Consider the following 57671-nt stretch of genomic DNA (forward strand, 5'->3'; position numbering starts at 1 on the left):
AAACTCCCGGGATCGGCGATCGAGCGCCCATAGAGCCGCTCATACCCCGACGCGTCGTAACGCGCCTCCTTCGCCCACGCGTCCGGCACCAAGCAGATATCGTTCATCTCTCCGCTCCTCACCGGCGGATGAACATCGCCACCGTCGCGCTGGCGGCGCTGGCCGCCGCGACGATCAGGAACACCAGTGACGTATCATGGTGCGTATCCATGAACCCGCCGATCAGCGGCTCGCCCAAGCCCGCGAACAGATAGGCGAAGAAGTTCATGATGCCGACGGCGGTGCCCGACCGCTTGTTCCCGACCAGATCGGGGCAGAGCGCCCAGAAGGAGGATTGCGGGCCGTAGACGAAGAAGCCGCACAGGAATAGCGTGGCAAGGCCGAGATACACCTGGCTGGTCGGGATGGTGTACATGAACAGCGAGGTGATGGTGGCGAGCACCATGTAGAGGACGATCGCGAGATAGCGTTTCGACCCGAAGACATTGTCCGAGACCCAGCCATTGGTCGCCGCGCCGATCGCCATGCCGACGGGGAGCGCGACCGCGATCCATTGCGGATCGATGAAGCTGTTCGCGGGCGCTGCATCGCCGCTGCCGCCGAGGAAATGCACCGGCACCCACACGATCAGGCCGTAGCGCGCGGCATTCTGGAAGCCGATGGCGAGGCCACCAAGCAGCAGCCGCCAGTTGGAGAGCACCGCCTTGTAGCGTTGCCACGACCCTTCGTCGTCGGCGACGGCGGCGTCGGCCGCACTCTCGTCGCCATCGTCATGCGGTGAGCGGAAGCCGAGATCCTCGGGTCGTTCGCGCGCGATGAAGTAGAAGGAGATGCCACCGACTAGCATCAGTAATACTGGCAGGCGGAAGATCCAGCGCCAGTCGAGCGCGAGCGTATGCACGACCACGATCGAGGTGACGAACGACAGCACCGACGCCATGCCGGCCGCGAAGACGTAGAAGCCGAAAATCTTGCCGCGCTCGTGTTTGCCGAACCAGTTGGACAGCAGCCGGCTGCCCGGCGCCCAGCCCAAGGCCTGGAAATAGCCGTTGAGCCCCCACAGTGCGCCGAGGCTGACGACGCCGGTGGCGAAGCTTGCCGCCCAGTTGGCGATGCACGAGAGGATCGCGCCGGCGCTCATCACGCGGCGCCCGCCGAACTTGTCGCCGATATTGCCGTTGATCGCTTGTCCGATGGCATAGCACCACAGCAGCGCGGCGCTCACCCAGCCCAGCGTCTCCTTCGACACGCCGAACTCGGCCTGGATGCCGGGGATGGCGAAACCGAAGGTCTGCCGCCCCGTATAGAAGAACAGGTAGCAGAACATCGCGGCGAGCAGCATCCGTCGCTGTGCGCTGCGGAAACCCGGCTGCTCACCGGACGAACCCTGGCCCGTCATACCGCCCTGTTGAACATAGTTCATACGCATCCCTCCGGTGGCATCGCCACAGCGCATTATTATTATCTTTTTATTACAATATCTTAGTATTACTCTAGACGCTCCACGGCATTGACCAGGTGCGCACGTTGGTGAAGCCCTTCATCGCCTCGACCACGCCTTCCTTGTCGCCGAGGCCTGAGTCCTTGATCCCGCCGAACGGCGACATCTCGATCCGGTAGCCGGGGACTTCCCAGATATTGACCGTGCCCACCTCAAGCTCCGCGACGAAGCGTTCGACATAGTCGAGCCGGTTGGTGCAGACGCCTGACGAGAGACCATAGGCGGTCGAGTTCGAGATGCGGATGACGTCGGAAATGTCGTTCGGGCAGCGGATGATCGGGATCACCGGGCCGAATGTCTCCTCGAACACCAGCTCGCAATCGGCCGGGACATGATCGACCACGGTGGGCGCGAACAGCGCGCCCTTCCGTGCTTCGCCGTGCAGGACATCCGCCCCGCGCGCGACCGCATCGTTGACGCGGCTTTCGAACAGGATTGCAGAGCGCTCGTTGATGACGGTGCCGACATCGGTGGACGGGTCCATCGGGTCGCCGCTCCGGAGCTTCTTCGCCTTTTCGACGACCAGCTTCGAGAAGTCGTCGGCGATCGCCTCGACCGCGAGGATGCGCTTGACCGCGGTGCAGCGTTGGCCGGAGTTCTTGGTGGCTCCGGCCACCGCCAGCTCGGCGGCCTTATCGAGATCGGCATCCTCCATCACGATCAGCGGATCGTTGCCGCCCAGCTCAAGCACCTTGCGCTTGTAGCCCGCGGTATGGGCGATGTACTTGCCGACGCGGACCGATCCGGTGAAGGTCACCAGGTCCGCATCGGGATCGGTGATCATCGCGTCGCCCATGGTCGATGGGTTGCCGGTGACCACCGACAGCATCTCAGGCGGAAGCCCCGCCTCGTACAGCACATCGGCCAGCGCGAGCGCGGTGAGCGGGGTCAGCTCGGTGGGCTTGAGCACCACGCGGTTGTTGGTCGCGATCGCCGGGGCGAGCTTGTGGCTGACCATGTTGAGCGGGTGGTTGAACGGCGTGATCGCCGACACCACGCCAAGCAGCGGCACGCGCGTCGTGAAGATCTTGCGCGCCTTCCCCATCGGCGAGATGTCGCAGGCGTAGATCTCGCCATCGTCCTTGATCGTCAGCTGGGCCGCGAACGACCACACGTCATAGGCACGGCTCGCTTCATAGAGGCCGTCCTTCCAGCACAGGCCGGTTTCCGCGACGATCAACCGCGCGAACTTCTCCCGCCGCTCGCGCAGCAGCTCGGCGGTGCGCTGCAGAATCTGCTGGCGCTCATATCGGGTGAGCGCGGGCTTGAACGCCTTGGCGGCCTGGAAGGCCTCGCGGACATGCTCGGGGCGGGCCATCGGGACCGTTCCGACCAGCGCGCCGTCATAGGGGTTGCGGACCTCGATCACGTCGTCGGTCTGGACGAGCTTGCCGGCGATCCGCATCGATTCGAGGCGGACCGGCTGGATATTCGCGTTGGCGTTCATGGTCAGCGCACCAGGTTGAGGGCGACGTCGAAGGCGTCGAAGTTGCGAAGGACACGGCCGGGCTCGATCTGCGTCACGCGGTTCGAGATCAGCGGCACCGTCTGTTCGGTGAGGCCGCCATGGCTGCGCAGCGGTTCGGTAAGGCCCGAAAAGTCGTGGCGCGCGGCGGTAGTACCGAGCACCTTGTTCTTGCCGCAGAGGATGACGACGTCGCCGATCCGGTCGATCGGCAGCTCGAAGCGTTCACTCGCTTCCGCGGCGTCGATCGCGACGGTGATGCCCTCGACCGCGTTCGCGGCATCGATCACGGGCTGGACCTTGTCGGCATCGACATAGACGGTGGCGAACGAACCGAGTGCGCCGTGATGCGCGACATAGGGATCGGTGATCGGCAGGATCACGCGCGCGACCCCGGCCCCAAGCGCCGCGTCGAGCACGTCCTGGAGATAGATGACGTCGGGCTGCTGGTTGGCGTCGTGCTTGTCGTTCATGCCGTGATCGGCGGTGATGACGATGGTGCAGCCGCGCGCGTCGAGCTCACCGATATAGCGGTCGAACATCGCGTAGAAGCTGTTGGCCGCCGAGGCGCCCGGCGCCGACTTGTGCTGCACATAATCGGTGGTCGAGAGGTACATGAGGTCGGGACGGAAGGTGTCGACCAACTTCACCCCAGCCGCGAAGATGAATTCCGACAGATCGGCGGAATAGACGCTGGGCAAGGGCAAGCCGACAAAGTCGAGCACGTCCTCGATCCCGTTATCGGTCTTGGTCGCCTGGTCCGCCTTTTCGGAAGAGAAGGCGATCGCGGTGCCGCTGGTGAAGTCGAGACCCTTGCCGAGCAGGGTGCGCAATTTGTCCTTGGCGGTGACCACCGCGATCTTGAGGCCTGCCTGTTGTGCCGTGGCGAAGATGGTCGGGACGCGCAGGAACTTTGCGTCGTTCATCATCACTTCGACGCCCGCCTCGCGGTCGTAGAAGAAGTTGCCCGAGATGCCGTGGACCGCCGGCGGGCGGCCGGTGACGATCGACAGATTGTTGGGGTTGGTGAAGGTGGGGACCACCGACAGCGCGGTCTTGTTGGTCCCGGTCTTCAGCACGCGCTCGAGGTTCGGGGCAAGACCCGCCTCGATCGCGCGCTCGATATAGCCGGGTTCGGAGCCATCGAGGCAGACGACGACGACCGGGCGATCCGGACGCTGGTAGGTGCGGCCGTTGACGACCAGATCGGTGGCGATGGGGGTGGACATGTTCACTATGGTTCTCCTCAGGCGGCGCTGGCCAGAAAGGCTTCGCGGGTGCCGATGAAATTGCGTCCGCGCTCTCCGGCGAGCGCGTCGTCGATGGCGGCGAGCCAATTCTCCTTGGTCACGCCATAGTCGGTTGCGTCGGTCGAAATGCCGAGGCGGTTGAGCAGGGTTTCGAGCCGATCGGCGCCCGCCGCGAGATCCGCGCCGAAGATCTGCTTGAGCGCGCGGTCGCACTCCGCATCCTGGCCGATCACGCTGCGCATCACCGCGGGCAGGCTGAACGAGCAGGCGATGCCGTGGACGGTGCCGTGGTGCAGCGTGAGGTAATAGGAGAGCGAGTGCGCCAGCGCCGTCTTTGTGTTCGAAAAAGCGAGGCCCGCGAACAGGCTGGCGCGCGCCACCCGGGTGCGCAGATCGAGATTGCCGAGATCGTCGAGCAGCCTTGGCAGCGCGTCGAGCAGCTCGGTCGCGGCGAACACGGCGTGGTTGGCCGACACCGGGTTGGCGTTGACGTTCCAGATGCTCTCAAGCGCATGCGACAGCGCGTCGAGGCCGGTCGCCAGTGTCAGCCCGCGCGGTACGCCGAGCGAGGTGGTGGGATCGAGGATCGCATGCTCGGGATAGAGGTCCGGGCGGTTGAGCGAGTACTTCTTGCGCGCGTCGGTGTCCCAGATCGTCGCCCAGCTCGTCACTTCGCTGCCGGTGCCGAAGGTGGTGGGCACCGCGATGATCGGGAGCGCCTGCACCGCATCGGCGCCGGTGCGGCCTTCGAGAAACTCCTGCACATTGGCGAAATCGCCGTTCGAGACGGCGAGCGCCTTGGCCGAATCGATCACCGATCCGCCGCCGAACGCGACGATCACCTGGGGTGGCGTGACCGCCGCGCCGAAGGTGCGGCAGGCGACGCGCAGGCCGTTGAAACTGGGATTGGCTTCGATGTCGCGCACCACGACCGCGGGCGCACCGGCTTTGGCGGTGATCGCCGCGGCCATCTCATCGAAATAGGGATGATCGTTATAGGTGACGAGGCAATAGCTGCGGCCCGCGACCTTCGCGCGGATCGCCGCCACGGCGTCCTCGCAAAGCGTCACTTCAACCGGGTTTGCGTATTTCCACGCTGCGGCCATCTGCTCGGTCCCCTCCGTCTGCATTCTGTTGTGCGACGCTTGAAGACGATGGGCGGTCGATTATCAAATTGATAGTTTGGTGATCATCTATATAAAAAACCTATGAGATACACTCAGCTCCGATCCTTTCATGCCGTGGCCGAGGCCGAAAGCGTCACCGCCGCCGCGAACCAGCTCAACGTCAGCCAGCCGACGCTGACCACGCAGATCCGCCAGCTTGAGGAAGAGTATTCGGTGGAGCTGTTCGTGCGGACCGGCCGGCGCGTGCGGCTGACCGATGCCGGGCGCCAGTTGCAACAGATCACGCGGCGCATGCTGGCTGACGAAGCCGACGCCCGTCATTTCCTGGCAGAGAGCCGCGAGCTGCGGACTGGGCACCTGCGCGTCAGCGCGGTCGGCCCGTTCCATGCGACCGAGATGCTCGTCGCCTTCCACGCGCGCTATCCGCAGATCGACATCTCGGTGTCGATCGGCAACTCGAACGCGGTGCTGCGCAACTTGCTCGATTTCCAGGCCGACGTCGCGGTGCTCGCTTATGTCGAGAATGACGAACGGCTGTGGCTATCGCAGTATAGTCAGGACGCGATCGTCGTGTTCGGGCGCCGCGATCATCCGCTGTTCGCCCCCGATCGCGATGGGGTGCGTATCGCCGAGCTTCACGGCCAGCCGATGGTCGCGCGCGAACACGGCTCAAACACGCGCCGCGCTAGCGATGAGGCACTGGCGAAGGCGCATGTCCAGCCGAGGATCGTGATGGAGATCGGCAGCCGCGAGGCGGTGCGCGAAGCGGTGGCGAGCGGGGTCGGATTCGGCTTCGTCTCGAGCGCCGAATATATCGGCGACGAGCGCATCCGCGCGTTACCGGTCGTGGACGCGGAGATCTTCAACTACGCCCATATCGTGTGCCGGCGAGACCGGCTTCAGTCTCGGCTGATCTCCGCCTTTCTCGAGGTCGCCGGCACGCTGCACATGTGAGTGGATCATTGTGGGAGAGGCTAGAACGACAGGTACGTGCCTTAATAGCGGCCGTTCAACCTGTCAGTTGGTGCCATCTGAAAGCCGTCATTCCTTCACCGTGTCGATTACCGCTCGCACCTTCGGACTGACATAGGGACCGTCGGTAAATGGCGATGAGGCGAGAACGCTGTTCCCTGTGGGCTGGCGGGAGCAGGCCGCTTATCTGCGCATAGTGCCGCAACCCCAGCCTCGATGAAAGGTCGCTCGCCGAGTATGTCGCGCATTCTGCGGCCTGGGGCCTTATGCCCAGCTCGTGCGAGCTGCCTATGGCTGATGTCGCTCAGTGCAATCAGCAGTTGAAAGGAACCTGGCGATGAGCGGACTTGTGGCAGGTATCATCGATGTTTTCGCGGACTCGCCGCTGACTGGCAATCCGCTCGCGGTGGTGCAAGATGCCGACGAACTGACGGACGAGCAGATGCGGCGGATCGCCGGCGAGTTCAATCAGGCCGAAACCACCTTTATCATGCGCAGCACGCGCGCCGATCGGAAACTGCGGTCATTCACCGCGAGCGGGGCGGAAGTCTTCGGTGCGGGGCACAATGCGCTTGGCGCCTGGCTATGGCTGGGCGAGCATGGCGTTCTGGGTCCGCTGACGACGACGCGAACCTTTCAACAGGAAATCGGACCGGACATCCTGCCGATCGAGCTGGTGTCGATCGATGGCCGTATTCATGGCCGGATGCGTCAGGCGACGCTGAGTCTGTCGGAGCCACTGGAGGATGTCGCACCGCTTGCCGCCGCGCTCGGCCTGGATGAAGGCGATATTCTCGTCGAGCCGAAGCCGCGCCCAGCCGACACCGGCGCCACGCATCTCATCGTGCGCGTTCGCGACACCGGTCTGGTCGACAAGGCGGTGCCCGATGCCGGGAAGCTGCTCGCCGTCCTGGACCAGACGCCGGCGGAAGGCTGCTACATTTACGCCTTCGATCCCGGGGCACCCGAAACCGCCTATGCTCGCTTCTTCAACCCGACGGTCGGACTCTGGGAAGATTCCGCGACCGGGACGGCGGCCGGCCCGCTCGCAGCCTATCTCGCAGCCGAGGGGCTGATCAAAGAGGGCATCGTGATCGAGCAAGGCACCAAAATGGGCCGTCCCAGCTTCATTCGGCTCAGGCTGACGCCGGAACCCGAAATATCCGGGACCGGCATCGTGGTGCTGCGGGGAACGCTCCATCCCTAGCCTGCCAGGCACGGGCGAACGACGTTCGCGCGCGCTCAGCTCCAGCTGCGCAATACTGCGAGCACCCGTGCGGTCTCCGCGGGGCGCCCGATCGTGATGCGCAGCCAGTCGTCGAGCGGCGGGAATGGGCGGGCGATGTCGATCCCGGCCTGCTTCAGCGCGTCGCGCAACGCCTGGGGACGGGGCGGCTGGAAGAAGACGAAGTTCGCCCGGCTGTCGGTGCGTCGCCAGCCGCGCTGGTCGATCAGCGCATTCAACTTCTCGCGCTCGGCGAGCGTCTCGCGGCGAACGGCTTGGACGTGCGCCTGATCGGCCAGCGCGACAGCCGCCGCGGCGAGCGCGGGGCGGGTGAGGCTGTGCGGCGCGCCGATACCGGCACCCCTTAGCCCCTTCGCGAGTTCCAGAGGCGCGATCGCATAGCCGATCGCAAGGCCGGCAAGCCCGTAGATCTTGGCGAGCGTGCGGAACACCAGTACGTTTCGGCCGGCGCGGACATGAGTGATCGCGCTCTTCTGATCGAAAGCGTCATATTCGAGATAGGCTTCGTCGACGACGACGAGCGTCTGCCGCGCGCTTTCCGCGATGAAACGGTGCAGCGCCTCTGTCTCGTTGGCGGTACCCGACGGGTTGTGCGGGTTGACCAGCGACACGGCGAGGGTCGTGCCGGTGATCGCCCGGGCAAGGGCGGGAAGGTCGTTCTCCAACCGCGCGTCGAGCGGAACCGCAACGCCGCGTCCACCGAGCGGCGCCGCGGAATCGATCAGCGCGGTATAGCCCGGCGCGGAATAGACAATCTCGCCGCCGCCCGGGCGCTGCCGGGCGAGATAGAGGCCGAGCGGCTCGAGTACATCGCCGATCACCACCTGCGCGGGATCGACGCGTTCGAGCGCGGCGATCTGGCGGGTGAGGGCATCGACCTCATCCCGCTCGACATAGCGTTCGATGCCGGTCGCCGCCCGGGTGATCGCCGGTCCGACACGAGGAGAGGGACCCCATGCATTCTCGTTGAGCGAGAGCCGGAGCCTTGGCGCCGGCGCCGTGGCGGCCAGCGCGGGGGCTGCCGCTACCATCGCGCTCAGCGCAAGCCACTCGCGGCGGGACAGGATCGGTTCGGCCATCAGAAGCGCACTCCCGCACGGACATAGTAGAAGGCGCCGCTGAAACCGGCGGGCGAGAATTCGCTATAGGGGAAGGCGCCGAACGTGTCGGCCCCGGTCAGCGCGGCGGTCGAACGGATGTTCTGCGTCGGATAGACGTTGAAAATGTTGTTCGCGCCGAGCGTCAGGTCGAGATGCTTGTTGACGTGGCCGGTGAAGCTGAAGTCGGTCACCCATTGCGGGCGCAGCTGCTGGATCACATCGACATTGCCGGCGGCGCCGGACTCGGTCGGAATGGTGTGGAACGGGGTGGAGCCCTTGGCGATCAGCGCGACATTGGCGGCCGACTGGTTGGTCAGCGCAACCTGTTCGACCTTGCCGTAGCGCGTGGTTCGGGCGTCGAACGTCACCGGGCCGATGTTCCAGTTGGCGCCAAGCGCGATCTTGTCGCGGGGCTGACCATATTCGAAGCGGACGCGCTCGTTGACGTCGAACAGCGGCGTGGTGATCCCGAGCGCCGTGATCTGCGAGGGCGTCGCCGATACGCGGCGCAGGCGGGTCTCGTTGTAATTGTACGCGGCGCTGAGCCGGAGAGTGCCCCAGCCGCCGAGCGTGGCGCGGTATGCGGCGGTAACGTCGAAGCCCTGGGTGCGCGAATCCACCGCGTTGGTGAAGTAGCGGACACTGGTGACGCCGGGGATGCCGAGACCGGCGAGATAGTCGCGCAGGCGGCGGCTGCCCGAGGCATCGACATAGTTGGACGACAGCACGATGCGGTCGTCGATATCGATATGGTAATAGTCGGCCGAAGCGGTGAAGCCGCCGCTGGCAAAGGTCAGGCCGCCGCCGAAATTGACCGATTTCTCGGGCTTGAGCGGCTGCGCGCCGAGTGCCTGGGCCAGCGCCGAGCCAACGGGGGCAGTGCGCACCAGCACGAATTCGGGGAAGCCGGTCGTGTTGTTGACGATGGTGCGGCTGCTGGTCGAGCTGAAATATTGCTGGGCGAGCGCGGGGGCGTGGAAGCCGGTGCCGACCGAGGCGCGCAGCGCGAAGCCCGCGGGCAGCTCGATCCGGGTCGAGGCCTGGCCGTTCCAGGTGTCGCCGAAGTCGCTATAGTCCTCGAAGCGGCCGGCGAGGTTGATCTGCCAGCCCTTCACCGGCTCGGCCGAAAGCTCGACGAACGCGCCGATCGCGCGGCGGCTGACATCGACTTCGTCCGCCGGCTGGATACCGGCGAAGCCCTGGCTGCCGATCGTCGGGATCGCGCCGGCATTGGGGCCGTCCAGCACTCGCGCGGGGCCGAACTGGTAGCTCGCGAGCTCGCCGCGGCCGATCTTGTAGCCGTCGCGCCGATATTCGGCGCCAAAGGCGATCTCGACCGGCTGAGCGAACCCGATGTCGAAGGCGTTCGAAATGGTGAGGTTCGCGGTCCATTGCGAGTTGGAATATTCGCCGTTGTAGAAGGCGGTCGGGCTCGCCGCGCCCAGCGTGGCGTTGATTGTCTTCTCGGTCCGGTACTCGATGCTGTTCCCGCCATAGATGCCGGACAGGTCCCACTTCCAGCCGCCCAGTTCGCCGCGCAGGCCGATCGCGGCGCTGTAATCGGTGCTTTCGGTGTTGATGAAAGGCAGGAAGCCGTTGGGGTAGATGGCGCGGACATTCTCGTCCTGGCCGGGGCGGCGGAACGACGCGTTCGAGTGCGCCTTGCTCACGCGGTAGCCGCCGAAGCTGTAGAGCGTCACTTCACCCAGCGGCTTTTCGAGGTTGGCGACAAGCGACCAGTCCTCGACATCGCCCTGATCGGCGAAGCGCCAGACGTTGCGATCGACGGTGGCTTCGCGCGGATCGAGGCGGGTGCCGGCGACGCCGCCCGGCGGGTTGAGGCCGATCCCGGCGCCGTAACGGGCGGACAACGGCTGGAGCGAACCGTTGGGCGCGATGCCGAGATAGAATTGACGGGTATCGGGTTCAGCGCGGTTGGCCGCCTTGTGATCCCGGTAATAGCCGGTGAGGTTGACGAAGCCGTCGTCGCCGAGCTTGACGCCGCCGCCCAGTGAGAACTCATAGGTATCGCCGCCGCCATCATAGGTCGTGCCGGCGCTTGCGGTGCCGTGGAATTCGGTATCGGTGCGCAGCAGGATGTTGATGACGCCCGCGATCGCGTCCGAACCATATTGCGCGGAGGCGCCGTCGCGCAGGATCTCGATGCGGCCGATGCCCGCCGCGGGGATCTGGTTGAGATCGGTCGGGGTCGAACCCTTGCCGATCGTGCCGCCGGTATTGACCCAGGCGGCGGTATGAAGGCGCTTGCCGTTGAGCAGCACCAGCGTCTCGTCCGGCGACAGCCCGCGCAGCGATGCGGAATGGATATGGGTGTTGCCGTCGGGCGTGGTCGGGGTCGCGAAGGCGAAGGAGGGGGTGAGCTGGCGCAGGATTTCGGTGGTTTCCTGATAGCCGGAAGCGCGCAGTTCCTCGCCGCGCAGTGAATCGATCGGCACCGGAGAGGTGGTGACGGTACGCTCTCCTAGGCGCGAGCCGGTCACGACGATGTCGCGGCTTTCGATCTCGGCTTCCGAGCCCGCATCTTGCGCAAAGGCCGGTGCTGCGATGGCAAGGATGGTGCCCGCCAGCAGAAGATTCTTCATCGATAACCCCTCTTTGATACCCGGCGCCAACGCGCCGCGTGAGGGGGTCTTTATTCCCACTTAATTGATATGATATAGTAGATTTGTTACGGGGTGGCGTAGCTTCGGTTTGCGTCCAGGAGGCGCGTGGCCTGCATGGGTTAATCGAAGAAGCTGTCGGCGGGTCGGTGGATGCAGGATCGGCGCGAGTGATCGTAATGTACCTTCATTGCGATCGTTCGGTCGGTCTGCGAGGAGCGAAAGCCGCCTTTCGCCAAGTGGTGTGGAGAGACCGTTATCGGATGGGGTGAGCTTTAGCCCCTGACCCTAAAATCGGCAGCCCAGGTTTCGGCGAGGGCCTCCAGGGAGTGGATGGAAGGTCCTAAAAGTCACACTCCTACGCGTGCGCGAGAGGCGGACGACGCTGGCGGCGTGACGCGGGTGGTGGCGCCAGCTGCGGTTGACGAAGTTGACACGTCTGGCCGGTTTTTTCGCGCGGGTGTCAGGCGGCATGGATCGACGGGATCAAAGAGCGGCCGGGCGATGCTCCGACAGTGCGAGTGGAGCAGGCGAAATCCTACATTACAAGGGTAGGGTTCCTTGAGTTTGGTGATCGTCACCGCGATGCTCGCAACTGCATAGTCACGCGCGGTTCTTCAATATAATTCTATTCAACTGAGAATATTACGCTCACGATGTAGGTACTTGTTCTTGATTTCGCTAAATATGTTCCGTGTGTTATAGGAGATTTTGCATTAATATTGGTAACGTGAGGCATAAATTGCAGTTTTAATGTAAATATCTTGATCAATCTTATAATATCATGCCAGATTTGTTATGATTTTATCGTTGAATTGGTAGATTCAAACGTCATTCAAGCAGGGTGTGTTGGCATTTTCTGACGGTTTTCGAGAAATGTCGATTGAGCCTGGGGAGCGAGTCGTCGCGACAAGCCCTTCATCGAGACTGCGTCCTGTCAATAGTATGGCGATGAATGTATAAATCAATCTCATACTATTATTGTATATGCTAGCCTCTGATGCCTGCCATTTAAGTTGATCGGCGGTTCGCCGCGTTGAGAAGAATCTTGTCGCCGCCGCGCCCCTGCGCCGCCGAGCCCAGCAGCCCGCCACCGCCGATGACGTTCCCCGATCCACGCTCGAACCCGGTCCCGGCCCCGGTGAAAATGGCAACCATCGGAAAATCCCCCCGCATCACCGGCCACAAATGGGGGCCGTGACAAGCTAGTCGGAGGAATTCGGACAAAGGAGTTTAGGAGAATCTTCTCACGATAGGCCGCTGACAGAGCCAGGAATTCCAGTTTTTCTACGCGTTACGGGACTGGGCGTGAGTCCTGTAAGCTCGCTAGCGCGTCGCCGGGACTAGGGGTAGCCACAGCGCGCTTGCCGTTGATCCACCTCGCTCAATCGTGATGGTAGCCTTCTGATAGTCGCTCTTCTTCGCGAGGAAGATGTTGGGCACAAACTTTTGCGGATTGCGGTCATAGAGCGGGAACAGGCTCGACTGCACCTGCACCATGATCCGGTGGCCGGGCTGGAAGACATGGTTCACCGTCGGCAGGCGAAAGCGATAGCGCTGGACCTTGTCCGCCGGGATTGGCGAGGGCTTCTCGAAGCTGTCGCGATAGCGGCCGCGGAAGATGTCGAGGCTGATCGCGAGCTGATAGCCGCCCATCTTCGCATCCGACGCGACTTCGTCGGGATAGACGTCGATCAGCTTGACCACGTAATCGCCGTCGGTGCCCGTGGTCTTCGCGAAGATTTCGGCGAACGGCGCGCCGGACAGGCGGACCGGTTCGGTCAGCACCCCGGTCTGATAGGTCATCACGTCGGTCCGCCCGTCGGCGTGGCGCTGGTCGCTGACCAGCCAGTCGGGCCAGCGGCCGTCGCCGAAATTGACCGGTCGCGGTAGGTGCGGCACCGGCTTGGCCGGATCGGAGACATAGCTGTCGCCGCCGGCGGCGCCCTTGACGAAGCCGAGCGCGCCGTCGGCCTGAAGGTAGATCGGGGTCAGCGGTGCCTTGCATCCCGTCTCGCACGCCAGCGGCCAGTCGGCGAAGCGTTCCCAGCGGTTCTCGCCGGTATTGTAGATGGTCGCGGCGGGCAGGTTCGCCGGCGGCCCGTCCTTCAGATATTGCTCGAACAGCGGCAGCACCATCTTCTCGCGGAACTGGGCGGCGGTATCGCCATCCCATTGCAGCGGCCCGAGCGAGCGACCTTCACGGTTGATCTGGCTGTGGCGCCACGGTCCCATCACCAGATGGTTGTTGCCGAGCTTGCCCTTGGCCTTGAGCGTTTCCCATGCGGTGATCGCGCCGTACATGTCCTCCTGGTCCCACAGACCCTGTTCCCACAATGTGGGGACGTTGGAGGGATTGGCGGCAAGCAGCTTGTCGAGCGCCTGGCCCTGCCAGAAGGCGTCGTACGCGGGATGTGCGATCAGCTTCTGCCAGGCCGGAAGCTGATCGAAGCCCGAGGCCTTGGCCCATTCGGCGGCACCGCCGATGCGGCGGAATTCCTCATAATTGTCGTAGATGCCGGTGGCGGGGTCGTCGCCGTTGCCCTTGTAGCCGGTCTGCGAGGCGATCCAGCCGATATTGGCGAGGCGGAAGGCGCCGTGATGGAACCAGTCGTCGCCCATCCAGCCGTCGATCATCGGGCTCTCGGGCACCGCCGCCTTGAGCGCGGGATGCGGCTTGAGCAGCGCCATCGCCACCGTGAAGCCTTCGTAGGACGAGCCGATCATGCCCACTCGCCCGTTGTTCTCGGGCAGGTTCGCCTTGTTCGTGAGCCATTCGATCGTGTCCCAGGCGTCGGTCATGTGATCGACGCCGGTCGGGTTGAGCGGCCCCACCACCGGGCGCGTGACGACATAGTCGCCCTCCGAGCCGTATTTGCCGCGAATGTCCTGATAGACGCGGATATAGCCCGCCTTGACGAAGGGTTCGTCGGCAAGCGGCAGCGTCGAAAGCAGATGCGGGCTGTTCATCCGATTGGCGCGCGCCGCCGCATTATAGGGGGTGCGCGTGAGGATGATCGGCAGATCCTTCGCGCCCTTGGGCATCACGATGACGGTGTACAGCTTCGTCCCGTCGCGCATCGGAATCATGGCCTCGCGCTTCACATAGTCGCGTGCATCGATCGGCGGGGTGAACTTGGCGGGGATGTCGCTTGCCGGCCAGGCCCGATCCTGCGCCACCGAGGGCGGCGCGAACAGCAGCAGCGAAGCGAGGAGGGCTGTCTTCAGACTCATCTTGAGGGCTCCCTTCGGACCTTGCTTACTCCGGGACATAGACGAGGTCACCACTGGGAAGGCGATAGGTGACGCCCGCTTTCACGCCGCCGCCATCGCCCATGCGATCCGACGCGGTATAGCGTTCAAGCTTTTCGCCGTCCTTGACCGTGATCGTCATGTCCTTCTTGCCGGGATTCTCGACCACGACCACTTGTCTGGACTGGAACGGATTGAGCGGGTTGCGCGCGATCAGCACCATCAGCACTGCCGTGATGACCAGGAACAGGTCGACCAGGTTGACGACCGAAAGGATCGGATCGTCGCTCTCATCGTCTTCGATGAAGCGCATCAGGCCGCTCCCGTTTCGATCGCGCGCAGCTCCTCGAGCAGCCAGCGGCGGCGGATCGTGTAGACGAAAAAGGTGATCGACGCGGCGAGCAAGGCAAGGATCACCGAGGAGAAGGCGACCACCAGATTCTCCCCGACGGCCTGGCTGTTGTTGGTGCCAAGCGCCAGCAGCGCCGGACCCATTGGGATCATGGTGGCGACCAGCCCGAGCATCGGCGCCGCGCGCGACACGATCCGCAGCCATTCGAGCCGGCGCAGCACGACAAGCTCGAGGTCGTCGATGGCGCAACCGGTGCGCTGCCGATGGACGGTCAGCCGTCCGCCACGTCGTCCGCGCATCCGCTGCACCCATTCCGCGGCGAACCCGCCAAGGGCAAGGATCGCATAGGCGAGGGACGCAAGGATCAGCATCATCACCGGGACGAGAAATAGACGCGACAGGTCGTACAATGTCGCTTCAAGCACAGGCATCAATGGATCCTTCAGGCTGGAACAAGATGTCGGCGCGTCCGCGTCTCGCGCAGGGCACCGGTGACGAAGAGCAGCAGGAGCACCAGCAGCAGGCCCGCGACGTAGGCGGGACGAACGGCTTGCGGCTGGCTCGGCCGGACGCGTTCCAGAACCATCCCGCGCGGAGCCGCCGGAGCGGATGGGCGTGTCGCAGATGGAGGGCGCGCCTGCGCAGCCTGCGAAGCGGCGGGCGCGGCGGTTTGAGGCCTGGCTCCGCCGTGAACGCCGAAACCGCCTTGCGTCGCCGTGGATGCAGTGCCTTTCGCCGCGAGGCTGGCCAGCTTCTCCTCCAGCGAGCGCCGCGTCTGTGCGTTGGGCTGCCAATAGCCGCGTGAGACGGCTTCGATCATGCGCTCGACGATCTGGCGCTGTGCGGACGGGTGGACGGCCGCGAAGAAGCGGTCGAGGCCCAGCTGGCGGGTGTCGCGCACATAGGTATCGTGCATCGCTTGCCACTGGTCGGCGCGGACGCTGGCGGGATCGGTCACCTGCCAGCCCCAGAGATTGTTGACGATATCGAGCATCTCGTTCGCGCCGGAATAGCCCTCGGCCCGCATCGCACCGATCCATTGCGGGTTGAGGTAGCGGGCGCGCAGTTCGTTCGAGAGGAAGGCGGCGGCGGTCGTCACCTGCCCCTGTGGCCCGCGCAGATCGGTGACATAGAGGTCGGGTGCCTTGCCGGTCAGGCTGCGGATCGCGAGCGACAGTCCGCCGAGGTGCTCGAACGGATGATCGGTCGAGAGCAGGCCGTGCACATTCGACGAGCGCGACATCACGGCGGCATCGACGCCGCGCAGCTGCTCGACGAACAGATTGGCCTCCTTGGCCGCTGTGCCCCATTCGCTCGCGCCATAGGCATATTGCAGGCGTTCCAGGAACGGATCGGCGAGATCCGTGTCGCCTTTCCAGTTCTTGTCCTTGGCGATCTGTCCGGGCAGGCCGGTGCCATAGTCCCCGGGTGCGTTGCTGAAGATCCGCAGCTGCGCCAGCGCCCGCGCGCGCTCGACAGGGACGCCCCGCGCGATCAGCTTCGCGGCCAACGCCCGGGCGTTGGCTGCGGGGCCGCTGGCCTCGTCGAGCGCGGCGACCCGATCGATCCCGGCAGCGAGCAGGCGCATGAAGCCGTCGAACTGGTCGCGATAGACGCTGCTGGCCTGGACCACGGCGTCAATGCGCGGTCGGCCGAGTTCCGCCGCGGGCACCACCTCCAGCCGGTCGAGCCGATCGCCGCGCCCCCACACCGGGCGCAGGCCGAGCGCGTGGAGGATCTGCCCTTCGACCACGCCCTGTTGGCGGATCGTCTCGCCCGAGAACATGACAAAGGCGAGCTTCTCCGGCAGCTTTCCGGCGTGTTTGGCGCGATAGGCGGCGATGAGCTTGTCGAGCGTCGCGCCGCCCTGTTCATAGGCGGCCCGTGTCGGAACCTTGTCGGCTTCGAACGCATAGAGATTACGGCCGCTTTCGATATCGGGGTTGCGCACCGGATCGCCGCCCGCGCCGGGCCGCACGAAGCGGCCGGCAAGCCCCGCGAGCAGCGCCTCGATCTCGCCCGTGTTCGCCAGTCGCGCGTCGAGCACCGCCGCGCGCTCGATCTGGGCGCGCAGCTTCGGATCGACGATAATCGCTGGGTTGTCACCGTCGCGCAGATAGCGGGTGAGCGTACGATAGGGCAGACCTTGCCGGATTGCGCTGAAATCCTCGGCAAAGGCCTCTACCGGATCCTGGCCGAGCGCCTTGAGATAATCGGGACCAAGCTGCTGCATTACGGTCGACAGGCGTTGCTCGGCCGATGCGGGCTCGCCGAAGCTGTGCAGGCCGAGCGGGATCGCTGTGCGCGCGACCTGATGCATATGGTCGTGCAGCGCGGCGTAATAGCCGGGGAAATCCCGATCGATCGCGGCGGCGTCCCAGCCCATGTCGCGATCGAGATGCGCCGCGCTGGCCCTGGCTCGGATCTCGCCGGCGACGCGATCGCGCACCCCGCCGTCATCGAGCTGGGCATATTGGTGGATCAGCGCATGGATGTCGCGCAGTTCGTCGTAGAGGCCGGAGGGGCCGAAGGCGGGCGTCTGGTGGCTGATCGTCACCGCGCGGCCGCGACGCCGCGCCTGGATCGCCTCGGCGACATTGTCCTGGATATAGGGATAGAAGACCGGCAAGTCGCCGACGAGCATGAAGGGATAGTCGCCCGCCCACAGTCCGCGATCCTTGCCCGGCGTCCATTCCTGCGTGCCGTGGGTGCCGAAATGGACGATCGCATCGGCATGGCCGCGTACCCAGAGATAGGCGGCCAGATAGACATGGTCGGGCGGCAGCTTCTGGTCGTGATAGCTCTTCGCGGGATCACCGCCACGCGGCGGCTGGGGCAGGATCGCGAGCTTGCCCAGCATCAGCCGCGGAATGAGGAAGGCACCGTTGCGCACCCAGCGGCTCTGTTCGGGCAGACCCCAGCGCGCGACAATCTCCTCGCGCCGCTCGCGCGGCAAGGCGCTCAGCCAGGCCTTGTACGCCGCCAGCGGGAGCGCCGCCGCAAGTCCGCGCTGCTGGAGTTCGCCCAGCGTCTCCGGGCGGTAATAGCCGGCGAGCATCGCCTGCCCATCGGCGATCAGCCGCGCTTCCTCGGCGGGCGTCACGTCATACCCCGCCTCGGCCATCGCGCGGCTGACATTGGCGAGGCTCTTCGGCAGGTTGAGGTTGGAGGCGGCGAGGTTCTTCTCCCCCACCGGATGGTTCCAGAAGAATAGCGCTACACGCTTGTCGCGAGGCGCGATCGTGCGCAGCGTGGCGAGCCGTTCTAGCTTGGCGGCCAGCAGGCCGATCTGTTCGAGGATCGGGACGGCGGTGCCCTTTTCGACGGCGCTGACGACCAACGGGTCGGAGGCGCCCCACCCCTCGGGAACGGTCAGCAGCGAGGCGGCGGTCGACGCCGGGATACCGCTCGTTCCCGCACGCCATTCGGCGACGGTCTGCGAGCGCGCGGCGAGCGCGAGGAGCACCGGGATATCGAGCGCCGCGAACTCGGCGGCGCGCGCGCTGCCATTCTGCATATGGGTCATGTTGACCAGAGCGATCGGGCGCAGAGCGCCGACCGTCCGGGCGACCGCCCGCGGATCGGTATCGTCATACCAGAAGGGCGCGGCCAGCAGTCCGCGCTTGTCCAGCGCGGCGACGATCGCGTCGATGATATCGGTCTGCATATCGCGGATCAGGCCGTCGGGGATCGCGATCGCGACCACCGGGCGATCGGCCCAGCCCCGCGTCTGCGCCCATGCGTGGAAGGGCGCTGCTGCCGCAAAAAGAGCCGGCGCGGCGGGATGATAGAAACCGGTTCCGGCAAGCTGCGTCGGCGCGGGCAGGGCGCTGAGATCCTCCCCGGCAAGGGCAAGGGGAATGGCCTTGACGAAACCGCGCAGATTGGCCGCTCCGCCGCCCGCATAATAGCCGATGAGCTGGCGCGCCACGCCGGGCGCCAGTCCGCCCGAACGCGGCGGACCACCGCCGACCGCGATCCAGGGGACGGTCAATCGGTCGCCGAGGCCGCCGACCGCCTTGTCCAACGCGGCCATATCGCCGGGGCGGGGGCCGTCGAACACCAGCAGGCTGGCGCCGCCGGTCAGTTCACCCGGGGTGCCGCCGTCCTCGACCTGGCGCCATTCGAGCCGGTACCCCTGCTCCTTCGCCCATCCCGCCAGCCGATCGAACTTGGCCGGTAGCGTGAAGCGGGTGGCGATAATCCGAACGACCGGCGGATTTACCGGGGCGGTCGCCTCCTGCGCGAAGGCGGCAGCGGCCACGAACATCAGGGCCAGGGCTAGAACGTACCGCATTCTCAGAAATTGGCGCCCAGGCCGACGAAGAAGACACGCCCCGGCTCGGCGAAACTGTAGAGTGCGGAGGTCTCCGCCAGCCGCTTCCTGAAGAGATTGTCGATCCCGGCCTTGAGCGTGAGCTTGTCATTCAGCGCGTGGCTCGCATCGAGCGACCAGAGATCATAGGCGTCGAGCCGGATCGCCTTGGTCGTGGTACCGGCGGTCTGGTAGATGGTCTGCTTGCCGATATAGCGGCCGCGCACATTTAGCTCGGTCCCCGGCATGGGTTCCCAGCCCACACGCACTTTCACCGTGTCGTTCGGCCGCTCCGCGAGCTCGCGATTGGCGGAAATGTCGCGTGGGTCGACATGGGTATAGTTGGCACCGAGTGTCAGCGTGGGCACCGGCTGGACTTCGGCCGACAGTTCGACGCCCTGGGTGCGCGCCCGGTTCACATTGACATAGGCACGCCGCTCACGCCCGCGAATGCCGCAGAACTCCACGCAGATCGTCTGTACCAGCCCGCGCAGATCGTTGCGGAACAGCGTCGCGCCGACACTCCAGCCGCGGCCGGTATAGCTGGCGCCGAACTCATAGGCGGTGCTGGTTTCCGGCTTGAGATCGGGATTGCCGGTGATGATGAAGCGTCCGCCGGCGGCTACGGTGATATAGCCGCGCGACAATTGCTTGAGGCTCGGGGCCTTGAACGCCTCGCCAAAGCCCCCGCGCAGGCGAAGGCCCTCGGCCGGCGTAACGACCAGATAGGCGCGCGGCGAAACCTGCCAACCATAGTCGGGGTGATGATCGAAACGGCCGCCCGTGGTGAGCGACACGCCGCCGGTGATGTCCCATTCATTCTGAATGAAGAGCGCGTCGTGATCGATGCTTTCGAAGCCAGCGGTGTTGACGGTGGCGTCGCGCAGCGTCTCATGCCGGTGCTCGCCGCCCAGCGTCAGGCGATTGCCGGCGAAGAGGTCGATCAGCACGCTGCCATCGGCAACCGAGTTGGTGACCTTGGTCGGCTGAGTCGGCACCTGGTTGCGGTCGCGTTCGTTGATCCGTTCGAGCACCGAGCGATAGGCGCGGGCGCGCACCTCGCCCCAACCCCATTTGCCGGTGTAGCTGCCATAGGTCTGCGCGCGGGTGACGTGGTCCTGATATTCGTAATAGGTGACCGGCGCGGACGTGGTCACCGTGTCGCGCGCGCGATCGTCGTCGATCATCGCTTGCCCGAGTTCGAACCGGTGCCCCGCGACGGGCTCCCACCAGGCGATGATGCTGCCGCTCAGCGCGCGGCGTTCCTCAAGCTCGCTCTGCCGCACATCCGTCAGGCTCCGGGTGCGGTCGCGGTAGCGATACTCGCCCCAGGCAACCACGCCGAGCGTCTCGGTCAGCGGGCCGCCAGCCAGCGCCGCCACCTGCGCGCTGTCGCCTCCGCGACCATCGCGAAAACCGGCGAGGCCGAGCGCACTGAGCTCGAACCGCTCCATGGGGCGACGGGTGATGACGTTGATCACGCCGGCCAGTGCTTCCGAGCCGTAGAGTGCCGACAGCGGCCCGCGCACGACTTCGATCCGGTCGATCGCGATGCTCGGCACCCAGCCGAGGTCGAAGTCGACATGGGCCATATTGGCCGCGGCGTCGTTGATCCGGCGCCCGTCGACCAGGGTCAGCACATGTTCGTTCGACATGCCGCGGATCGAGATGCCGCGCCGGGTCATGCCGATGCCGTTGATCGCCACCCCGGGCTCATTCTCCAGCGCCTCCGCAAGATCCTGGACGGGGCGGCGGCGCAGCTCCGTGCCGGTCACGACCGACATCGACGCGGGCGCGTCGGCGATCGGCTGCTCGCTACGAGTGGCTGTGACCACAACCTCTTGAGCATTGCGCTGCGCGCCCGCAGCGGCTGACTCGTTTTCGTTGGCCTTGGCAGGCGCGATACTGGCGATAGCGAGCGCGCAGGCACTCGTCGTGACTGTTGTGACGTACAGATTCAACGATCAACCCCCGGGGCGAAAGGCGCCTGCGCGCCAGTAGATGTGCCGATATCGATATTTGGTAACAGTATATCATATCCTTATCAAGCCCGGCTTGACGCACCCGTACCTAGGGCGGCGTCCCCGGATAGGTGAGCCGTTCGCGCTTCGCCTTCGTCTGTGCCTTGATCCGCGCCGCCGCGCGCGGCTCAAACCGGCAGGGCCGTGGTCGATTTGATTTCCGACAGGGCAACGGTGGAGTTGACCTCCTGCACGCCGGGAAGACGTGACAGCTTCTCGAAGAAGAAGCGTTCATAGGCTTCGATATCGGCCGCGACGATGCGCAGCATGAAATCGACCGGCCCCATCAGCACATAGCATTCAAGGACTTCGGGCATGTCATGGATCGATGCCGAGAATTCGTCGAGGTTCGCGCGACCATGAGCGTTGAGCTTGACCAGTGCGAAGACGTGCGCGTTGAGGCCCGCCTTCTTGCGATCGACCAGCGCCACTCGGCGTCTGATAAAGCCTTCGCGTTCCAGCCGGTCGATCCGGCGCCAGCATGGCGAGGCGGAGATGCCGACAGCCTCTGCGATCGCGGCGGTGGACAGTGAAGCATCTTCTTGCAGCAGGCGGAGAATCTTACGGTCGAACGCATCGATCTCTGGCATGATTTATCCTCAGTACGGCCGAATGGAGGGTAAACTTTCCAGATTGCTTCCGTCCATAGGCGAATCAGGTCAGAAATTCCCCGTTCCGGACTATAGTGTCGCGCCAGCGTTCGGGAGAGGTGTCGAGTGGTTGTGTGTTCATTGTTGCTGATGCGAGACCCCGCATGACCGACGCCGCACAGCCGCGTTTGGCGCGGTTCGCCATCACCACCGAACGCTGCCCGCAGGTGCTGTGCCGCCTCCTCGGCCTCATCGCGCAGCAGGATCGGCTGGTCGATGCGGTGCGGGTCGACTCCTCGGCCCGGATCTGTCGCATTTCGCTCGAGATCCGCGCGATCGACCCGCACCGCGCGGCGATCGTGGCCGAGAAGATGCGCGGCTTGGTCCGGGTGCGCACGGTCAAGCTGCGACTTGCTTGATCGTTATGCGGAACAGCTGACCCGACCCGATTGCTTCGGCGCCCTCCGCGTCCGGTCCGCTGCGGCCCCGATCTGCTGATCACCTCGAATTGACAATTCTCTAAATGAGATCATGATATCCTAATCAGGACTTTGTATTTTCATTTCAGGTGATGGACTAGCCTTATTCGCCGGCGACGCGGTCGACTGGACGAAGAGGCGTAGCGGAGGGGTTGCGATTCATGTGGAAGCATTCGCTTAAGCTCGGCCTAGCGGGATTGCTCGCGCTTGCTGCCGCGGTTCCCGCATTCACCCGGCAATCGCCGATGCCGGAAGTGCCCTCAAAGGCGCTGGTCGCCTCCGCGACGGCTGCCGCCCCGGTTGGCGAGCCGGTACTGACCAAGGCCGATGTCGATACCTGGCTCGACGGCTACATGCCCTATGCGCTCGCACGCGGCGACATCGCCGGCGCGGTGGTCGTGGTGGTCAAGGATGGGCAGGTGCTGACCCAGCGTGGGTTTGGCTATTCCGATGTCGCGGCGCGCAAGCCGGTCGATCCGGAAACCACGCTGTTCCGTCCAGGTTCGACCTCCAAATTGTTCACCTGGACCGCGGTGATGCAGCAGGTCGAGGCGGGCAAGATCGATCTCGACGCGGATGTGAACCGCTATCTCGATTTCCAGATTCCGGCCTATCAGGGCAAGCCGATCACGATGCGCCAGATCATGACGCACACCGCCGGGTTCGAGGAGATCATCAAGGGTCTGATGGTGTTCGACAAGCCGGTGGCGCCGCTGGGCGACATCCTCAAGGAACGCATCCCCGCGCGGATCTATGCGCCGGGCAGTACGCCGGCCTATTCCAACTACGCGACCGCGCTGGCCGGCTACATCGTCGAGCGTGTGTCGGGCCTGTCGTTCGACGACTATGTCGAACGCAATATCTTCCAGCGGTTGGGCATGGGACATACCAGCTTCCGCCAGCCGCTACCCGCCAAGCTCAAGCCGCTGATGTCTCAGGGCTATGAGGTGGGGTCGGGGAAGGCGCAGCGCTACGAGCTGATCGGCATGGCCCCGGCGGGCGCTGCGGCGGCAAGCGGCGCGGACATGGCGAAGTTCATGATCGCGCACCTCAACGACGGCGGCCCGCTGCTCAAGCCCGAGACCGAGCAGTTGATGCGAACCGCGCAGAATAAGAGCGTGCCGGGCCTGAACCAGATGGCGCTCGGCTTCTACGAGCAGTGGATCAACGGCCGCCGCGCGCTCGGACATGGCGGCGACACCGTCTATTTCCACACCGACCTCAAGATATTCCCCGCCGAAAAGGTCGGCGTGTTCATTTCCGTCAACAGCCAGGGCGCGGGGGGCGCCCCGGGCGCGGTCCGTACCGCGCTGCTCAACGGGTTCGCCGATCGCTATCTGCCGCCGGCGAGCAAGGCGCCGCCGGTCGAACTGCCGACGGCGAAGGAACATGCCAAGCTGCTGGTCGGAAACTGGAGCAACAGCCGCCGTGTGGAATCGAGCTTCGCCTCGATCGTCTATCTGCTCGGTGAGGCCAAGATCGGGCTCGACGCCGACGGCCGGCCGCTGGTGACCAGCATCCCGACGCTTGGCGGTGCGCCGCGCAAGTGGATCGAGGTGGCACCGTTCGTCTGGCAGGATGCCTATGGGCAGGATCGGCTGGCGGCACAGGTGGTGGACGGCAAGGTCGTACGCTGGTCGTTCAGCGCGATCTCGCCCTTCATGGTGTTCGACCGTACCCCCGGGTACGCGAGCGGCGCGTGGCTGATCCCGGCATTGGCGTTTGCGCTGGGTGTCGTCCTGCTTACCGCCTTGTCCTGGCCGACCGGCTGGTTTGCGCGCCGCCGCTATGGCGCCACGCTGAAGCTGGAGGGCCATGCCCGCCGCGCCTATCGCCTGGTTCGTGGTTTTGCCTGGTTGGTCCTGCTGGTGGTCGCCGGCTGGCTGACGGTGATCACCATGGTCGAGAATTTCGACGCGCACGGGACGTTCGACTGGCTGCTGCTGCTGCTGCAGGTGGCGGGAACGATCGGCTTCTTCGGGCTGGTCGGCCTTGCCGGCTGGAACCTGTGGCTTGCCGTCAAGGGCAAGCGCGGCTGGTTCTCGAAGCTGTGGGCCGTTCTGCTCGTGCTGGGCGCTGTCGTTCTGCTGTGGGTGGCATTGGTGTTCAAGCTGATCAGCTTCGGCACCGGTTTCTAATCCGCCTTCGCGCTTTCGCTCATGACGACCGGGCTTGCCTGCATGGTTCGCGGCAGGCCCGGTCAACAAGGAGATATTTCCCCATGATCCGTTCCCTTTGTGCGGTGCCCGCGCTGCTGTTGCTGGCCGCCATTCCCGCGGCGGCCGAGCTTCCCAAAGGGTTCGAGGCGCGGGTCGAGGAACTGCGTCGGAAGACCGGCACACCCGGCATTGCCATCGCGGTGGTCGAGAAGGGTAAGACCACACTCGCGCGCGGCTGGGGCGTGCGCGGGCTCGGCGATCCGGCCAGGGTGGATGCCGACACGATCTTCCAGACGGGCTCGACCGGCAAGGCGTTTACCGCTGCGGCGCTGGCGACGCTGGTCGATCAGGGCAAGATCAAGTGGGACGACCGGGTGATCGACCATATGCCCTGGTTCCGCCTGCACGATCCCTGGGTGACGCGCGAGATCACCGTGCGCGACCTGCTCGTCCATAATAGCGGGCTCGGTCTTGGCGCGGGCGATTTGCTGTTCGTTCCGCGCGGCAGCCTGTCGCGCAAGGAGATGGTGAAGCGACTGGCGCACATCAAACCGGCGCGCAGTTTCCGCTCGGGTTATGCCTATGACAATGTCCTCTACGCTGTCGCCGGGCAGTTGATCGAAGAGGTCAGCGGCAAGAGCTGGGAAGACTTCATGGCCCGAGACGTGCTGAGGCGCGGCGGGATGAACACCGCCACCGCCAATTATGAGGCGCGCCTGGCCACACCCAATCGCGCCATGCCGCACGCCCGCATCGCGGGCGCGGTGCGCGGCGACGGGCCGCTGTCGATGCTGGACGAGCGGGAGGCCGAACTGGGCCGTGCCGCTCTGCCGGCCGGCGGGCTGGCGCTGAGTGCCAACGATCTGGCGCAATGGCTCAAGATTCAGCTTGGCCGCGGCGCGCTGCCCGCAGGCGGGCGGCTTTATAGCGAGGCGCAGGCGAACGAGATGTGGAAGGGCGTGACGCTGCTGCCGGTCGGTGACGCCCCGCCGGGACCGATGGCGGCGCTGGCGCCCAAGTTCAGCAGCTATGCGCTCGGCTGGAACGTCGCGGACTATCGTGGCGCCAAGATCATCTCGCATGGCGGCGCCGTGCTCGGGGCGATCGCTCAGGTAATCCTGCTGCCCGAACAGGATGTGGGGATCGCGCTGGTGGTCAATGCGGAGGAGGGCGCGTTTCTGCGCGGCATCTCGCAGACGCTGGTCGACCATTATCTGGGTGCGCCGCAACAGGACTGGCCGGCGCTGTTCGCGGCGCAATATGCGCAGCGGATCGAGGGCGGCAAGGCCGCGCTCGCCACGACCAAGGCCACGCCCGCCAAGGTCGGCCCGTCACTGTCGCTCGATCGTTATGCCGGCACCTATCGCGATGCCTGGTATGGCGATGTCGCCGTCACTGCCGGCACGGACGGGTTGCGCATCGACTTCAAGACCACCCCGCGCATGGCGGGAAAGCTGGCGCACTATCAGTACGACACCTTCATCACCCGATTCGACGACAAGACGATCGAGCCAGCCTACGTAACCTTCGCGCTCGACGCGAACGGCAAGGTCGCGCGCGTATCGATGAAGGCGGAGAGTCCGGTGGCCGACTTCAGCTACGATTATCACGATCTGGACCTGCGGCCGGTGGAGGCGGGCAAGTGACGCGCGTTGCCGTCGCCGCGCTGCTGCTGGCCGTAGCCTTTTCGGGACAGGCGACATCTCGGCAGCCTGCGGAGGATGCCGAAAAGCTCCACAAGCGGCTGCTGGTGCTCGACACGCATCTCGACACGCCGATGCATTTCGGACGGCCAGGCTGGGATTTCGGCGCAAGGCACGACCCGGCTGACGATATCGTCCAGGTCGATTTGGCGCGGATGGAGGCGGGCGCGCTCGATGGCGGCTTCTTTGCCATCTATACCGACCAGGGGCCGCTGACGCCCGAAGGCTATGCCGCCGCGCTGGCCTTTGCGCGCAAGCGGTCGGACCTGATCGATACCACCCTGGCCGGTTTTTCGACGCGCATCGCCCCTGCACGCACGGCGGACGACGCCCGCCGTCTGAACCGCGCGAACATGCTGATCGCCTTCAAAAGCATGGAGAACAGCTATCCGGTAGGGGAAGACTTGTCGCTGCTCGCCGAATTTCACCGCCGCGGCGTGCGGCTGATCGGACCGGTGCACGCCAAAAATAACCAGTTCGCTGACAGTTCGGGCGACACGCCCAAATGGAATGGGCTGAGTCCGCTCGGTAAGCGGTGGATGGCCGAGATGAACCGGCTCGGTATCGTGATCGATGCCAGCCACGCGTCGGACGCGGCGTTCGATCAGATGGTGGAGGCTTCCAAGGCGCCGATCCTCTTGTCGCACAGCACCGGGCGCTGGGGCTATGACCATCCCCGCAACCTGGACGATGCGCGTATCCGCAAGCTCGCGGCCAAGGGCGGGGCGATCTGCATCAGCACGATCTTCCTATCGGAGATCAACCTTGCCGGTGAGCGTGGCGAACTGTTCGCGAAATATGAGCGGATTGCCACCCTATCACCTTCAGAGCAGGTTGCGCTGTCGAAGCGCTGGCGCGAGCTCGATCGAACCCAGCCGCTATGGAACGCCGATTTCGAGCGCTACATGCGGATGGTGCTGCACGTCATCAAGGTCGCTGGTCCGGACCATGTCTGCTTCAGCGGCGATTGGGACGGCGGCGGCGGTCTGTCGGGGATCGAGGATATATCGGCGCTGCCCAAGGTGACCGCGCGGTTGAAGCAGGCCGGCTATTCGGACGCGGACCTTGCCAAGATGTGGGGTGGCAACATCCTTCGCATCGTTGAGGAGGCGCGCCGGCATTCGACGATTGCCGGCGACTGACGTCGGGTAGGCGCGTGCGCCCTTGGCGCTCGATGCCGAACCGCATGACAAATCGCCGAGCCACCGTTACGAGGCGGGGCATGACGGCATGGATCCGGGACTCGCGCAACGCACGCGCCATCCTCGTGATGCTGTTCGCGCTCGTCCTTGCGATCCGCGTTGCGATCCCGGTTGGCTTCATGCCCACGCAGGCGCCGAATGGCATCGTCATTTCGGTCTGCACCGGGATGGGGCAGGCCAAGGCGTTTCTTCCGATCGAGAAGGGCGACGGCAAGGATCGCCATAGTACCGCTGAGCAGCCTTGCATCTACGCCGCGGGTTTGAGCGGGGCGCTTTCGCTCCCGCTCCTGACCGGGACGGGATCGGCCTTCGGCTTGGCCCGAGACCTGCCGGGATCGCGTGTCATCGCGGTTCCCTCTGTGCGGCGGCTTGCCGCCCCTCCGCCACCAGCTCTGGGGCCGCCTGGCCGGGCCTGAAGGCCGCACGGCGAGCAATCCGAAATCGCTCGCGGCCTGATCGCGCTTTGCGAGGGCACACATCCACGAACCTTAGGGGCGTTCTTGATGAACACCCTTTCGCTTGTGTTCGTCGCGCGGCCGCCTTGCCGTGCGCTCCTGTCGTCAGCGGCCGCCGCATGGCGCTTGGCCGCGCCGCGCGCTGGCGGGGTACCGCCTCCAACCTGATCCAAAGAGGAAACTCTACATGCGTATTGCAATCACTTTTCTCACGGTTGCCACGATGCTTGCTGTGCCCGCCGTTGCGCAGCAGGCAGCACCAACCACCGCACAGCATGCCGCACCCTTCACTTTACCGACCTTGCCCTATGCGCCTGACGCGCTCGACCCGGCGATCGATGCCCAGACCATGACGATCCATCACGGCAAGCACCACCAAGCCTATGTCGATGCGCTCAACAAGGCGGTGAACGAGAATGCCGCGCTTACGGGGCGAAGCCTGGAACAACTCGTCGCCTCGGCGGGCACGCTGCCGATGGTGGTGCGCAACAATGCCGGAGGCCACTGGAACCACGGCTTTTTCTGGAAATCGATGACCCCGGCTGTTCATAGCGGCGCGCCTTCGGCCGAGCTTGCCCGCGCGCTCGATGTTACCTTCGGGTCGTTCGACAAGTTCAAGGCCGCGTTCAGGGCCGCGGGGACCGGCCGGTTCGGTTCGGGATGGGTGTGGCTGATCGTCGGTGCGGATGGCCGGCTCGCGATCACCTCGACGCCCAACCAGGACAATCCGCTGATGGACGTGGCTGAGGTCAAGGGCACCCCGATCCTCGCCAACGACGTATGGGAGCACGCCTACTACCTCAAATACCAGAACCGCCGTGCCGACTATCTCGATGGCTGGTGGCAGGTTGTGGACTGGAAAACCGTATCCGAGCGGTTCGCTACCGCAACCCGCCGCTGATCGCCCGCAAAGGAGATAGACCATGTATCGATATCTGTTCGCGCCTATCGCCCTTTTGGGGCTAGCAGCACCGGCCATGGCGCAAACCGTGCGCCACGGAAGCCTGACGATCGACGGCGCCTGGACCCGTCAGACCGCGCCCGGCCAGAGCGTCGGCGGCGGCTTCATGCGCATTGCCAATCGCGGCAAGACCGCCGACCGATTGCTGTCGGGAACCTCGCCCGCAGCCGCCAAGGTCGAGATCCATACGATGTCGATGGAGGGCGGCGTGATGCGCATGCGCCCGCTATCCGACGGGCTTGCGGTGCCGGCGGGCGGCAAGGTCGAACTCAAGCCGGGCGGCTATCACATCATGCTGATCGGCCTCAAAAAGCCATTGGCGCTGGGCAGTCGCGTGCCCGTCACCCTGCGCTTCCAGCGCGCGGGAAGCGTGACCGTGCAGCTTCAGGTCAATTCGATCAGCCATGGAACGGGAGCCGGCAAATGACCGCAACCCCGACAAAGCTCACGCGTGTGCGTATCTGGCTATGGGTCGCGGTGGCGATCGCCGCGATCGCCACCGGCGCGGCGTATCTGCTGCGCGAACCCGCGCCGCCGCCCAATGCTGCGGAAAGCTATGCCAGCGCCTTTGGTGGCAGCTTCGATATGATCGACCAGAATGGGAAAGCGGTCACCGATCGGGCATTGCGTGGAAAACCCTATGCGATCTTCTTCGGTTTCACCCGCTGCCCGGATGTCTGTCCCACCACGCTGAGCCGGATGGCCGCCCTTCGCAAGCAACTCGGGACCGACGGCGACAAGTTCAATATTGTCTTCGTTTCGGTCGATCCCGGGCACGACAAGGCGAAGGACATCGGCAGCTATTTGACGCTGTTCAATACACCGATCATTGGACTGACTGGCTCGGACGCGCAGATCGCCCGCATCGTCAAGGCATTCCACGTCTATTACGCCAAGGTTCCGATCGAGGGTGGCGACTATACGATCGACCATACTGCGTCGGTGTTCCTGATGGACGGCGAGGGCAAATTCGTTGCCACCATCGACCATAAGGAGAGTCAGAAGACCGCGCTGGATAAGCTCAAACGATTGATTTGAGCCATTTGAACCGCCGGCCCTAGTGGCCGGCGGTTCAAGTAAGTCGATAGATCAGCTTGTCGATGACCAGCAGCGATCGTCCGGGTTCATTGTCGGCATCCTCCTCAGGCGGGTCGGCATAGAGAATGAGCGAGACTGCCCATTCGCCGCCAGTGGATGCAGGCGGATGCAGGTCGAGCCATTGTTCGAGCTCGGTTTCAAGCGTCGCCGCGGTCGTCGCGGAGAAGCTGGCGTGCGGATAGAGGGTCACCGGTAAATAGGTGACCACGCCGTCGAGGTCCTCTGGGGTCGGTGCGATCAGCTCGTTGCCATAGGCCACTGACAGTGTGATGTTCTGCCCGTCTGGCGTACCCAGAATCTGTGTCAGCGAGGTCTGTAGCGCCGCGGCGAACCCATCTTGGGCACCGCTGCCGATCTCGAACCGCTGCGGCCAGTTGAGCAGCGGCCAGATGCTGTTCTCCGCAGTAATATCGGGCGTGTGATAGACGAAGTCCTCGTTGGTGTCTGGACCGGTCTCGCCGAGCAGCTTGGCGTTGCGGCGGACGGCGAGGCTGGCCTTGGCATTCTGCAACTGCGCCAGATTCAGGTCTTTCCAGGCCAGCCCGATGGTTTGCGCGGTCTGTGCCGGATAAAGACCGTCGGTGCCGGCCGGGAAATCGTAGAGCGCGCTGGTCGGGGTCAACAGCCTGTCGAAGGTCAGCTGGAGCGGTTCGCCGCCTGGCGGCGTGTAGTAGATATCGGGCCAATCCCCCGATGGGCTGATGCCCGCGGTACCGATGCTGGTGAGCGTCAGGGTCTTGAGACCGATCCCCTCATAGCCGACCTGGGCATAATATTCGTAGGACGAGACCGTCGTGTCGCCCGACTGACCGCTCTGCGGGCCTGGTTCTTCGCTCGTGAGAGGCCAATGCGCATCCCAAGCGGCGGCGATGGTTCCGACCAGCGAAGCGAAGGAGGTTGCGGCATTCTGTAACGTCGCGATCGGAGCCGCGCGCGTCTTGTCGACCCAGCCAGGCAGCAGCGCCCAAAGCCCGTCGGCAGCGGTCGAATAGCCTGCCAGCGCGTTGACGATATTCTCGACGGTCAACCGGGTGGACAGCATCTCCGGCGGCAGGCCGATATTGACGTCGAACGCGATGATGACCTCATCCTGCTCGGCGTGCTGATGGGCATAGGTGACGCCGAACGTCCAGTCCGCGGTCTGGTCGAGGCCGTCGGGAATAGGGTGGCTCGCCGTCCCCGATTGCGCAACCAGCGCCGGCGGGGGGGGATAGGCGCGCAACGGCACCGGAATGTCGCTTTCGCCAAGATCGGTGGACAGCGCGCTGGGCGGGTCCCGATCGAGCGGAGGGACGAAGCTCACCCAGTTGGAGGCGACATAGCCCTCGACATTAGGCACGGCGGCGATGTCGAATTCCGCCTCGTCATAGACATAGCCGAGGTTCATCGGGACGTGGCTCGATACCGACACGTCGGGCACCGTCATCAGGAACGAGGCGTAGGATGCCGGAACGGTGACGTCGGTCTTGGCGCTGGTCAGCGTGAACGGGCGTGGATCGGTCGGGGCTGGAGTCAACGGCTTGGTGGCGCCGGAAAGCCGGGCTGGCGGCGCGTCGGTCTCGTCCTTGGTCCAGGCGCTCGTTACGGTAGCATCATATTGCAGCAGCGCCGCCATGGCGTAGGTGCCGGCAAGGTTGGCGGACAATTTGTCGGCGACTAATGTCCGGGCCTCCGTGGTGGCGGCACTGGGCATTGGCATGCCGAGGTCCAGCACGGGATAGAGCCCGCGTGCGATCGCGGGGGCCAGCAGGCGCTTGGCATCAAGCACTGACTTGAGCTGGGCTCGGCCGGTGGGATCGGCATAGAGTGCAGCGGCGTAGGGTCCGGACAGGAAGACGTCGATGTCGCCCAGCATTCGGGCCGCCCAGCTCTCTGGATCAACATTCTGGAAGTTGAACGGGGTCGCCGGGGACAGGGTGCCGTCGGACTGTACGGTGCTGACGTCGACGTCCATGCGTGTTTGCAGGCTGTTGTAGAGCGGACGCAGCGCCCAGACGCGCGGCAATTTGCCCTCATCATCGGTGATAGCCGGCGCGACCGTGACGCTGGTGATCCCGGTGGCACCGAAATCGACTGCCCACAGATCGGCGGTCTCGTCTTCCGTCCGGCCGGTGGCGAGACGAAGCAGTGGCAATGCCGCAACGAAGTCCTCGGCAAAGGCGGTATAGGTCTGCGATGTCTCGCCTTCCGCTCCCTGTGCTGTGGTCGGCGCGGGAACGGGTGAATCGGCGCGGGCGATGCGGCCGTTGGGGTCGACGTCGAGCGGAATGGCCGCACTCGGCCGCTCAATCCGCAACCAGACATAGAGCGGGAAGACGGGCGCGGGGAATGGCCCGGCGCCGAGGGGCATCTTGGCGGTGAAGATGCTGGTGGGTGGGGGTAGGAAGGCGGCCGCACCTTTGGCGATCAGCGCGGCGTCGGGGTTGTTGGCGAGGATGTCGGTGATCGAGAGCGGCATGCCGGCATCGGCGAAGCGCGCGCCGATGCTGTTGAACGTGTCGTGGCTGGTGGTCGTGATCGGTGTCTCCAGGCCGGGCGCGGAGAGCGAGACGCCGTTCGCGATCAACCCCATCGTACCGGCATTGGCCTGCGCGAATGCGACACCGTCGAGATTGTAGAGCGCCGCCGCCGCGCTCGTCGTCAGATTGGTGCCGGACGCCGGGATCGCTGCGGGCGGACAGACGAACAGCCCGCCGCCCAGAAGGATCGTCGTGCTTGCCTCGATCGCCGACACGGTCTGCGCGAAGGTGATCGCCGGGTCGAGCGCCTGGGCCGCCTGCCAGAGATCATCAATCGACCAGCCGGTCCCGGTCGTCACCGATACCGACTGGATCTCCACTTGCTGGTCCGCGGCAAGGGCGCCAGGCATCGCGGCATTGGCTTCGGCGATCGTTTCGGCGTTGCTGGCGAAGTTCGCGGCGATGCCGTCCAGCGTGTTGCCGGCCGCGATGGCGAAGGGCGCGCGCTGCGCGGTGACGGGGGCGGCGATCGCTCCGGGGACCGACAGCGCGGTTGTCGCGGGCAGCGGGACCGTGAGATTGTCCGAGAGCAACAGCCCCGGCGGGCTGCCATAGGCGGCGGCGAATTCGGCCACCGTGCGCAGCTCGTTCGTGTCGAGCGCGACGCTCATATCGCCGAGATGGACCAGCGCGCCGCTGTCGAACAGGTTGGCGGTGGCGACATTGCTCGCGGCGAGGCTGTTCAGCGTAAGCGCGGGCGTCAGCGGTTGCGCGAATATGGTTTGCGCGGCTTGGCTGAGCGTTTCGTCTTGGCCCGCCACCAGATGCAGGGTCGGCAGGACCGTGGCGGCGACATAGATGGCAGGCTTGTCCTGATTCTCCACCGCAAGATCGGCGGCGGTGCAGATGACGCCCAGCGCTGCAAAAGCCGCGATCACCTCGGCAAAGGTCGTATGTGTCGCGTCGGTGGTGATCGAATAGCCCTGATAGTCAAAGACGAAACCGGTCGCGAAAGTGGGCGGATCAACGGTCACGGCGGCGATATCGCCTGCCAATAGCGCGACGCTGGTGTGCATGTCCGTGGCGAGATCGGCGAGCGATGGCGCGGCTTCGGGCACCGCGAAGGTCGAGCCGGGCGGCAGCATGAGCACGCATTGCGGGCGCAGCAGCAGGATCGTCGAATTGGCGGCGTCCTGGAGCAGCGCGGTCGCGTTGGCTGGCGCAGGCCAGCCGTCGCCACGCGCCTGGGCCGTGGTGGTGATCGATTGCGCCGTATCCCCCTCCACAAACGGGCCACCGACCGGCACGGTGAGGTTCTGCGCGCCGAAGATCTGGAAGAGGAGCACGTCCTTGTTGGCGGCGGCAGCCAGATAGGGACCCATGCCATATTGGGTCCAGACGGCGGACAGCGTCGCCGCCACTGCGGTGTCGACCGGAACCGCCGTGGCAACGGACAGCGCTGCGGCATAGGCGTGGTTGGCGGCGGCATAGCGCACTGCGAGATGCGGCTGATCTACGGTTAGGGGGAGGGGGGTCTTGTTGCTGGTTCGCAGGGTGGTCAGGATTTTGGGGACGACATCGGTCTGGACCAGCTGGAAATAGATGTCCTGATACTTCGCGGCCTGAAGCTGCGCCTTGGCCGCGAGCGTGGCGGCGGGCTGAAGCGGGTTGGGGGCCAGCGCGCCCGGTTGCGACGAGAGCGTGACCGCGAGCGTCACCTTGCCGTCCGCCTGCCCCAGCGCATAGGCCAGGGTGGTGCCCGGCCAGCTCGAAACGGCGATCAGCGGATCGGTATAGCCGATCGAATAGTCGATCGCGCCCGGTGGCGTGCCGGTGGAGCCGCTCGGCGGCGTGGTCACGTTGGCGAACACATCGAGAGCATCCATCTGGATCCGCGCCGGCACCAGCGTGCCCGCTCCACCCGGCCCACGATACGGATCGCTGGCCGGGTCGGGAAGCCCCGCCACCGCGGGCGCGACCGAGACCGGACCGAAGCGATAGAGCGGCAGCACCTGATCGTAGCGCCAGTACGTCGTGCCGTCGCTCATCGCCGCCTGGGCGACCCCGGCGCGAATGCGGCGCTCCAGCCGTTGCCGCCGCGCGAGGCTCTGGTGCGTGCCATCCTCTTCCTGCGGACTCATCGGCGGGGCGGGGACGGTCGGGGTGAATGGCGTGTCGGTGCAGGTGGCGACGTTGTAGCTGACGAGGCTGAACTGCGCGCCCAGCGGGTCCGTGGTCGGATCGGCCTGGGGCAGAGTCACGGTGAAGCCGATATTGCCCGGCGGGAAGGCGGGGGTGTCGATATCGTCGGTGTCGTCGGCGCTGAGCACATAGAGCGCGTTGGTCGAGGCATCGAGGCCCGGCGCGACCAGCGCATAATTGTTGGTCGTGCGCAGCGCGCGGCCCGCAGGCTCGGGTTCGAGCTGGGTTGCGTCGAGCAGCATCAGGCTGATCGTCGCGACACCGGACTGATCGAAGCAGCTTTCGGGCAAGGTGTTGCCGTGGACGTCGCTGTACGAGAAGCTGTAGCCATAGCCGCCGACCACGCTGGCTTCCCACAACAAGGTCATGAACGAGGTCAGCTCCCCGAAATTGGCATAATATTCGCTGCCATCCTCCGTCTGGGGGGCGCCGTCCTCTTCGAACCGCTCGGAATGGACGCCGGAGCTGGTTTCGGTGCTGAGGTTACTCTTGACGATATAGGTGGCGGCGGGGTCGGGCTGGGCGGCCATCGTCCCCGAAATGTCGTCGTTCGACGGCGCGGGGGCATAGAGCAGATAGCCGTAGCTGCCGGCCGACAATTGCTGCCACGCCTCCAGCAGAAGCTGGCGGCCGGCGGTGTCGGCGCCGAGCAGCTCGAAGACGCTCTGGTATCCGCTGACGCGCCGCACGCGGAATTCGACCATCGTGGCCCAGGTGGCATTGGCGACGATGTCGCTGGTCTGCGGGCGCGAGCTGTCGGTATAGCGCTGCACCAGTTCGTACAGGGTGTCCGACCCGCTTTGCGCCCGGGCGACGAGCGAAGAGGGGAAGGGCCACAGGCTCCACTGGCCGACCAGCGGCGTGCCGCCTGTCGGGGTGAAGGCGAACCCGTCGGGCGATTGCACCGGAATCTCATGATCGAGCCCATAGGGTCGCGGCGACAGCGCGCTCATCGGCATGGCGACCGGCCCGCGCGTCGGCGCGAGCAGCAGCCCGGTCTGCGGATACACGCCATCAAGCTGCGTGTTGGTGAGCTGGATCGGCAGCGCGGTGACGTCCTTGGTCTGGACGAGCAGGCCCGCGCCGAACCGCCCGCGCACCGCGAGACCGGGGTTGAGCTGGTCGAGCTTGGGATATTGTTTGCGAAGCCGCGCCAGCGTCTGCTTCTCCTGCACGGTGGTCGTTTCCACTAGCATCACCCAGCTCCGATAGGCCGGATCGACCGTGACGCTGAGCGCCACCGCCACCGCATCGGGCTGGGTCATGTCGGCAGCCGGTCCCGACACCTGCTGTCCGGTCAAGTCGTAGAGCGGCGACAGCGGCCCGGTCGCCTCGGCATGGCCGGTCCCGTTGGTCACCGGGGCGGGCAACGACTGCCCCGACAGCAATTGTCGCGCGGTCAGCCCTGCCGCCTGGCCGGGCGCGGTCCCGCCCATGACGTCGCGGACCAGCGTATCAACCTCCTGTGCGGGCAGGTGGTAGATATGGAGCACCACCGGTGGGGTGTCCGGGGAGACCTGTTTGTAGAGCAGCGCATCGTTGGTCGCGATCGGGGTGCGCGTCGCGAAATCGGCGACCGTCATGCCATAGCGGGTAGCGAGGCCGATCAGCGTATCGGGCGGCGTGGTCGCGGTGGTGAACTGGACCGAGGGAACGGTCAGCACCGCCAGCGGCGCGAGCACGGGCTGGTCGCCGATCCAGGCGAGCAGCCCGGTCGGCGCGGCCGCGAACAGGATCGTGCGGTCCGCCAGTATCGTCAGGCTCTCGCCCAGCGCGACGGTGACTCCCGTAAGCCCGCCGGTGATCGGCAGCGCCGGGATCGCGGTGGCGCCCGACGTCCAGCCGGGATTGGCGGCCCGCACCGCGTCGAGGAAGTTCGACCATTCAGGATCGGCGGCGTCCTGGCCCGATCCGAGCGCGACCGCCGCGCCGATCCGCGCGAGCGTGTCTCCCGGCAGCGTCGTGTAGGTCGCGGCGCCGGCGAGACCCGCATATTCGGGCGGCATGGTCAGGACTGTGCCGACGGGCAGGTCCATCGTCTGGCTCCACCCCGCCAGCGGCTGACCGGTTCCGGAATTGAGCTGGAACACGGTCTCTGCGATCACGTCGCCCTGCGTCACATTCGTGCGGTTCGCGAAGCGCGTGTAGAAGATCGCGGCGGCGAAGATGACGACGAAATTCTGCGGATTGGAATAGCTTGCCGCCAGGGTGGTGAAGACCGCGCCCGCGCGCAGCACCGTCTGGTTGTCGGCAAGGGTCGTGCCGGTGAACAATGCCTGCGCATCGGCCAGACCGAACTGGCTGGCGACGCCGTCGAAGGTCGCGTCGGCGGGGAGCTGATAGTCGACATCGCCCAGCGCCACGGTCACGTCGGGAACCAGGGTCTGATCGGGATTGTCGGCGGCGATCTCGCCCGGCGCGGTGCCGATCACGACGTCGATTATCTGTCCGGGCGCGGCGTCGGCCAGCGTCGCGGCAAGATCGGGATTCTGGAACTCCAGCTCGGCCTGGGTCGCGCCCAGCGCCGCGGCGACGCTCGCGACCGTATCGTTCGCGCGTACGCGATAGACGATGGGCGCGAACGGGAGTTTCTTGGCGATCTGGCTCAGCGACTGGGGTGAGGTGAGGCTGTAGGTGGTCGCCGTCATCAGGTCTTCCGCCGATTGGACGGCGGTCCGCGCGAGCATCAGGCACCAGTCGCGGAAGACGAAGGTCGCCATCGATTCATAGTCGGTGGGATCGTCGTCATCCGGCGCCGCGTCGCTCGCGGTGCTCGATGTCTGGAACTGCGTGAAATAGGCGTTGGCGCCCCATTCGTAGAGCGGCCCGACCGGGTTGAATTCGTTGAAGTCGCGATCCGGGAGCTGGGTCGATGTCCAGGCGAGGAAGGGCGGCATCGGCAGCACGCTGGCGCTGTACGACGATGGCCAGTTCCCGTCGGCGGGCGGGCCGGAAACCTGCATGACGATGTTCTTGGAGAAGAAGGTCGACAGCGTGTCGAGCGAGAAGGCGTCGGTGGTCTCGCTCCAGCTCATCTGTTCGTTGAGGATCGCGAGCTGGCCCGAGGTGATCGACGTGGCGCTGCCGATCACCGCGCTGATCGACCAGCGCAGCAGCGCCTCCATCATCACGTCGAGGGGCAGGTCGGACACCACGCCTGCCTGTGCGTTCGCGCTCACGCTGCGGGTCGCTTCGCGCGCGTTCGATGCGCTGTCGCGGCCATCGGCGGCGGTGGCGACGACGGCGAGGCGATAGTCCGGGGTGGCGGGCAGCGGCGGCGCGGTGCTGCCCGACCAGGCCGCGGGCAGTTGCCAGACCGATCCCGACACCACCAGACAGATCGGCACATTGGCCGGTGTGTCGAACACGACCGTGTTGGGGTTCCAGGTCAGGACATAGGCAGGGTCGTCGGTCAGCGCGCGGTGTGTCGCGGTCAGGCGCGCCTCGGGCGTGGCGTGGCGCGCGGCGGTGGCGAGCAGATGCTGGCGCGAGAAAGCACTGGTGCGCAGGCCCGGGACGCGCCGGGTACCGGGCAGTGAGTTGCCGCTTTGATCGGCCGCGAGGATCCAGGGCGTGCGCCGGTCGGACCCGACGGTGAACGATACGTCGATTTCGGCCGAGAAGCTGAAATGGATCCTGACGAACAGGATCTTGATGCTGGCGCTGACCGTGACCCGCGCCGACAGGCGGAAGATCGACTTGCGATAGGCTTCGAGGGTCACCGACACCTCGGCATAGGCCTCGATATTGGCGGAGGCCTTGACGATGACGAAGTCGACCTCGCCATAGACGCGGCCGTGGATCGCGACGATCGCCCGCATCCAGTAATATTCGTCGGTCGAGGAATTCGAGTTGGACGGATTGAACCAGCCGAGCACGCCCTGGAAGGTCGCTTCGACCTGAAGATAGGCGCCGCCGCTCAAGGGACCGAACTTGATGTCCTTGCCGACGCCTACCGCGAGGCCCAGCCCGAGCTCGATGACCGGCGCGAAGGTGCCGTTGGTGATCTTGGGCGTGCGGCGCGACGTGGTGCCGTCAAGCAGGCCGAAATAGAAGCCGCCGCGCCCGAGGAACGGGAACACCTCGACCGCGAACGACCGGTCGAAGTCGCGATTGTAGGGGAAGCCCATGTCGATCAGGAAGTTGCCGTTGGTGTAGATTTCGATCACCACCACGCCGAGCGTGATCGATACCTCACCCATCTCGAAATGGCGGAACTGGTCGGGCAGCCGCAGCTCGATGCGGAACATGCCGACATCGTTCGAGATCTTCTTGTAGAGTATCTCGAAATCCAGTCCCGCGAACGCCTTGGCCTTTTCGCCATGCAGCGAGATCGACAGGCCGTAGAGCTTGGGATCGTTGAACAGGAAGCCCAGGTCGACCGTGTCGAGCAGGGTGATGTCGAAACCGATCAGCCACTGGCTGTCGGCGGCATAGACCATGCCTGGATTCTGGGTGAGCGGGTTGACGTCGGGATCCTCGACCGGCCCCATCTGCTGGGTCAGTTCGTTGAGGAAGCCGCGCACCGTATCGATCTGGTTGAACACGTCGTTGGCGAAGCTGACGCGCTGGCCGAGACCGAGGTAGCGGATGTCGAGCAGCGAGGGACCTTCACCGGGCACCGCCGGCGGGGGATCGTCGATCACGTCCCAGGCCAGCGCGTCGTCGCCGGTATAGGATTTGCCCAGGAAATTACCCTCGAGGATCAGCTCGACCGTCGATTTGCCGTTGGGCTTCCAATAGCGCACGCCGATCGTGTCGATGCGCATCACGACGATGTCGGCGCCGACGTCGCAGGTCAGCTCGATCATGTTGTCGGTCGGATCGAACATCAGCTGGAAGCGCGAGAGGTCGATCTTGTTGAGCAGATTCCAGGGTGAATCGAGCGTGTAGCCGATGGTCGGCGCGGCGAGATTGACGAGATATTCGAGGATGCTGCCCAGCGTGACGCCGCCGAGGCGCGCGTAGAGCACCTGGTGCGGTGTCGTTGCGCCCTTGCTGGTGCGCTGTCCGGTGGTGACGGTCAGGATCAGCTTGTCGAACGTGGCGATGAACCGATAGATTTGCGCATCGGCGCTGAGGTCGGTTTCGAGCGCGACCGAGACCTTGCCGATCTGGAAACCGCCGCCGAGCGTTCCGGTCAGCGCGCCGCCGCCGGCGCTTGCGACATCGGCATAGGCGGTGATCGCGATGCCGCCGGGGATGCCCAGTACCGGCGCCGGCCATTGCACCGACGCGCGGCCGGTGAACCGATAGTCCTGCGACGTCGTGTTGAAGCGGAACGAGAGCAGGTCGAGGTAGATGTGCGGCACCCAGGCGGGCGGCGTGCCGAAGCTGAGGAATTTCGCGACCAGCGCGGTGAGGTCCACGCTCATGCCCGGATAGAGCGCGCCGGAGAAGGTCCAGCCGCCATTGACCGTGGCGCTGGAATATTCGGCCGCCAGCACGAAGGTGGGATCGGCCTCTCCGGTCGGGCCGCCGCCGACCAGGATGAACGTCCCCGAAATGCCGCCCGCGACCGCGCTCTGCGTCACCTGCACCCAGAAGCCGAGGCTCTCGAGCGTGATCGCGGCCTCGCCCAGCGGGACGGTGACGTTGGTGGTGATGATCGCGCGCGCGTCATAGGTGTGCGACAACGGATCCGCGTTGAACGAGAAGGCGGTGATCGCCACGTCCTTGAACGGTCCGTCGGGGCCGGTACCGCCAAAGAAGAACTGGAGCGCGGAGTTGAGCGGGATGGTGTCGTTGTCGGCCAGCTGGCCCTGGACGACATAGGCTGGGATCAGCGCGTTGACGGAGATGGTGAAGGTGGCGCCGCCGTCCGCCAGCGTCGGCAGTTCCGAAAGCTTGCGCAGCCCGGCGAAGCGCGGCACCTGGCGCGACGCCGCGCCGCCGACGACGACGTCGCCATAGACGGTTCCAGCGATCACCGCATTGTCGAGCGAATAGCTATAGGGATCGCCGCCGAAGGTTAGGACCCAGCGCGTGCCGACATTGTCGATGCGGACGAAGGGGACGGGCGGCTCCCAGCTCTTGTCCGAACCCAGCGTCACCGCGACATAGGTGACCCCGCCCAGCGGATGCGCGAGCGTGGGCGGAACCAGGCCGACGCTGATATTCTCGAACGTGAAGTCGTCGAGCACCGGCAGCGTCGGAGGAAGCGGGAACTCGCTGGGCAGCAGCCCGTCGAACAACCCGGTGAGCATCAGCAGTCCGCCGCTCAGCGTGGGCTTGTTGGCATCGAAGCCCAGATAGAGCGGCCAGACATCGTCGCCCTGGAGCAGCGGGCTGGACAGCGTCGCCACCACGGCTGTCGAACCGCCGCCGAGCGTCAGCGTCGCGGACAGCGACAACTGGGTCAGCGCCGTGACCCCGTACACTTGCTGGTCGAGGTCGAGCAGGCTCTGGAACCACAGGCTCAGATCCTGGACGGTCATCAGGCCGACCTTGAGCTGGGCGCCGGAAATCCGCGCCTTGAGGTCCATTGCCGGATTGTCGCCGGACGCCTGCGGCATTTCGATGGTGCCGACGATCGCGAGCGGCACCGGTCCGATCCAGTCGACCAGCGTGTCGAGCTCGCCATTGCCGACGATCGGCAGCGTGCCGGCCAGTCCGATCGCGGTGGTGGTCGCGTCATTGTCGGATGCGAGTACCGGTCGCTGGACCTGAATCGGCACCAGATAGGAGGTGAGCCAGGTCAGCCCGCCATCCAAATTCTGCTGCGACTGGGGAAGGTTGGGGAATTGGGTGCCGAAGGTCCAGCCGGCGTTGATCGGCGCGAGCTTGAGCTGGAACAGCGGGGTTTCGGGCGTGGGCAGGGTCGCGGTCAGGGTGACGGCGACCTGGATGGTGTTCGCGGCGGCACCACCGGGGACGGTCAGCGTCGCGCGGCCGGTCAAGACCACCGATGCCGCGGTCTGCTGGGTTTCGATGTTGCTGACGAGCGACACCGCGGGGCTTGGCCCGAACTTGTTGGCGGCGACGATCAGCGTCTTGAGCGGCCAGTTGGGATCGGGATCCGTTCCGTAGAGGTCGAACGTGCCGCCCGCCGATGCCGCGTTCAGTGCATTGAGGATGTCGGTGAGCGTCATCGGCCGCTCCGCATCGGTTCATGCCGGCTTGGCGGGCGCATCAGCCGAGCACCCGCAGTCGGGCGAGGCGGGACGGGGTTGAAGCCTCGGCGGGCGACATCGCGTGTTCGACGGGCGCGCGTGCCAGCGCCAGGTCGAACATCGGTTCGGTATAGCGTGCCTGCGCGGCGGCGGCGGCCCGGATGCTGGGATGCTGCGCCAGCGGGCCGGCAACGCGGCGATTGTCGCGCTTCGACACGAAGCCATAGCCGGTGGGGCTGCCCCGAAACTCCCAGCTCGCGCCCAACGGAACCTTGGCATAGGGCGGAGGGGAAATGGCGGTCGGATTGTAGGCGGTGTTGGGATTGGGGGGGATGGTGACGTTGTAATAAGTGGTCGTGACGCAATAGAGGTTGGTGAACAGGTTCAGCGTGGTGTTGTACGAATAGAATTCGTCGGTCGCGGGCCAGGCACAGAAGGGGAAGGTCTTCGGCGGGATGAAGACCGTCACCGCATGTTCACCGTACTGATCGATGGGATAGCTGGGGTCGAAATATTTGTCCTTGCCGAGCGGACCCGACAGCGCGGCCAGAACCCGCCAGTGCGGATGCTTGAAGCTATCGACGCGTTCTGCGCTCGCGGACAGGCATTGCGCTTTCAGGTAGCGCGCGAAATACATCGTGTTGAGCTCGGGCGACAGGAGCGCTTTCCGTACGCCCTTGATATCGAAGGTCGTCGCCAGGCTGCCATGATGGGGCGCCGTCAGCATGAAGACGTTGCCCATATAGGCGTCTAAAATATTGTCGTCCTTCATCTCCGAGAAAAGCTGGTTGAGCTGATACAGCGTGTTGCCTGTGGCATCGCCGGTGACCACCCATTGGATCACATCGTTATAGGTGACGAGCAGTACTGCCGATCGTGTGTTGATCCAGTGCGCCGATTCCTTGGCTGCCCGCGATTTCTCGTTCACCACCTGTGCGATCAGCGTATAGACCTTTACGCCAAGTACCTCGAAATACTTGATCGGGTTCTGTCTGAACGAAGAATATCCCTTGGGATACTGGCTAGGACTTTTGCCGGTCGGCATATATTGTGCGACCACATCAAGAACATTCGCCTGGGTGTATTTGGAGAATTTGTCGTACTCGCCGGCGTAATAGGATTCACCGACCAGAAGATTGGGTTTGCTTGGAGTCGGCGGCTGACCGGGCGGCGTAAACTTGCTCAGCAGGTCGGCGATCAGGTTGATATGATCGGTATCCGAATGGGTCAGCACCAGCAGGTTGATGGTTGGCGACTCCATCGATGCCAGCTTTCCGCGGACATATTCGATGGTCGCGGTCTGGGCGAGGTCGAAGGGATCGCGCTCGGTTCCCAGGTCGATCAGGACCGTGCCGCCCAGCACCGAGTCATTTGAATCGGTGTAGATTTCAACGAAGTTGCCCGACCCCTGTCCGACATCGAGTACCTGGAAGCGCACTTCGGCCATGTCGGGACGCTCCTCAGAGACCTGGGTTGGGGGATTTGAGGCGGCGGCCGTTGCGGCGCGCGCGTTCGGTTCGGCTCAGACGTTCGGTCGCGGGGCCGCTCAGCCGCACATTGGCGGCGCGCGCTGCCGGCACGGACTTGGTGGTGGACTTGGAGTCGGGCGCATAGGCGGCATACCAGCCGAGCTTGCCGGTATTGCCGCCGGCGGGATCGCCGAACATGAAGACGTCGAGATTGCCGGGCGGGAAGCTGATGCCCAGCGCCGACAGCCCGAAGCGGCGCATGCGCAGCATATAGGCGCGCGTTTCACCCGTGCCCGAAGCGGTGAAGTCGAAGCTGCGGAAGCCGACATGCAGCACGCCCTGAAGCGGCCAGTCGATCCCCAACGGGCGCGCATCGGGCATCTTGAGGCCAAGATAGATCGGCTGATCGTTGGCGGCGACGCCGACGCACCATGCCGTGAGCACCGACATGATCAGCGGCCTGCCTCCGCTCAACGCGCCGAGCGTGCCCATGTCGAGGTCGAACACCAGCCCGTACCAGGGCGTCGTCATGATCGACGCATCGATCGGCGCGTTGACGCCGGAATAGCCCAGATCGGCCGGGCTGGTCGCGGATACGCCGGTCCCTGTGCCGATCTTGGTCCCCACCGCCAGCCCGGTCAGCTTGAGCGGGAAGCGGTTGGCGAGGCTGGCGGTGCGCGGCTTGCTGTTGACCAGATCGAACGCGACATTGTTCGGAATCGCGGTGAAGGTCTGCACGGCCGGATTGCCCAGGTCGAACGCCATCAGCACCGCGAGGTTCGAAAAGGCGAGAGCGCTGTCCGCGTCCGATGGCGTCTGGTCGCCCACGGTTACCGGGACGCCATAGGAGAAGAGGTCGAACGCCGGTTGTTCGACGAAGCGCATCTTGCCCGACAGCAGGAAGCTGACCTGAATATGGGTGGAGTCGGTTGCAGCGGTTTGTATCTGCACCGCCGCGATGCTCACCGAGCCGAGCGCGCTGCGCAGCAGATTATAGTCGTTCAGGCCGGTGAGCACGAAGGAGTAGACCGGCTCGCCATTCTGCCGCTGATAGCCGCCGCTCAGCACCAGATTGTTGCCGTGGACGGTTTCGACCTTCAGCGTCTCGGCATCGAACAGCCGATTGACCATCAGCTCGCACCGCGCCTTGAAATCGACCAGCGCGGTGTTCTTGAACACCGCCGTCAACTGCTGCGTCTTGAAGGCGTAGGGGACGGTGGCTTCCATCACCAGATCGGTTTCGTCGGTATAGTCGATCAGCCCGGAGATGCTCGACTGGCCCAGCACCAGCGTGTTGTTTTCCGACTTGTACGGTGTGGCCCCGATCGCGACGTGATGGGCATAGAAGCGCGAGGCATCGATGCCGGCGGTCAGGAACAGCAATTCGGTCGGCAGCTCGGCCATGTTGACCGGGGCATTGAGGAACAGAAAGCCGTTCCACGCCGCGTTGCTGACGACGTCCTGATAGAAGTCGGCATAGGGGGATGCCCGGTCTTCGCGCCATGCCTCCCGCGCGGCGTCGAACACGTCCTGGATCAGCTTCTGGGTCGCCGACTTGTCACCGGCCGCGTCGGCATAGCCCCAGCGGCTGGTGTCGTTGACCAGATCCTCGAGCGTGGCGTTGGCGTATTTGACCAGCATCATCGTCGGGTTGGCGGAATCCAGCCGCCATGAATCGGGCGAAAGCTGGAAGGTCCAGTGATCGATCTCGATGCTGAGCTGGCCGGCAATGGCCAGGATCTTGGTCTCGTCCTCCTCCGACACATTCGGGGCCAGGGTCTTCACCTCCGCGACGAATTCATTCTTGGTGGTGAAGGTGGGGTAGCCCTGCGCCGACAACCCCGTCTTCAGGGCGGCGATCGTTGTGGGATCGACGCCCTGCTCGGCGAGGATATCCAGCGTCTTCTCGTCGAGCCGATACTGGACCGAGGTGCATTCGCCGTTCGGGCATTGATCGACCGGCGGCGCCAGCACCGACGGTGTCGCCACGACGAAGAAAAGCTGGTCGGATTGCAGCGCCGCCTGTAGATCCTTGCTCACTGACGAGAAGCTGCGGCTCTGCGGCGTCATCTCGTTCATCTGAGCCATGACCAGGCTCTGCCAAGTGCTCAGGTCCTGGGAGACCGTCACGCTCAAACCCGGCGGCGTGACGCCCTGGACGGCGGTGCCGCCGGTCTGAGTGCGGACATCGCTCGTGCCGGCCATCGCCGCCTGGTTGCGCGCGGGGGCCAGCACCGCCTGGTCGAGCAGTCGTGCCTCGCGCGCCTTGTCGTCGCTGACGCCGGCATAGACGCCCAGCGGAAATTGCGCCTGGCTGGTCGAGAACAGCGCGGCGGGCAGGCTCATGAAATCGAGAAAGCCGGTATCGCCCGCCTGGTAGAGCGGCGATTGGCGCGGCTGCGCGAAGTAGATGAGATTGCCGGTGTCCGATCCCGGCGGCAGGAATGTCGCCGCCGACGTGGTCGCGTCGGACGTCAGCAGGACTGGGTCGGTGTCGGTTTGGGTCGCGTTGACCAGCGCGGGGGCATAAGCGGGCGCACCACCGGCGAACAGCACCACGCATTGGGTGAGCGAGGTCAGCCCCGCATATTCGGTGCCCGATGCGCCGAGCATGACCCGGTCCACGACATTGTGTGGATCGTGAAACTCATGCTCGGGCAACGTATCGGTGCCGATCGTGAACGCGCCGTCGGGGCAGAGGTGATAGGCCATGCTGGCAAGGTTGCGGCGGTCATCCGGCACCCAGCGCGGCGTGACGCCGAAGACGAAGCGGGCTGCTGTCACCCCGTTCTGGGCGGGCATCGGGGTCAGCGTCGTCCCATAGCCCAGCACGGTGCGCAGATAGCAGGGCAGGGTGGGAACGCTGCCGGTGCCCGTCGGCGGGAAGAAGGACAGCCAGGAGAGGTTGGGGTCGGGCAGCGTGCCGGGAAAATAGGCGAGATAGAGGTTGAAGCTCAGCCCGTTCTGACTGACCAGCGGCATGTCGAGCCGGTCGACGATGCCCGTGCGCTTGCTCAGTGTCGGGTAGCAGTAGCGCAGTCCGGCGGACAGCCGCTGGAACGCGTCGCTCTCCGATCCGCTGATCGCGAGTGTTGCGCCGACCGCGCCGATGCCGCTGCCCGAAAGCGGGATGAACGCGCTGCCGGTGCTGATCGGGAAGGCGCCCTGGGGAGCCAGGAAATAGCCGCCGGTGCCACCGATCGCGAGGCCATAGGTGTCGCCGGCGCTGCTCTGGTTCAGAGCCGCGCCTGCGGGCAAATACAGGCCATAGCCACCGCTGAGCCAGGTGACGGCACCCGCCACGGTCCAGTTGGTGCCGCTCGCGCGCGCCAGCAGCACATCGACCTGCCAATGATCGACCGGCAGATTGGGGTCGGCGATCCACGCCATTCTCAGCAGCCCGGCGGGAGACAGTGCGGGGATGATCTGCGCCAGCCCCGCCGCCATCGTCGCAATATCCGTCGGTGCGACCGCGCAGAACAGATAGACGCCGTCCGTGGCGCTCCATGCCTGATCCAGGGTGAGGCTGGTCTGGGGCAGCGTGTCGGGGGACCAGAAGCCCGCCCAGCCATGGGCCGCCGCCGGAGATAGCGCGTAGAGCGCCGATTCGGCCGCGGTCTGGCTATAGAGGGGCGCGGCGCTCACCGCTGTCAGCCGGCGATCGTGGTGAGGCTATCTCCATGCAGAACCGGCAGGTCCAGCGAGTCATTGGCGTAGCCGTAGAGCGCCAGCGCATCCCAGTCGAACCGCACCGGATAGGTCTCGCCGATGTTGCAGGCGGCGGTTGGATCCAGCACCACGGGGGCTTGTGAGCGCGCCAGGCGGATGCCCTGGACGGGTACCCCGGCCGATGCGGGCCGCTTGCCCACGCGATCCAGGATGTTGCCGACAGTGGTTCCCACAGGCACGACCAGTTCCGCGCCGTCGACGGTGATGCGCACGCAGACCCGGATCACCGATCGACCGCCAAAATAGGCCAGGGTCGCGGTGTTGCCGGTCAGGTTGTTCGCGGTGGTGAGGTTCGCGAAGCTGGTCGCGGCCGCCAGCGCGAAATTGGCTCCCGGCAAATTGCTTCCGGCTTGCCACGGCGTGGCGAGCGTTCCGGGCACGAAGATGCGATAGAATGGCCGGTTGAAGAGCGGGAAGAACAGGTCGGCCGCATCGGCGATCGGCTGTTCGGCGAAGGATTGCGGGTCGAATGTCGGCTGCGTCACCTTCAGCGCCTGTGTGGCCACGAGCTGGGTGAAGAACGCGTCGAAGCCAAGTTTCCAGTCGCTCGACGAGAGGTAGCTGGAAACATCGAGGTCGAAGGTCGGCCCGCCGGTAAAGCCGTTATCCGCCGCGCCCGATCCGGCTTCGTTGATATATTGATAGGGATTGGCGGCGACGCGAATGACCAGCCCCGGACGCAGATCGATGCTGCCGCCGCTGGTCGGATCGGTATTATAGCCATAAGCGTAGTAGAGGGTTTCGGCGAAGGTCTGGGGCATGATCCGCGCGATCGCCTGCTGGATCGTGGTGATGCCATAGGCCGAGACCCCGGCGGATTCGGCGTTCTTGAGGAACTGGACATAGTCCGTCTGGAGCTGGGTCCGGATTTCGGAGCTGTCGAAGGTCCAGGCTTCCGATGTGGCGCCTCCAGCGATCGTGAGCGCGAAGGGATATTGCGCGCTGCCCGTGCCGGTATAGGGCGCCAACGCGAACGGCCCGACGCTGGTCACGGTGCCGATCGTCACGCTCGAGCCGGCGAGCGCGGGCAGGTAGCAGGTCAACGCGGCGGACTGCGCGGCGACGGCGGTCATCGTCGTTTGCAGCGGCAGCGCGACGAGCGATGCGGGATAGACCGCCGGCGCGACGCTGGTCGAGCTGGGGGCGAGGTAATAGGCTGAATGGAATAGCGGAGCGGATAAAGAAGGGGCGCCCGTATCCGCGCCGAACACCGCCTGGACGACCAGTTCATAGGCTTCGGATGCGTTGCTGATCGTGATCGGGAAGGACAGGCTTGAGCTGCCCGCCGGGGCCGGCGCCTGGGTCACCGGCGCGGCGACGCTGCCCACGATCCGCAGGCTGACGATATAGCCCGTCGCGCCACTCACTTCCTGCCACGCGACCGAGGCGTCGACACCGTCGAAGTCCGATTCGGTGATGACAGGGATGGTCATCGGCACCGCGTGCGACGGCCCATAGGGGCCGGTGACCGCCACCTTGGCGGTCTGGCTGGCGATGGTGGTCGAGGCCGTCGCGGCGACCGACACCGTATAGTCGCCATCGGCGGACAGGGCCGATGTGAAGCTGTAGCTGGTGCCGCTCGGCGCGACGATCGGCGCGCCAGACGGGGTGCCGTTCAGGAAGAGCTGAACCAGATAGCCGTCCGACCCGACGACACCGCTCCAATTCACCGTGGCCAGCCCGGACACGGCGTCGACGCTGATGCTCTGGACCACCGGCGCCTGCGCGATGAGCGGCACGGTGGCGCTGGCCCCGAAGAGGTCGGGCGCGGTGAACGGCGCGGCCGTCAGCGACAGCCCCGAGGCCGAGGCCGCGACGGGGATCGCGGCGGCGAGGCCCGTAACGATCGCCGCGCTTGCCGCGGCTTCGTCACCCGACGCGCTGATCCGATAGCCGGCGGGCGTCGCGCCGCTGGGCGCGGTCCAGGTCGCCTGCGCGACGCTGCCGTCATAGCTGGCGGAGACCAGGGTCACGGGGGAGGAGGGGAGGCTGGCGCCCGGTGACGCGGGGCCGGTATCGGTGCCCGACAGACCCTGCAGGACGATGCTGAAGGTCGCGCCGGCGGCGAGCGTCGGCTGCACCTCGACCGAGGTACCGAACACGGTCGTTGGGCCGAACACGACGGTCGACGTGCTGTCGAGGATCGAGAGGCTGGCCGCGCTGAGGCCGGACGGATAGGCGATGGCGAGGCTGAGATCGCCGGCACCGCCCGCAGTGGCGGGCGCGGTGAAGGTTCCGCCAGTGACCTGTGGCGCGGCGGACAGCAATGTATGGGCGGGGCCGACCGGGCCGGTCGCGATCGGTGTGGCGCCACTGTCGGTCTGGCGCAGCATCACGGTCAGCGGCGCGCCATTCGCGACCAGCTCGGGCGACTGAGGCAACGTCAGGGTGGCGGTAACGGTCTGGCCGGAGATCGCCGGGGTCGACAGCGTGGCTCCCGACACCGGATTGCCGCCCGCCGCCACGGTGACGAGCAGGGTCGGCGCGCCGGCCGTCGCGCCGAAATTGTTGGGAAGCGTCAGCGCATATTGCGTGGGCGTGGTTCGGCTGTTCACCGCCGAGCTGATACGCGGCGGGACGACATAGAAATTCTGGTTGGTGACCGGCCCCTGCGAGAAGGCGACCTGGCCGGAAATCTGCCCCGCCTGTTCGGTCTGCGCATAGGGGAAGAAGGACAAGGTGAGGGGGAGGGCGGCGAGCCCGAGCGGGAAGTCGAGATCGAACGACGCGGTCTGCGCGGGGGTGCCCGAGGCGGTGGTGTAGAGGCCGGGATAGGGCAGGGTGGCGGTCTGCCACAGCGCCGAATTCGCGTCGTTGATCTGGGCCATGAACCCGTCGACCTGATAATCCTGCGTGGCCGTTCGCGACCATTGCAGCGTCACGCGCTCGTCATCGGTCGCAACCGCGACCAGCGGAACCGCGACGAACACCGCGAGCACCGGATCGGAGGGCGGGCCCAATACCGCACCGGTGCTGTCGACGGCCTGCACCGCCAGCCAATAGGGTACGTATTGCGTCAGCCCCTGCCCGCTGGGCACCTGGGTGGCATAGACCCAGCTACCCGTCAGGTTGGCGGTTGCCTTGGTGGGAGTGCCGACCGGGGTCTGCATCGGCGACGCCGTCGTCCCCGTGTAGAGCTGTATCTGGTACAGCGCCCCGGCCTGCAAACTGTCGGAGACCCAGGACAGGCTGAAACTCGGCTTCAGTCCCGATACCGTGCAGGTGACATTGGTGACATTAACCTGGACCAGCGTTGCCATGATCTGCCTCCCCCAAGCCTGTGATTAATGCTGCTCCAGCGCCGCCAGCAGCGGTTCTCCGGCGAGCGCCCGACGGTGGTTCTCGATATCGAGTTCCCAGCCGCGCAACCCGTCGCGCAGCGAGGCTTGCGCTTCATGCGCGAGCCGGGTGACGCCCGCTTTCTCGATCCGCGTCTGCATCCGATCGTCGCCGACGAAGATGCCTTCGGCGAGGAAGGCGGCATGGTCGGGGAACGCACCCGCGTCATCGATCAGCGTCAGGTTGAAGATGGCGCCGTCATAGGAAAGCTGCTCGACCGAGCGCACGGCATGATCGCCATCGCATTCGAGGAGCCGGTCGCTTGTGGTCAGGTCATATGCGGCCACCAGCCCCTTGGACGTTGCGATGGGATGGCCGTCGGTGACCAGCAGTTCGCGGCCGCTGTCGCTGACGATCCGGATCATCGGTTTGGCTTCGCGGCCGGTCTTGGTGGCGAACACGGTCATCGTCTCGCCGCCGGCGGTCTGCAGACGATCGCCCTGGACCACGTCCCGAACCGCCCGTTGCGATCCGTCGGCCATCGTGACCCGGGTCTCTGCGGCAAGGCAGCCCCAGTAGAAGATCAGCGAGTCGATAAAGGCGGTATTGATCGGCTGCTGGCCGACGATGTTGCCGCTCTGGTCGCTGGTCACGGTGATCGTCACCGGTGTGGAGCCGTTCATCTGCGCGATCAGGCTCATGTTGAGGAGCACCGTATCGCCCGACGTCCAGGGCGGTGGCGTCTGCTGGAAATCGGCGGGGTTGAAGGTCCAGGCGAGGCTCGACGGGGCCACCGTGCAGGATGCCGCGATGTTGCCGGGATAGGTGACGACGACGCCGCCGCCCGCCGTGGATCCGCCTTGCCGGATCAGCACGATCGACCCGGTGACCGCCACGGCCGGATTGAACTGGTCGGTCGGCTTCTGCGGCACGGCGGTGCCTGTAATGGTCAGCTCAAGATCAAGGTTCAGCGGGCTGGACCCGATATTGTAGCTGTAATCGGTGTCCTGCGGCGCCGGAGGGTTGGCGTAGCGGCCGAGCGCGACGGTGATCGAGCTGCCGGGGGGCGTTACCGAATGGACTGGATTGGTGACGGTGAGCGTGAGCGGCGGGACCGGTACCAGGTCCCCCGATAGCACGAACGGTACCGCCGAGGAGGTCGTGCTGTCCGAATAGTGACCGCTGAGCACCGCGGTGAGCGTATTGCCTGGCGTCACCTGCGTGCCGAGCGCGTTGGCGGCGACCGTATATTGCCCGTAGCCGGTGCCGGTGCCGATCGCGATCCGCTGGTCGTCCTGATAGATTTCCATCATGGAATCGATCAGCGTCGCGCCGTTCGGGATGGAGATCAGTCCCGCGGCGGTGATCGCGTCGGGATTGTTCGTGTCATAGTCGAACGTGCTGATCAGTGCGACGGGCTGGTAGGTCGCCGCAACCTCGGTCTGGGCGTTCAGCATCGGCCGCGCATGTTCGACGTCCTGCTGCGCCTGCCTGACCATATGATCGACCAGTTGGGCACGGCTTGGGAAGTTGGAGCCGAGCGGATGGCCGGCGAGATGGCCGAAGCGATCCATGAAAAACCGATGCTGCAGCGGATCGGACAGGTCGAGATACGCGAATTTCTGGTTCGGAATCAGCGCGCTTTCCTTGAGAAGGCCAAGGACATACTTCGTCGCGTCCAGTTGTTGTGCGGTCGGCGGCGGAACCGAACGGCCCCAATTGTCAGTGATAGGTACGATCTTTTCTGCAGATGCGGACATTATCAGTCTCCAGGTGAAGGAGTTGAGATATGGTACGCTAAAACTGATCGTGGAAAGCAGGGTCTGGACACGTCGCTGCTGGTAAAAGTTACGCTGTGCGCGACACTCTATCGAGTGTATTCTAAATTTATCTGATTGAATTTACAATATTGGTAAATTCACAAATATAATTTCCGAAATTCGACTTGTATGATCTGTTATCATGCTGTGAATGATTCACCATATGCGACGTTCTTGACGAAGCTCTAGTGTATGAAATTGATCATAGTCTGTTTTTCGACGCCTTGGCGATAGCAAGTTCTACCGAAACGGTGTGATCTTGAGCCGTTGGTCGAAACGGGCGGTCGACTTTGCGGAAGTCGACTACAGCATCTCCCCTCTTTTGGGTACGCTGGCGGTCAATTGGCGGGGGCAAGCGTGCCCAGCAGGGCGACCGCGAAAATGACGCCGATGGCCACGGTCGTTTCAAGCGCGATGCTGGCTCGCAGATGTCCCATGGCGGATGGTGAGGCGGTTTCCAGACGGGGTACCAGGCGCCAGCGATTGAGCGCCGCGAAGCCGAGCATCGCCGCGAACAGCGCCAGTTTGAGGCCGAGGGTACGGCCATAATCGGTGGCCGCGAGGCCAGGCAGCGCCTCTATCCCGCGATCGCCCAGAGATTGACGATGCCGCTGACGATCAGGACGCCGACGATCAGCGTTCCGGCGAAGGCGAACCGATGCAGCGCGGCGATCAGGTCGGCCGTGCCGATGCCTGAGCGGATGAGCGCGCGCAGCAGGAGCAGCAGGGTTCCCAGCCATGCCGAAGCGGCGATCAGGTGGAGAATGTCGAAGCCGCGATGAAGCAGGCCCAATCCGCCTTCGCTGGCACCGGCATGTCCGGTCCAGGCCAATGCCGCCAATGCCGCGAGTGCAAGCAGCGTGTGCAGCGCGCTTACACGCCGGGCGCGGGCCGCAGCGACGGCCAGAAGTACGAGCAGGCCGAAACGCACGACGCCCGACAGACCCGCCGGCGTCTCGATCGCGATGAAGCGCAGCATTTCCGCATCGAGAATGGCGACATCGCCGCCCGTCATCGCGAGCGCGGTGGTGAGCAGTTGCGCAATAGCGAGCAGCGCGCCGGCAATGGCGAGGCCCGCGATCAGCCGCGCGGATATCTCACCCGGCACGGTCCGTCGTGCACAGAGTGGCAGTCCCGCGAGGAGCAGCAGGTCAAGATAGACGAGAAAACGCAGCGCCACCGCCGCATCTTCACCTGCCGCCCACGCGATCACGTCAGTTGACTTTGAAGCTGTGCGTCCCGGTAATCCGATGGGTGTCGGCGCCCACGACATGCCAGTCGACACGATAGGTGCCCGCCGGAAGCGGCTTGGCGGAGGTCAGCACGATCGTGGTGCCGTCGCTGCCGACCGCTGCGCTGACGCCGGTCATCTTCATGTCGGGATGGTTGGCCATGCCCGGCATTCCGGTCATCGTCAGCGTCGCGCCGGACACCCGCGGAGTCAGTCGCTCGCTGAACTTGAGCACGATGCGCGACACGGCCTTGGCCGACGCGTTCGCGGCCGGGCTTGCCGAAACCAGCTTGGGATGGGCGGTGGCGATCGTCGGGAAGGCGAGGGTGACGATGGCCGCAAGCGATAGTGCGATTTTCGAGAAGACGCGCATATATTACTCCTTAGGGCTTACATGCTGGATACGCGGCCGAACGGCCAACCCCGCGAAATTTCAAGGGGAATGTTATTCAGTCGCGTAAGGATGACCGACGGAGACGATAAGATGGTTGCCGATATCGACGACAAATTGCGGGCGCTGGGTCAGATTCCCGGTCATCCCGCCCTCGACGGGATCGAGGATCGCGTGCTGGCGTCGATCGATGCGCGGCGTGCGGAGGCGGTCGGATCGCGCATGACCATGGGCCTTGCCGCCGGCGCGATGCTGATCGGCGCCATGAGCGCCACGCTGCCGTACAAGCCGGCGGTGGCATCGACCCCTGCGACCTTTGCCGATCCGGGCCCGCTTGCGCCCTCGTCGCTGCTGCTCGGTTCCGCGGAGCGATGATGAAGCGCAACCTGATCGTCGCGCTGATCGCGTTCGCGGCGGCGCTGCTCGGCGTGTTCGCGGGCCGTGCGCTCGCGCCGAAGCCGGAAGGGCGCGTCGATATCCATACCGTGCTGCATGATCGGCTGGATCTCGACGCGGATCAGGAGCGCAAGCTGCATGTGCTCGAGGGCGAGTTCGCCGTGCGCCGGCGCGCGCTGGAGGCGACGATGCGCGCGCACAACCGGCGGCTGGCCGAGGCGATCCAGGCGGAACATCGCAATGGCCCGGCGGTCGAGGCCGCGATCGATGCGACGCATGTGACGATGGGCCAGCTTCAGAAGGAAACCCTCGCGCATGTCTTTGCGATGCGCGGGTTGCTTCGACCGGATCAGGCACGGATTTTCGATGAGGCTGTGACCAAGGCGCTGGTCGAAGAACAGCAGTGACCCCTCCGGAAGCGGAAAGCGACGGCGAATTGGCGGCGCGATCCATCGCGGGCGATCAGCGCGCGTTTGCCCTGATCGTGGGCCGTCACAAGCAGTTTCTTTATGGCTTGATCGCGCGTCTGGTCGGCAACCCAGACGACGCGCTCGATTTGGTGCAGGAGGCGTTCGTGTCCGCGCATGCCGCGCTCAAACGCTATGATCGCGATCGTCCGATGCGGACCTGGCTGGCGCGGATCGCGATCAACAAGGCGCGCGACTGGCGACGCAAGGAGCGCGTGCGCGCGGTGCTGCGCAGCGTCCTGCCGCTGGGTGACGCGCCGGATGTCGCCGCCGATCAGGTGCCGGTGGACCAGCAGGTTGCCGACCGCGCCGAACTGGACGAGGTGCGCGGGCAGATCGCGCGGATGCCGGCGAAGCTGCGCGAAGTTCTGGTGCTGCGGACGATCGAAGGCCTGCCGCAACTGCAGGTCGCCGAGATGCTGGGGATCAGCGAGAAGTCGGTCGAGACCCGGCTTTATCGCGCGCGGCGGCACCTTATCGAACGCTGATTTCCGGCCGGACTATCGGCGATATCGGGAAAATTCCGCCATTTCGATGTGAGGGGTTTGGGCTGCCCTGGCGTAGAACCGGGTAACCAACGGAGTTTCGAGAGCCTCATGAATTCGACAATTGACCGGCGGCAGTTGCTGCGCGGCGCCGGGGTCGGCGGCAGCGCGCTGGCGCTTTCCGCCTGGATGCCCGCCTGGGCCCAGACCAATTCGCCGGGCCTTGTCCGTGATCTGCCCGTTGTGTCGGGCGAGGACATCCGGCTGAAGATCGCGCACCAGATGCTGACGATCGACGGCAGGCAGGGGCATGCGATCGGCATCAACGGCACGGTTCCCGGCCCGCTGGTTCGCCTGCGCGAGGGGCAGACGGTCCGCCTGCACGTCGAGAATGCGCTGGACGAGGACAGCTCGATCCACTGGCACGGGCTGATCCTGCCCTTCCACATGGACGGCGTCCCCGGCGTCAGCTTCCCCGGCATCAAGCCGCGATCGACCTTCACCTATGAATTCCCGATCGTTCAGTCCGGCACCTATTGGTACCACAGCCATTCGGGGCTGCAGGAGCAGATGGGGCATTATGGCCCGATCGTGATCGATCCCGAGGGCGTCGATCCGATCGTTTCGGACCGTGAGCATGTGATCGTGCTGTCCGACTACAGCTTCATGCACCCGCACAAGATCTTCCAGAAGCTCAAGCAGATGGGCGGCTACTTCAACCAGCAGAAGCTGACCGCGACCGATGGCGAGCCGATGTCGATCAAGGACCGGATGGAATGGGGCCGGATGCGGATGGACCCGACCGATGTCGGCGACGTGACCGGATCGACCTACAGCTTCCTGATCAACGGGCATGGGCCACGCGACAATTGGACCGCGCTGTTCCGGCCCGGCGAGCGGGTGCGTCTGCGCTTCGTCAACGCGTCGGCGATGACGACCTTCAACGTCCGCATCCCGGGGCTGAAGATCACCATCGTCCAGTCCGACGGCCTGCCCGTCCGTCCGGTCGCGGTGGACGAGTTCCAGATCGCGGTCGCCGAAACCTATGACGCGATCGTCGAGCCGGTCGATGATCGTGCCTACACGCTGGTCGCGGAAAGCGTCGATCGGTCAGGCATGGCGGTGGCTACGCTAGCGCCCCGGCCCGGCATGACGGCGGTGGTGCCTCCGCTGCGCAAGCGCCCGCTCGCCACCATGACAGACATGGGCATGGGCGGAATGGACCATGGCGGCGGCGGGACGGCGGGTGGATGTACCCCCGAACATGCCGCGATGGGCCATTGCAAGATGCCTGAAACCGGCGATCATGCGGCGGCGGCACCGGCTGCGCCGATGAAGCACGGAATGCGCGACTTTTCGGTTGCGCCGGGGGTGAAGAAAACCCCGACCGTCCAGTCGATCTCACCGATGCCGGTCGACCGGATGGGCGATCCGGGGCAGGGGCTGGCCGATGTCGGTCATCGCGTACTGACCTATCGCGACCTGGTAGCGGTCGAGCGCAACCCCGACATTCGCGCGCCGGAGCGGGCGATGCGCATCCACCTGACCGGCAACATGGAGCGCTATATGTGGGCGTTCGACGGCGAGAAGCTGTCGGAGGTGAAGGCGCCGATCCCGTTCCTGGAGGGGGAGCGCGTGCGCGTGACCCTGGTCAACGACACGATGATGGGCCACCCGATCCACCTGCACGGGCATTTCTTTGAGCTGGTGACGGGGCATGGCGACTATGCGCCGCGCAAGCATACGGTGAACGTCCAGCCGGGCGGCACCGCGACCTTCGACTTTACCGCCGACGCGGTCGGCGACTGGGCCTTCCATTGCCATATGCTCTACCACATGCACGCCGGGATGATGCAGGTCGTGACGGTGCGTCCGCGGGAGGACGCGGCATGATCCGGGGTCTTTCGATCGGCGTGGCGTTCGGCGCCCTTGTCGTGGCGGTGCCGGCACTGGCCCAGGCGCATGACGGGCATGGCCAGCATGGCGCTTCGCCGGCGCCCACTGCCGCGCCGAAGCCCGCTTCCGCAGCACCGGGCTGTACGCCCGAACATGCCGCGATGGGGCATTGCAAGATGCCGGAACCGGCCCCTGCGGCGCCGGCTTCGAGCGGCTGTACTCCCGAGCACGCCAAGATGGGGCATTGTACGATGCCCGAGACGAAGCCGGAGACGCCGCCCGCTGCGGCCGATCCCGACTGCTCCCCCGAGCATGCGAAAATGGGGCATTGCACGCCCAAGACCAGTGCGGCCGACGACTCGGCTGTCGGGACAGCCCTGCCAGCAGGCGACGCCCCCGCACCGCGCCCCGTCGCCGCCAACTATGCCGATCGGGTGTGGGACAAGGGCGACATGCAACGGTCGCGCGACGCACTCCGCCGCGAGCATGGCGGGGGCAATTTCAGTCAGATCATGCTCGATCTGGCCGAGGTGAAGATCGCCGAGGGCCATGAAGGCTACAAGTTCGAGGGCAGCATCTGGTATGGCGGCGATATCAATCGCTTCGTCTTCAAGGCTGAAGGCGAGGGCGAGTTCGGCGAGGCGATGGAGGGCGCCGAACTGACCGCGCTCTACAGCCGCGCGATCGACCCCTATTTCAACCTCCAGGCCGGTATCCGCCAGGACGTCGGCGCTGGTCCGGAACGAACCCATGCGGTGATCGGAGTTGAAGGTCTTGCGCCATATTGGTTCGAGGTGAGCGGCTATCTCTATCTGTCAAACAAGGGTGAAGTGACGGCGAGCTTCGCGGGCGAGTATGACCAGCGG

General features: G+C 65.2%; 36 protein-coding genes (1 of these 36 running past the window's edge). 15 read left to right on the forward strand and 21 right to left on the reverse strand.

Going from position 1 to position 57671, the window contains the following annotated elements; all coding sequences use genetic code 11:
- Positions 1 to 118: 118 nt before the first annotated feature.
- From AC07M1_RS12085 to AC07M1_RS12100, 4 genes are all read right to left on the reverse strand, one after another.
- Complete coding sequence (locus AC07M1_RS12085) at positions 119 to 1423, reverse strand: MFS transporter (RefSeq protein WP_495162861.1); 1305 nt, start codon at positions 1421 to 1423, stop codon at positions 119 to 121.
- Positions 1424 to 1493: 70 nt separating this feature from the next.
- Positions 1494 to 2948 carry a phosphonoacetaldehyde dehydrogenase gene (phnY, locus tag AC07M1_RS12090; protein WP_495162862.1) on the reverse strand — a complete coding sequence of 485 codons (1455 nt, stop codon included), beginning with the start codon at positions 2946 to 2948 and terminating at the stop codon, positions 1494 to 1496.
- 2 nt (positions 2949 to 2950) lie between these two features.
- Positions 2951 to 4195, reverse strand: a complete 1245-nt coding sequence (gene phnA, locus AC07M1_RS12095) for a phosphonoacetate hydrolase (RefSeq protein WP_495162863.1) — start codon at positions 4193 to 4195, stop codon at positions 2951 to 2953.
- Between the two features lie 17 nt (positions 4196 to 4212).
- Entirely contained in the window at positions 4213 to 5346 is a 1134-nt protein-coding gene (locus tag AC07M1_RS12100) for a phosphonoacetaldehyde reductase (protein ID WP_495162864.1), read from the reverse strand.
- 78 nt (positions 5347 to 5424) lie between these two features.
- On the opposite strand from AC07M1_RS12100, the gene AC07M1_RS12105 reads away from it, so the two are divergent.
- Both AC07M1_RS12105 and AC07M1_RS12110 read left to right on the forward strand, forming a co-directional pair.
- Positions 5425 to 6297: a LysR substrate-binding domain-containing protein gene (locus tag AC07M1_RS12105; RefSeq protein WP_495162865.1), complete on the forward strand. Its 873-nt coding sequence runs from the start codon at positions 5425 to 5427 to the stop codon at positions 6295 to 6297.
- A gap of 355 nt (positions 6298 to 6652) precedes the next feature.
- A complete protein-coding gene (locus tag AC07M1_RS12110; RefSeq protein ID WP_495162866.1) occupies positions 6653 to 7522 on the forward strand; it encodes a PhzF family phenazine biosynthesis protein in 870 nt (289 codons plus the stop codon).
- Between the two features lie 35 nt (positions 7523 to 7557).
- Here the strand turns inward: AC07M1_RS12110 and AC07M1_RS12115 are convergent, their stop codons facing one another.
- The 9 genes from AC07M1_RS12115 to AC07M1_RS12155 all read right to left on the reverse strand — a co-directional run bounded on the left by AC07M1_RS12115 (position 7558) and on the right by AC07M1_RS12155 (position 21812).
- Positions 7558 to 8640, reverse strand: a complete 1083-nt coding sequence (locus tag AC07M1_RS12115; RefSeq protein WP_495162867.1) for a pyridoxal phosphate-dependent aminotransferase — start codon at positions 8638 to 8640, stop codon at positions 7558 to 7560.
- Positions 8640 to 11264: a TonB-dependent receptor plug domain-containing protein gene (locus AC07M1_RS12120; RefSeq protein WP_495162868.1), complete on the reverse strand. Its 2625-nt coding sequence runs from the start codon at positions 11262 to 11264 to the stop codon at positions 8640 to 8642. The genes AC07M1_RS12115 and AC07M1_RS12120 overlap by 1 nt, the downstream gene beginning before the upstream one ends.
- 1029 nt (positions 11265 to 12293) lie before the next feature.
- Positions 12294 to 12440: a hypothetical protein gene (locus AC07M1_RS12125; RefSeq protein WP_495162869.1), complete on the reverse strand. Its 147-nt coding sequence runs from the start codon at positions 12438 to 12440 to the stop codon at positions 12294 to 12296.
- Between the two features lie 168 nt (positions 12441 to 12608).
- Complete coding sequence (locus tag AC07M1_RS12130) at positions 12609 to 14516, reverse strand: CocE/NonD family hydrolase (RefSeq protein ID WP_495162870.1); 1908 nt, start codon at positions 14514 to 14516, stop codon at positions 12609 to 12611.
- 25 nt (positions 14517 to 14541) lie between these two features.
- The gene (locus AC07M1_RS12135; RefSeq protein WP_495162871.1) at positions 14542 to 14847 is read right to left on the reverse strand and encodes a DUF2149 domain-containing protein; all 306 of its coding nucleotides are present in this window, start codon (positions 14845 to 14847) and stop codon (positions 14542 to 14544) included.
- Positions 14847 to 15317 (reverse strand): MotA/TolQ/ExbB proton channel family protein, encoded by a 471-nt coding sequence (locus AC07M1_RS12140; protein WP_495162872.1) that lies wholly within the window; start codon positions 15315 to 15317, stop codon positions 14847 to 14849. Before AC07M1_RS12140 ends, AC07M1_RS12135 begins: the two co-directional genes overlap by 1 nt.
- Positions 15318 to 15328: 11 nt before the next feature.
- A complete protein-coding gene (gene cobN / locus AC07M1_RS12145) occupies positions 15329 to 19183 on the reverse strand; it encodes a cobaltochelatase subunit CobN (RefSeq protein WP_495162873.1) in 3855 nt (1284 codons plus the stop codon).
- A 2-nt stretch (positions 19184 to 19185) separates the two neighbouring features.
- Positions 19186 to 21036, reverse strand: a complete 1851-nt coding sequence (locus tag AC07M1_RS12150; protein ID WP_495162874.1) for a TonB-dependent receptor domain-containing protein — start codon at positions 21034 to 21036, stop codon at positions 19186 to 19188.
- 314 nt (positions 21037 to 21350) lie between these two features.
- Positions 21351 to 21812, reverse strand: coding sequence for an Lrp/AsnC family transcriptional regulator (locus AC07M1_RS12155; RefSeq protein ID WP_495162875.1), 462 nt, complete (start codon positions 21810 to 21812; stop codon positions 21351 to 21353).
- 164 nt (positions 21813 to 21976) lie between these two features.
- Here AC07M1_RS12155 and AC07M1_RS12160 point away from each other — a divergent pair, with 164 nt between their 5' ends.
- The 8 genes from AC07M1_RS12160 (at position 21977) to AC07M1_RS12195 (ending at position 29809) form a co-directional block, all read left to right on the forward strand.
- Positions 21977 to 22231, forward strand: coding sequence for an ACT-like domain-containing protein (locus tag AC07M1_RS12160; protein ID WP_495162876.1), 255 nt, complete (start codon positions 21977 to 21979; stop codon positions 22229 to 22231).
- Positions 22232 to 22452: 221 nt separating this feature from the next.
- Positions 22453 to 24429 carry a serine hydrolase domain-containing protein gene (locus tag AC07M1_RS12165; RefSeq protein ID WP_495162877.1) on the forward strand — a complete coding sequence of 659 codons (1977 nt, stop codon included), beginning with the start codon at positions 22453 to 22455 and terminating at the stop codon, positions 24427 to 24429.
- A gap of 83 nt (positions 24430 to 24512) precedes the next feature.
- Positions 24513 to 26096: a serine hydrolase gene (locus tag AC07M1_RS12170; protein WP_495162878.1), complete on the forward strand. Its 1584-nt coding sequence runs from the start codon at positions 24513 to 24515 to the stop codon at positions 26094 to 26096.
- Positions 26093 to 27295, forward strand: coding sequence for a dipeptidase (locus AC07M1_RS12175; protein WP_495162879.1), 1203 nt, complete (start codon positions 26093 to 26095; stop codon positions 27293 to 27295). The genes AC07M1_RS12170 and AC07M1_RS12175 overlap by 4 nt, the downstream gene beginning before the upstream one ends.
- A gap of 80 nt (positions 27296 to 27375) precedes the next feature.
- Positions 27376 to 27771, forward strand: a complete 396-nt coding sequence (locus AC07M1_RS12180) for a hypothetical protein (protein WP_495162880.1) — start codon at positions 27376 to 27378, stop codon at positions 27769 to 27771.
- Between the two features lie 226 nt (positions 27772 to 27997).
- Positions 27998 to 28711: a superoxide dismutase gene (locus AC07M1_RS12185; RefSeq protein ID WP_495162881.1), complete on the forward strand. Its 714-nt coding sequence runs from the start codon at positions 27998 to 28000 to the stop codon at positions 28709 to 28711.
- A 22-nt stretch (positions 28712 to 28733) separates the two neighbouring features.
- Entirely contained in the window at positions 28734 to 29198 is a 465-nt protein-coding gene (locus tag AC07M1_RS12190; RefSeq protein WP_495162882.1) for a copper chaperone PCu(A)C, read from the forward strand.
- Positions 29195 to 29809 (forward strand): SCO family protein, encoded by a 615-nt coding sequence (locus AC07M1_RS12195; protein ID WP_495162883.1) that lies wholly within the window; start codon positions 29195 to 29197, stop codon positions 29807 to 29809. Before AC07M1_RS12190 ends, AC07M1_RS12195 begins: the two co-directional genes overlap by 4 nt.
- A 34-nt stretch (positions 29810 to 29843) precedes the next feature.
- Here the strand turns inward: AC07M1_RS12195 and AC07M1_RS12200 are convergent, their stop codons facing one another.
- The 8 genes from AC07M1_RS12200 to copC form a co-directional block, all read right to left on the reverse strand.
- A complete protein-coding gene (locus AC07M1_RS12200; protein ID WP_495162884.1) occupies positions 29844 to 41621 on the reverse strand; it encodes a hypothetical protein in 11778 nt (3925 codons plus the stop codon).
- Between the two features lie 40 nt (positions 41622 to 41661).
- Positions 41662 to 43089, reverse strand: coding sequence for a ComEC/Rec2 family competence protein (locus AC07M1_RS12205; RefSeq protein WP_495162885.1), 1428 nt, complete (start codon positions 43087 to 43089; stop codon positions 41662 to 41664).
- A 13-nt stretch (positions 43090 to 43102) separates the two neighbouring features.
- A complete protein-coding gene (locus tag AC07M1_RS12210) occupies positions 43103 to 46756 on the reverse strand; it encodes a hypothetical protein (RefSeq protein ID WP_495162886.1) in 3654 nt (1217 codons plus the stop codon).
- A gap of 5 nt (positions 46757 to 46761) precedes the next feature.
- On the reverse strand, positions 46762 to 50100 hold the full coding sequence (locus AC07M1_RS12215) for a phage tail protein (protein ID WP_495162887.1): 3339 nt from the start codon (positions 50098 to 50100) through the stop codon (positions 46762 to 46764).
- 24 nt (positions 50101 to 50124) lie between these two features.
- Complete coding sequence (locus AC07M1_RS12220; protein WP_495162888.1) at positions 50125 to 51879, reverse strand: hypothetical protein; 1755 nt, start codon at positions 51877 to 51879, stop codon at positions 50125 to 50127.
- 398 nt (positions 51880 to 52277) lie between these two features.
- Positions 52278 to 52535, reverse strand: a complete 258-nt coding sequence (locus tag AC07M1_RS12225; protein ID WP_495163246.1) for a CopD family protein — start codon at positions 52533 to 52535, stop codon at positions 52278 to 52280.
- On the reverse strand, positions 52517 to 53152 hold the full coding sequence (locus AC07M1_RS12230) for a hypothetical protein (RefSeq protein ID WP_495162889.1): 636 nt from the start codon (positions 53150 to 53152) through the stop codon (positions 52517 to 52519). The genes AC07M1_RS12225 and AC07M1_RS12230 overlap by 19 nt, the downstream gene beginning before the upstream one ends.
- Position 53153: 1 nt before the next feature.
- Positions 53154 to 53543 carry a copper homeostasis periplasmic binding protein CopC gene (copC, locus tag AC07M1_RS12235; RefSeq protein WP_495162890.1) on the reverse strand — a complete coding sequence of 130 codons (390 nt, stop codon included), beginning with the start codon at positions 53541 to 53543 and terminating at the stop codon, positions 53154 to 53156.
- Positions 53544 to 53654: 111 nt separating this feature from the next.
- On the opposite strand from copC, the gene AC07M1_RS12240 reads away from it, so the two are divergent.
- The 5 genes from AC07M1_RS12240 to AC07M1_RS12260 form a co-directional block, all read left to right on the forward strand.
- Positions 53655 to 53936, forward strand: a complete 282-nt coding sequence (locus AC07M1_RS12240; RefSeq protein ID WP_495162891.1) for a hypothetical protein — start codon at positions 53655 to 53657, stop codon at positions 53934 to 53936.
- Positions 53933 to 54364, forward strand: a complete 432-nt coding sequence (locus tag AC07M1_RS12245) for a periplasmic heavy metal sensor (RefSeq protein WP_495162892.1) — start codon at positions 53933 to 53935, stop codon at positions 54362 to 54364. Before AC07M1_RS12240 ends, AC07M1_RS12245 begins: the two co-directional genes overlap by 4 nt.
- On the forward strand, positions 54361 to 54912 hold the full coding sequence (locus AC07M1_RS12250) for an RNA polymerase sigma factor (protein WP_495162893.1): 552 nt from the start codon (positions 54361 to 54363) through the stop codon (positions 54910 to 54912). The genes AC07M1_RS12245 and AC07M1_RS12250 overlap by 4 nt, the downstream gene beginning before the upstream one ends.
- Before the next feature lie 108 nt (positions 54913 to 55020).
- Positions 55021 to 56802 (forward strand): copper resistance system multicopper oxidase, encoded by a 1782-nt coding sequence (locus tag AC07M1_RS12255; protein WP_495162894.1) that lies wholly within the window; start codon positions 55021 to 55023, stop codon positions 56800 to 56802.
- On the forward strand, positions 56799 to 57671 hold the 5' portion of the coding sequence (locus AC07M1_RS12260) for a copper resistance protein B (protein WP_495162895.1). The gene runs 258 nt beyond the window's last position; 873 of the gene's 1131 nt are visible here — the first part of the coding sequence; it begins with the start codon at positions 56799 to 56801; the stop codon falls past the right edge of the window. Before AC07M1_RS12255 ends, AC07M1_RS12260 begins: the two co-directional genes overlap by 4 nt.

The sequence above is a fragment of the Sphingomonas sp. GW821-FHT10C01 genome, assembly GCF_059415525.1.

What these genes read in the sequence shown, in the direction of transcription:
- AC07M1_RS12215 (WP_495162887.1), bottom strand. Translation starts at nt 50,100, where the DNA reads ATGGCAACGCTGGTCCAGGTTAATGTCACCAATGTCACCTGCACGGTA.
- AC07M1_RS12085 (WP_495162861.1), bottom strand. Translation starts at nt 1,423, where the DNA reads ATGAACTATGTTCAACAGGGCGGTATGACGGGCCAGGGTTCGTCCGGT.
- AC07M1_RS12105 (WP_495162865.1), top strand. Translation starts at nt 5,425, where the DNA reads ATGAGATACACTCAGCTCCGATCCTTTCATGCCGTGGCCGAGGCCGAA.
- AC07M1_RS12125 (WP_495162869.1), bottom strand. Translation starts at nt 12,440, where the DNA reads ATGGTTGCCATTTTCACCGGGGCCGGGACCGGGTTCGAGCGTGGATCG.
- AC07M1_RS12120 (WP_495162868.1), bottom strand. Translation starts at nt 11,264, where the DNA reads ATGAAGAATCTTCTGCTGGCGGGCACCATCCTTGCCATCGCAGCACCG.
- AC07M1_RS12115 (WP_495162867.1), bottom strand. Translation starts at nt 8,640, where the DNA reads ATGGCCGAACCGATCCTGTCCCGCCGCGAGTGGCTTGCGCTGAGCGCG.
- cobN (WP_495162873.1), bottom strand. Translation starts at nt 19,183, where the DNA reads ATGCGGTACGTTCTAGCCCTGGCCCTGATGTTCGTGGCCGCTGCCGCC.
- AC07M1_RS12205 (WP_495162885.1), bottom strand. Translation starts at nt 43,089, where the DNA reads ATGGCCGAAGTGCGCTTCCAGGTACTCGATGTCGGACAGGGGTCGGGC.
- AC07M1_RS12240 (WP_495162891.1), top strand. Translation starts at nt 53,655, where the DNA reads ATGGTTGCCGATATCGACGACAAATTGCGGGCGCTGGGTCAGATTCCC.
- AC07M1_RS12170 (WP_495162878.1), top strand. Translation starts at nt 24,513, where the DNA reads ATGATCCGTTCCCTTTGTGCGGTGCCCGCGCTGCTGTTGCTGGCCGCC.
- AC07M1_RS12180 (WP_495162880.1), top strand. Translation starts at nt 27,376, where the DNA reads ATGACGGCATGGATCCGGGACTCGCGCAACGCACGCGCCATCCTCGTG.
- AC07M1_RS12135 (WP_495162871.1), bottom strand. Translation starts at nt 14,847, where the DNA reads ATGCGCTTCATCGAAGACGATGAGAGCGACGATCCGATCCTTTCGGTC.
- AC07M1_RS12155 (WP_495162875.1), bottom strand. Translation starts at nt 21,812, where the DNA reads ATGCCAGAGATCGATGCGTTCGACCGTAAGATTCTCCGCCTGCTGCAA.
- AC07M1_RS12185 (WP_495162881.1), top strand. Translation starts at nt 27,998, where the DNA reads ATGCGTATTGCAATCACTTTTCTCACGGTTGCCACGATGCTTGCTGTG.
- phnY (WP_495162862.1), bottom strand. Translation starts at nt 2,948, where the DNA reads ATGAACGCCAACGCGAATATCCAGCCGGTCCGCCTCGAATCGATGCGG.
- AC07M1_RS12195 (WP_495162883.1), top strand. Translation starts at nt 29,195, where the DNA reads ATGACCGCAACCCCGACAAAGCTCACGCGTGTGCGTATCTGGCTATGG.
- phnA (WP_495162863.1), bottom strand. Translation starts at nt 4,195, where the DNA reads ATGTCCACCCCCATCGCCACCGATCTGGTCGTCAACGGCCGCACCTAC.
- AC07M1_RS12255 (WP_495162894.1), top strand. Translation starts at nt 55,021, where the DNA reads ATGAATTCGACAATTGACCGGCGGCAGTTGCTGCGCGGCGCCGGGGTC.
- AC07M1_RS12165 (WP_495162877.1), top strand. Translation starts at nt 22,453, where the DNA reads ATGTGGAAGCATTCGCTTAAGCTCGGCCTAGCGGGATTGCTCGCGCTT.
- AC07M1_RS12160 (WP_495162876.1), top strand. Translation starts at nt 21,977, where the DNA reads ATGACCGACGCCGCACAGCCGCGTTTGGCGCGGTTCGCCATCACCACC.
- AC07M1_RS12190 (WP_495162882.1), top strand. Translation starts at nt 28,734, where the DNA reads ATGTATCGATATCTGTTCGCGCCTATCGCCCTTTTGGGGCTAGCAGCA.
- AC07M1_RS12100 (WP_495162864.1), bottom strand. Translation starts at nt 5,346, where the DNA reads ATGCAGACGGAGGGGACCGAGCAGATGGCCGCAGCGTGGAAATACGCA.
- copC (WP_495162890.1), bottom strand. Translation starts at nt 53,543, where the DNA reads ATGCGCGTCTTCTCGAAAATCGCACTATCGCTTGCGGCCATCGTCACC.
- AC07M1_RS12200 (WP_495162884.1), bottom strand. Translation starts at nt 41,621, where the DNA reads ATGACGCTCACCGACATCCTCAATGCACTGAACGCGGCATCGGCGGGC.
- AC07M1_RS12220 (WP_495162888.1), bottom strand. Translation starts at nt 51,879, where the DNA reads ATGTCCGCATCTGCAGAAAAGATCGTACCTATCACTGACAATTGGGGC.
- AC07M1_RS12140 (WP_495162872.1), bottom strand. Translation starts at nt 15,317, where the DNA reads ATGCCTGTGCTTGAAGCGACATTGTACGACCTGTCGCGTCTATTTCTC.
- AC07M1_RS12130 (WP_495162870.1), bottom strand. Translation starts at nt 14,516, where the DNA reads ATGAGTCTGAAGACAGCCCTCCTCGCTTCGCTGCTGCTGTTCGCGCCG.
- AC07M1_RS12245 (WP_495162892.1), top strand. Translation starts at nt 53,933, where the DNA reads ATGATGAAGCGCAACCTGATCGTCGCGCTGATCGCGTTCGCGGCGGCG.
- AC07M1_RS12110 (WP_495162866.1), top strand. Translation starts at nt 6,653, where the DNA reads ATGAGCGGACTTGTGGCAGGTATCATCGATGTTTTCGCGGACTCGCCG.